Source organism: Nonomuraea sp. NPDC005730 (genome assembly GCF_040630865.1).
Taxonomy (GTDB): Bacteria; Actinomycetota; Actinomycetes; order Streptosporangiales; family Streptosporangiaceae; genus Nonomuraea.
Map to the genome: position 1 here is coordinate 222,926 of NZ_JBEXYK010000004.1, position 54,135 is coordinate 277,060.

The window sequence follows — 54,135 nt, forward strand, 5'->3', positions numbered from 1 at the left end:
CGTGAGCCCATCACCATGCCCCTGACGTTCACCGGGCCGAGCTCCTGGTTGACCCGGACGAACTCCCGCATCTCCCGCTCGTAGCCCGCTGCGCCGCCGCCCCCGGCCAGCTCGCCCGCCAGCACGTACGCGCCCACGATCGCCAGGCTCGTGCCCTGTCCTGAGGCCGGCGAGGCGCAGTAGGCGGCGTCCCCGAGCAGCACGACCCGGCCCTTCGACCAGCTGTCCATGTGCACCTGGCTGACCGAGTCGAAGTAGAAGTCGTCGGCGTCGCGCACCGCGCCGAGCAGCGCCGGCACCTCCCACTCCACCCCCGCCATGGCCTCGGCCAGCAGGTCCTTCTGACGGCCGGTGTCGCGGTGGTCGTAGGACAGCGGCTGCGAGGCCCACATGAACAGTGCCTTGGCGGCGCCGTCCTGCCGGGTGCTGTAGACGTTGGCGGTGCGGCCGGGGGCGGCGTGCACGGCCTCCTCGCGGTCCAGGCCGAGGGTGTTGGGGACGGTGCAGATCGAGATGTGGTAGCCCAGGTCGCGGACGTACCGGGCGTCCTCCCCGAACACGATCCTGCGGATGTTGGAGCGCATCCCGTCCGCGCCGACGATCAGGTCGAACCGGCGGGGCGCGGCGTGCTCGAAGGTGACCAGGCCGTCGTCGGAGACGGCGGTGACGGAGTCGCCGAAGAGGTACTCGGCGTCGTCACGGGTGAGGTCGTACAGGAGCTCGTTGAGGTCGCCGCGCATGATCTCGGCGTCGTCGCCCGCGCGCCCGCCGAACAGGTCGGCGTCCATGGTGGCCACCGCCCGCCCCTTGCGGTCGTAGTGGGTGGCGACGCGCATGCCGGTGCTGCGGGCGGTGACCGCGTCCAGCAGGCCCATGCGCCCGATCACGTCGAGGGCGGCGCCGCGGATGTCGACCTTGTAGCCGCCGGTGCGGACGGCGGGAGCGCGCTCGACGACGGTGACGGTGCAGCCGTGGCGGCGCAGCCAGTAGGCCAGCGAGGTGCCGGCGATGCTCGCGCCGGAGATCAGGACGTTCTTCATGCCGAGAACGGTACACACGTCTCAGACGCTTGTCTAGGACGAGATTTTCAGACGTCCGTGTTACCGTCTGGGCATGGGAAACAGGGAAGACCTGCTGGCCGGGGCGAAGCGTTGCCTGATCGAGAAGGGCTACTCGCGTACCACCGCGCGCGACATCGCGACCGCGTCGGGCGTGAGCCTCGCGGGCATCGGCTACCACTTCAGGTCCAAGGACGCGCTGATGAACGAGGCGCTGTTCGAGGTGATGCAGGAATGGGGCGACGACCTGGCGCGGACGCTCGTCGCCGACGCCGAGGAGGGCGCGTCACCGCTGGAACGGTTCGAGGCGGCCTGGGACCGGGTGGTGGAGTCGTTCGACCGGCTGCGGCCGCTCTGGATCACCCAGCTTGAGCTGCTCGGGCAGATCGATCACGTGCCGGAGGTGCGCGAGCAGCTCGTCCCGGCGATCAAGGAAGCCCGGCTGGGGCTCGCCGAGCTGTTCCAGGACGTACGGGCGGAGACGGACCCCGAGCGGGCCAGGCTGGTGGGCTCGTTGTACCAGGCCATGCTGACGGGGTTCCTGGCGCAGTGGCTGCTCGACCCGGACAGCGCGTTGTCCGGTCGCGAGGTGGCCGAGGCCCTGCGCCTGGTGGGCGGCTCGTGAACCGGGCCGGGGGTTAGAAGGCGCTTATCGTGGCGGGGGCGCGCTCGGCCCTGCTGAGGGTGCGGATGACGGCGGTCGCGCCGTGCCGGTGCACCGCCAGGCGGGCCAGCAGCTCCACGACCGGCTCGTTGATCGACGACGGCAGCTCCGGCGTCTCGGCGCCCACGCTGGCGGCCAGGTCGTCGGAGTGCACGACCAGCTCCATCACCCTGGTGAGCAGGAAGTCGTCGAGCCGCAGCGACCAGCCGACCCACGGCAGCCGCACGACCCGGTCCGCCGGCTCGGCGGGCAGCTCGGTCAGCAGCCGGTCCAGCAGCGCCTGCGTGCGCTCGACGAGCGCGGCGTGCCCGTCCGCGGCGGCCGCCTGGCCGCCCACCCGGACGCTGACGTTGCTCTCGTGGTCGAGGCCGGCCTGCACCCACGGCGACCTGGTGTAGTGCTCGATGAGCGGGATCGGCGTCCCGGGTTCCTCGCCGGAGTCGAGCACGTCGATGACCCGGACGATCTGGTGGGCCAGGTGCCCGGCCAGGCCCGCGACGCTGAACTCGGTCAGCGCGCTCGGCTTGTCCCACGCCGCCCGGACGGCCGGGTCACGCAGCAGCGACATCGCCGACGCCGCGGCCACCAGATAGGACTGCCTGATCTCCCCCATATGCCGCCCTTTCCCCGGTTCCGGTGGTAACTCGGGGCCAAGACTATCCCTCGGCGATCTGCGGAGGGCCGCCGTCCTGCCCACTGAGACGGGGACGGGCTCAGGTCTCGTCGGGGCCCTCCGCCAGCACCTTCCCGATGGCCGACCGGACGAAGGCGCGGGTCAGCCGGCCCCTTCTGAAGCGGCTCAGCACCGGGCGCGGTGTGCCGTACCGGCGGGCGCGCACGTCGGCCAGGACGACCTCCGGCGCGCCCATCCCGGCCAGCACGTCCAGGGCCTCCCGCTTGGTGATCAACCGGCCCTCGTGCAGCGTGACCGAAGCCCTGGCGACGGTCAGCAGGCCGAGATCCACCCAGACGTCCCGCAGCCAGCGCCGCCGCCCTCTGGTCTTGTCCAGCCAGAACTCGCGCAGGTCCGTACGGACGAAGTCGGCCAGCACGGCGTCGGAGACGGCCGGCAGCAGCTCGGCGGGCGGCGGCCCGTGCAGCACGAGCGGGGCCGTGTGCAGCTCGCGGCGGGTCACCGCCGTCACCGGGCGGCGGAAGATCTGCTCGTGGGCCCACGTCACGTGCTCGACCCGCGGGTCCGCCAGCTCCTCCAGCGGCAGGTAGGAGCAGTGGAGGAGGTCGGCGAGCGGCAGGTCGAGCCCGCGGTGCAGGCCCTTGATCCGGCGCCACTGCTCCATCGTGACCGGCGTCTCGACCACCGCGATCAGGTCGAGGTCGCTGCGCCCCGGCTGGTAGTCGCCGGCGCCCAGCGAGCCGTGCGCCCACAGTGACACCAGGGGCACGACCTCGCCCACGCCGTCTCGGAACCGCCGGAGCAGGACGTCTGTGGCCGCATGCATGATGTCCACTATGATCCATTCCCGGCCGTCCCGGAAGATCACCGGGGCGGGCCGTCAGGACGTGCCGAACAGAGCGCTCACCGACTCGCCGTCGTGGATCCGCCGCATGGCCTCGGCCAGCGCCGGCGCGATCGACAACACGGTCAGCTTGTCACTCGGCTTGGGCGGCGGCACGGTGTTCGTGCAGACGATCTCCATGACCTCGGGGAAGGCGCTCAGCCGCTCGATCGCCCCGCCCGCGAACAGCCCGTGCGTGCACGCCACGCGGACGGAGTTGACGCCCTGCTCGCGCAGCCGGTCCAGCAGCTCGATGACCGTGCTGCCCTTGGCGATCTCGTCGTCCAGGATGATCACGTCCTTGCCCGCGACCTCGCCGATGACCGAGCTGATCACCACGCGGTCGTCGGCGAAGCGCTGCTTGGCGCCCATCGCGACGCCCGTGCCGAGCAACCGGGCGAAGTGCGCGGCCTCCTTGGCGTTGCCCAGGTCTGGGGAGACGACGACGGCGTTCGACAGGTCGTAGCGGCGGAAGTGCGCGGCCAGCTCGCGCAGCGCGTGCAGGTGGTCGACCGGCACGCTGAAGAAGCCGTGCACCTGCGGCGAGTGCAGCGTCATGGCCAGCACCCGGTTCGCGCCCGCGGCCACCATCAGGTCGGCGACCAGGCGCCCGCCGATGGAGATGCGCGGCGCGTCCTTCTTGTCCGATCTGGCATAGGCGTAGTGGGGCAGCACCACGGTCGTCCTGGCCGCGGACGCGCCGCGCGCCGCGTCGATCATGAGCAGCAGCTCGACCAGGTTCTCCTGCGTCGGCGGCACCAGGGGCTGGATGAGGAACACGTCGCGCTCGCGGCAGTTGGCCTGGAGCTGCACCTCAAGCGCGTCGTTGGCGAAGCGGGCGACCTTGACGGGGTGGAGCGGGGTTCCGAGATGGGAGCAGATCTCCTCGGCCAGCTCGGGGTGGGCGCTCCCAGAAAAAACCGTGATGTCTCGCACGATTCCCAAAGGATAGCTTCACGGGCTCACGTAGTGGTGGAGCAGGGCGGGTTCGCCCGCGGCGTTGAGCCATCGCGCGCGGGTGCTGCCGACGCGCCGCCAGCCCAGCCGCTCGTAGAGCGCGACGGCCGCCCGGCCCTCGTCGGAGACCTCCAGGAGGACGGGCGTCCCGGCGGCCGTCCGCACGGTGTCCAGCAGCAGGGGGGCCAGCCCGCGGCCCCGGGCGGCGGGCACGACGAAGAGCCGGGTGACCTGCGGGCCCTCGTCGGTGCCGGCCAGGCCCACGTGGCCGAGCACCCGGCCCGCCTCGACCGCCACCCAGGCGCGCAGGAGGTCGCCCGGAGTCAGCCAGCCCTGCGGGTCGGCCGGCCAGTCGACGGGGTAGCGGTCGGCGGCCTGCACCAGGGCCAGGGCCTCGACGCAGGCGTCGAGATCGGCCGGCGTCCGGGGGCGGACGCTCATGCCGTCGCTCGTCACGTCAGCGCCTCCACCGTGAGCGCGTCGAGGTCGGGCAGGACCTGCCAGGCGAGTGCGAGGGCGTCGTCGTCGGGCGGGTAGCCGGGATGCGGCACGGCGATCACCCGCATGCCGGCCGCGTGCGCCGAACGCAGGCCGTTGCTGGAGTCCTCGACCGCCACGCAGTCCTTCGGGTAGATCTCCAGCCGCCGGGCCGCCTCCAGGTAGCCGTCGGGGGCGGGCTTGCCGCGCCCGACCTCCTCGGTCGAGACCGTGGTCACGAAGTACTCGCGCAGCTCGGACGCGTCCAGCACCACGTCGATCAGCCGCCGCGGTGACGAGCTGGCCAGGCCGAGGGTGAAATGTCCGGCCAGCCGGCGCACGGCCTCGCGGGCGCCCGGCAGCAGCGGCACGCCGTCCTGGTAGCGCTCGGCCATCTGGTCGACCACGCCCTCGGCGATCTCGTCGGGCGCCAGGCGCACCCCCAGCTCGTGCAGGTACGCCGCCCACTCGCCGGTGCTCATGCCCATCAGCCTGGACTGCGTGTCGGGCCGCCAGGTGCCGCCGTGGTCGGCGACGAAGGCGCGCCGCACCTGCTCCCAGACGGGCTCGGAGTCGACGAGCACGCCGTCGAGGTCGAACACGCACGCTTCCATGACCACCCCCGATGAGATCAGCTTGGAACCACCCAATCACACCGTCCGCGCCGCTACGCCGCCGCTCCCTGTCCTTATTGCCCGAGTTTCATGCTATTGGGGCTGGATATTGAGCTACGAGCGTCCATTCAGGGGCATGCGAGCAGACATGGCAGACCTTCCATTTCATGACACAGGCGACTTCGAGGACGCCGATCGCGGCTTCATCGCGAAGTTGACCCCCGCCGTGGTCAAGTCGCGGAACGGCGAGGTCGTCTGGGACAACGACTCCTACGCCTTCCTCAACGCCGAATGCCCCGAAACCGCCCATCCCAGCCTGTGGCGGCAGGGCCAGCTCTGCGCCAAACAGGGCCTTTACGAGGTCGCCGACGGCATCTACCAGGTACGCGGCCTGGACCTGTCGAACATGACCCTGGTCGAGGGCGACATCGGCGTCATCGTCATCGATCCGCTGGTCTCCACCGAGTGCGCCGCCGCCGCGCTCGCGCTCTACCGCCGCCACCGCGGCGACCGCCCGGTCACCGGCGTCGTCTACACCCACAGCCACGTCGACCACTTCGGCGGCGTCCGCGGCGTCACCGACGGCAACGTGCCGATCCTGGCCCCCGCCGGCTTCATGGACCACGCGGTCTCCGAGAACGTCTACGCCGGCCCCGCCATGAACCGCCGCGCCGGCTACATGTTCGGCCTCGCCCTGCCGCACGCCCCGCACGCCCAGATCGGCTGCGGCCTCGGCATGACCTCCTCGACCGGCACCACGTCCCTCATCCCGCCCACCGTGGACGTCAGCCGCACCGGCCAGGAGGAGATCGTGGACGGGGTGCGGATCGTCTTCCAGCTCACCCCCGGCACCGAGGCCCCCGCCGAGATGAACTTCCTCTTCCCCGACCGCAATGCCCTGTGCCTGGCCGAGAACGCCACCCACAACCTGCACAACATCCTCACCCTGCGCGGCGCCCAGGTGCGCGACGCCCGCGTCTGGGCCCGATACCTGTCGGAGACCCTCACGCTGCTCGCCGACCGGGCCGAGGTCGCCTTCGCCTCCCACCACTGGCCGACCTGGGGAAGAAGCAACATCGTCCGGTTCCTCCGGGAACAGCGAGACCTGTACGCCTACCTGCACGACCAGACCCTGCGCCTGCTCAACAAGGGCCTGACCGGCGCCGAGATCGCCGAGCAGATGCGGGTGCCGCCCGCGCTGGAACAGGTCTGGCACACCCACGGCTACTACGGCTCGGTCAGCCACAACGTCAAGGCCGTCTACCAGCGCTACCTCGGCTGGTACGACGGCAACCCCGCCCACCTGTGGGAGCACCCGCCCAGGGAGAGCGCGATCCGGTACGTCGAGTGCATGGGCGGCGGTGCGGCCGTCGTGGCCTTCGCCCGCCGGTACATCGAGGAGAACGACCTGCGCTTCGCCGTCCAGCTGCTGAACCACGCCGTCTTCGCCGACGAGGGCAACAAGGCGGCCAGGGACCTGCTGGCCGAGGTCTACACCCGGCTCGGCCAGGGCGCGGAGAACGGGACGTGGCGCAACTCGTACCTGACGGGGGCCATGGAACTGACCGAGGGCATCGCGCCCACCCGCGTCACCACCACCTCGCCCGACCTGGTCGCGGCCCTGACCGTGGAGCAGATCTTCGACTCCCTGGCCATCCGCGTGGACGGCCCCAGGGCCTGGCACGAGAGCCTGTCGATCGACTGGCACCTGACGGACCTGGGGGAGCTGTACCGCACCACGCTGTCCAACGGCGTGCTCGTCCAGCGGCTGAACCCGCCCGAGGAGCCCGTGGACCTGACGCTCCGCCTCACCAGGGCCCAGCTCCTCGGCCTGCTGGCCGGGAAGGGCGTGGAGGGGGTGGAACGGGAGGGCGACATCACGGCGCTCCAGCGGCTGGTCGCCGTGCTCGACTCACCGGCCCGCGACTTCGCCATCGTGACCCCGTGAGCCGCCGACTCCACGAGCCGCCGACTCCACGAGCCGCCGACTCCACGAGCCATCGACTCCACGAGCCATCGACTCACGGGTCTCTGACCTCATGAGTCATCGACCCACGAGCCTCGGACCCCGTGAGTCACCGAAACCGGGCGCCCTCCGCGGGGGCCCATGGCACGCCGGTCCCGCCCATGTGGCCGTCGGGGCACACGGGCGTCGCGGACCGGCTCTCAGAGTTTGTACAGCTTGTTGAACGGCGTCGTGATCCGTTCCTGCCGGGATCCGAAGTCGACCAGAACGGCGACGTCGTCCTCCACACCGATGACGACACCGAGGCCGAATCGGTCATGGCTCACCCGGTCGTTCATGTCGAACTGCTCCGCGGGTGGCGCCGGAGGCGGCGGTTTGAAGGGACTTGTGGGCAGGTGACGACGAGAATCGCCGCTGGCTCGCTTCATCTCCTCCAGTATGCGCCCACCGAGTGAATACTTTGTGGCGTTCACACCTGTATGGACGCGGCGCGCGAGCGCGGAACCGTCGTCGTGGGCAGGCGTACGAACCGCAAAAAGGCCGGCAGCAGCCACGGACGCCGCCCCCAGACCGCCACCTTGCCCGTGAGCGCGGCCCGCGTCCTGGACATCCGGCCGAACAGCAGCAGGTTCAGCGCCGCCGGGTCGAACCGCACGTGCGCGTCCACCTGCGGCCCCATCTCGGCCACCGACACCCGTCCGTGATCGAGCGCCAGCGCCGCCGGCGCGGTGTGCGCGGAGTGGAACCCGACGGTGATCCGGCGGGGCGGGGCGGGCGTCCCGGTGTCCATCAGATGTCCGTAGTCGTTCCTGATCATCCCGATGAGGAACAGGTCGAAGAACAGCCCGGCGTCCCGCGCGGGCACCGACCAAGGGGTACGGGTCGCGCGGGCGATGTCCCAGCCGTGCAGCAGCAGCTCGTTCAGCAGGTGGGCCAGCACGCCCGCGACGGGCACCCGCGCGTCGCCCAGCCACGGGACCGGCGTCGCCGGATCGACCTCGGCGCCGGCGCGCAGGATCTCCCGGACGTCGCCGCGCAGCCGCTCGGCCAGGACGACCGGGTCACGCTCCGGGAAGTGCTCGAACGCCAGCTCGTTCAGGGCGCTCACCGTGTCGACGTTCGCGCCGAGTATCGGCTCGGCCAGCTCCGGGAACGGCGTGGTCACGTCGCCGCGCACCACGCAGGTGTAGAGCGAGGCGATCGCGGTGACGTGGGCCGCGGTCTCGGCGACGGTCCACTCCCTGGTCGCCATGGCGTGGGGATCGACGATGGAGACCAGCTTCGCGAACCGGTCGGTGGCCGCCTTGAGCGAGCCGCGCACCGACGCCCATTTGCCGTACGTGATGAGCTCGTCCATGTTCTCTCCAGAGGTCCACGATCACGCTAACCCGGGTGACCTGGGCGGTCTTCTCCGGAATTGCTCCTCTGGGGGCGTCGTGCGCCCGCGCCCGGCGAAAAGCGGTGGCGTCGCCGCACGTCCCGGCAGTTCACTTTGAGCACCCACCCGGATCAGAGGGAGCTCCATGATCGTTATCTCGGCGGCGTCGGGCGCGCTCGGCCGTCTCGTCATCGACCGGCTGCGGACCGGAGCGGACGTCGTCGCCGCCGTACGCGAGCCCGCCCGCGCGCCCGAGGGCGTACCGGTGCGGCGGGGCGACTACGACGACCCGGCGAGCCTGCGCACGGCGTTCGAGGGCGCCGCCCGGCTGCTCCTGATCTCGTCGCCGGAGCTCGACCCCGGCCGCCGGATCGGCCACCACCTCGCCGCCCTCGCGGCCGCCGTGGACGTGGGCGTCGGGGCCGTCGTCTACACCAGCTTCCTGGACGCCGACACCGTCGCCACCGGCATGACCGAGGCCCACCACGCCACCGAGCAGGCCCTCCTGCGCAGCGGTCTGCCGTACACGATCCTGCGCCACCCCTTCTACAGCGACGCGTTCGTCCCCCGGGTCTCGGGCGGCGAGCTGACCGGGAGCGGCGGCGGGCGCGGCCTGAACACCGCGTTCCGGTCCGACCTGGCGCAGGCGGCGGCCAACGTCCTGACCGGCGAAGGCCACGAGGGCCGCGCCTACGACTTCACCGGGCCGCTGTGGACCCACCCGGAGATGGCCGAAGCGCTGGGCGTGCCCTACCGCGAGGTCCCGGACGCCGCCCCCGGCCCGATGGCCTGGCTGAACGCCCGGATCCGCGCCGGCGCCCTGGAAAGACAGACCCCCGACCTGGAGGACATCCTCGGCCACCCCGCCCGCACGATGCTCTCCCACCTCCACGCCACCCGCTGACCGCCCTACTTCCGGCTGCGCAACATCACCACGGCGAGCCAGGCGATGGTGGGCAGCAGAATCAGGAACACCATGATTCCGGCACCAACGGCCAGGCCCGCATCGGAAATGTGCTGAGACGGCAGATCATCCTCCACCCGGCGATGCCATCGATCACCCCCGGCTCGCCGAGGGCTCGCGCGCAGTGGCCGTCGTTGCTCGTCGCCGGACTGCGGCGGGTCGTGATCACTCACCTGTAGGGTCGGGCGTCATGAGTGGTGGCTGGCGGCAGGACAGGGTCGGCAGTGCGTTGGCCGGTCGGAATCCCACGGTGCTCGGGCGGCTGGACGCCGGTTTCGCCGTGATCGGTGACACTCAGTTCCTGCCGGGATACTCGGTTCTCCTGACGGACGAGCCCGGCGTGCAACGGCTGTCCGACCTGCCCCGGGCCAGGCGGATGGCCTTCCTGTCGGACATGGAGTCGCTCGGCGAGGCGGTCGAGCGGGCCTGCGGCGCGCTGGATCCGGCGTTCCGGCGGGTGAACCTGGAGATCCTCGGCAACACCGACCCCTTCCTGCACGCGCACGTCTGGCCGCGGTACGAGTGGGAACCGGCCCATCTGGTCGGCCGGCCGGTGTGGCTGTATCCGCCCGACAGCTGGACCGACCGGGGGTTCGCCCTCGGCCCGCGACACGACCCGGTGCGTGCGGAGATCGGCCGGCAACTCGGCGTGCTGTACGCGGCCCGCGGGGCTCAGCCACGTGCGGGCGGCTGAAGCGGGGGCCGAGGCCTCGATGCCGGGCGGACCTATCCGGAGGCCCAGTCGTGGACATGGGCGGCGGTGAGGAGTTTCAGGAGGTCGGGGGCGAGGGCGGGGCTCGTCGCGATGGTCGCCCGGGAGGCCATGGTGTGGTGGCTGCCGTCGAGGTCGACCACCAGGGCTCCGGCCTCGCGGGCGATGACGACGCCCGCCGCGGTGTCCCACGGGTTGTTGCTGAGCATGACGCTCGCGTCGACCTTGCCGTCGGCCACCCACACGAGGTCGATCGCGGCCGAGCCGAGCATCCTGACGCGCTGGACGCGAGCGGCCAGTTCCTGGGTCAGGGCGAAGCGGGGACGGTTGCGTTCCGGCGCGTCCACGCCCACCGCGTAGTCGCCCAGGGCGACGACGGCATCCTGGAGGTCCGCGGCGCCGCTGACCCGGACGGGCGAGCCGTTGGCCGTCGCGCCGGCGCCCTGGGCGGCCGAGTAGCGGACGTCCAGGAACGGCAGGCCGACGACGCCGAGCAGCGGCACGTCCCCGTCGACCAGGCCCAGGGAGACCCCGCACAGCGGGATGCCGTGCAGGAAGTTGGCCGTGCCGTCCACGGGGTCGAGCACCCACGTCAGGCCCTGGCCCGGCCGGCTGGCGCCTTCCTCCTCGCCGAGGAAGCCCACCTCGGGCGTCTCCCGCGACAGGAACTCGCGTACGGCGTGCTCGACGGCGAAATCGACCTCGGTGGCCATGTCGCGGTCGCCCTTGGCGGTGACGACGCCGGGAGCCCGGGTGGTGATGATCTCGCCGGCGATCGACGCGGCTCGTTCGGCGACGGGCAGCAGCGTCCGGACGTCGATGGTCATGCGGGCCGTCCTAAGGCAGTTCGGAACGCGTCAGGGCCTTGGCGAACGGCTCTCCGGTGGCCCGTGCGTGCGCCATCCGCGCGCGGGCCTCGCCGAGCGTGCGCGGCCGGTAGCCGGGCCCGCCGCAACAACTCTTGTGGAAGCCGACACCCGCGTTCAGCAGCAGCGAGAGCACCCGCCAGGCCGCGGTGTCGCGCCGCCGGGGAGCCGCGAAGGCGGAACCCACGTGGATCAGCGGCTCGCCGCACCGCGGGCACGACCGGCCCCGGTCGCCGGGCAGCGGATAGGGCTGCTTGTACGAGGCCCGGCAAGGCAGGCAGACGAACGACGTCTTCGCATGACCCATGCGCCCAGGGTAGCCCCCGTGACCGGCCGGGCGCCGGACCCGGCCCGGTCACGAACGGCCGGCCCCGGCTCCTGACGCCAGGAGCCGGGGCCGGCCGGGGTCCCGCCAACCCTCCCCTCATGCCCGCAGAGATCTGCGGAGAGATCCGCAGCGGGAAGGGCATGGCCTGGCGGGGTGCGGGGTGGTCAGTTCTCCTCGTACGGGGCGGGCGGCCGGAGCAGGTCGCAGCCCTCGAAGACCTGCCTCTCGGCGGCCGAGCCGGGCTCGACCTGCTTGAACCCGGCCGGCTTCGCCTCGTCCTTGGTGACGGGCTGCCAGACGCCGCCCTTGCGCAGACACTGCGCCCACGCGGCGAACTTGGCGTCCTCCTCGGGCGTGGCCGGTTCGGAGCCGCCGAGCAGCACCGAGTCCCACTCCTTGCACGCCTTCATGGCGGCGTCGAGCTTGGCCTGGGTGACCTTGCTGACGGCGCTGGTGTCGAGGTCCTGCCCCTTGACCGGGTCCGGGATGTCGATCCCGTTCTCCCGCATGCATCCGGCGAACTTCACCGCGGTCTCGTGCCAGCTCGGTTTGCCGGAGTCGGGCGCGGGGCTGGACGAGCTGGCGAAGCTCTGCGTCCCGCACGCCGCGCTCAGGGCGAGGACGGGCAGGGCGGCCAGGACGGCGAGACGCCGCTTGCTGATCAACACGGTTTCCTCCTATGGGTCGGCCGGTTGCCCAACACCGTGGCCCGCCGTTGTGAGGAGCCCGTCCGCTCCATGTCATGAACGTGTAATAGCTTCCGAAGCCGGACAAACCGGCACGCCAGGCCGCCGATACTGGAACGCATGGCCCGTGTCTTGCTGATCGAGGACGATCCCCACGTCAGGGACGCTCTGACACTCGCCCTCAAGGGCCGGGACCACGAGGTGCGATCGGCGGCGTCCGGGGAGGAGGGGCTGGCGCGGCTGGCACGCTTCGCCCCCGACGTGGTGGTGCTCGACCTCATGCTGCCCGGCATCGACGGGTTCGAGGTGTGCCGTCGCATCCGTGCGACCACGTCCATCTCGATCGTGATGCTGAGCGCGCGGGGCGACGACTTCGACGTGGTCGGCGGGCTGGAGGCGGGCGCGGACGACTACGTGGTCAAGCCGGTGCGCCCGCAGGTCCTGGAGGCCAGGATCAGGGCCGTGCTGCGCCGTACGGACGGTGTGCCCTCGCCCGTGGAGAGGTACGGCGGGCTGTGCGTGGACCGCGCCTCCCTCACCGTGAGCAGGGACGGACGGCAGGTCGCGCTGCCGCCGATGGAGTTGCGGCTGCTGCTGCACCTGTCGGCCGCGCCGGGGCAGGTCTTCAGCAGGCAGCAGTTGCTGGAGTCGGTGTGGGAGCACGACTACCTGGGCGACTCGCGGCTGGTGGACGCCTGCGTGCAGCGGCTGCGGTCCAAGATCGAGGACGTGCCGGCCGAGCCGCGGTACGTGCAGACCGTGCGCGGATTCGGTTACCGCTTCGGGCCGGTATGAACTGGCTGCGCGGGTTGCGGGTCCGGCTGGTGATCACGTTCGTGCTGGTGGGCGGGCTGAGCGCGGTGGGGGCCGCGGGGCTGACGTACTACAAGGCGCGCACCAACCTGCTGGCCGGGGTGCAGGACCGGCTGCTGAAGGACTTCAGGAACCGGGTGCTGCTGCTGTCGCGCGACGTGGCGCTGCCCGCCGGCGACGGAGAACTGGCCCTGCTGGCCGAGGACCTGGAGGTCGGCGACCGCAAGGTGTACGTCGTCAGGGACGGCGCCGTGCCGGGCGACGCGCGCGTCACCGCCGAGCTGCGCGCGACCGTCCTGCGGTGGCCGGAGCTGGCCTGGCAGCGGGTGGAGCACGACGGCGTGCCGTACCTCGTGGCCGGCAGCAGGGTCATGCTCCGCGCCGGCGGCACGCCGTCGGGGATCAGCGTCTACCTCGTCGAGTCGCTCAGGCAGGCCGCCTCCGACGAGACGGCCGTGCTGCGCGCCGCGCAGGCGGCGGCCGTGCCCGTCGTGCTGCTGGCGGTGCTGGCCGGGCTGCTGGCCGCGCGCGGCGTCCTGCGGCCGGTCGCCGACCTGGACCGGGCGGCCCGGCACCTGGGCGAGGGACGGCTGGAGACCCGCCTGCCCGTCCACGGCGGCGACGAGCTGGCCCGGCTGGCGGGACGCTTCAACGAGACGGCCGCCGCGCTGGAACGCTCGGTCGGCGAGCTGCGCGAGATGGAGGCCAGGTCCCGGCGGTTCGTCGCGGACGTCTCCCACGAGCTGCGCACGCCGCTGGCCGCCGCCACCGCCGTCACCGACGTCCTCGAAGCGGGCGCCGACCGGCTGGACGCCGACGCCGGGACCGCCGCCCGGCTGATCACCGCCGAGGTCGCCCGGCTCACCGCGCTCGTGGACGACCTGATGGAGATCTCCCGGTTCGACGCCGGAGCCGCCGCGCTCAACCTCAACGACGTGGACGTCGGCGCCGCCGTCGCGGCCTGCCTGCGGTCCCGCGGCTGGAGCTCGGACGTCACCACGGAACTGCCGTCCCCGGACGTCCGCGTTCCGCTCGACCCGCGCCGCCTGGACGTCATCGTGGCCAACCTGGTCGGCAACGCGCTGCGGCACGGTGCGCCGCCCGTCGCCGTCCGGGTGCGCGCCACCGGCCAGGCGGTCGCCGTCGAGGTCTCCGACCAGGGGCCAGGACTGCCCGCCGACGTGCTCCCGCACGTCTTCGAGCGCTTCTACAAGGCCGACGTCGCGCGTGCCCGCTCCGAAGGCAGCGGTCTCGGCCTGGCCATCGCCCGCGAGAACGCCCTCCTGCACGGCGGCGACCTCACCGTCGCCCCCGGCCCCGGCGCCGTCTTCACCCTCACCCTGCCGAGGAACCGTCCGTGAGGGCCTGGCCGCTCGCCCTGGTCCTGGCCGCCTGCACGGCCTGCGGAGTCGGCCCCACCGGCGTGATCCGGGCCGGAGAGGCGCCCCGCGGCTTCATCCAGGTCACCAGCCTGTACTTCGTGCGGCACGACCGTCTCGTGCCCGTCACCCGCCCCGAGGGCCCGCTGGCGGCCGCCGAAGCCGTCGAGCTGCTGACCGGCGGCCCCAACCCGAAGGAACGCGAGCGCGCGTTCGTCACCAGCCTGCCGAAGAACCTGGCCGTCCAGGTGACCGGCGACGCGTTCGCCCTGGGGGCCTCGACCTCCCGTCTGTCACGGACGGCGACCGGGCAGCTCGTCTGCACGATCGCCGCCGCCACCGCCGCCGAGCGGGGCGTGGAGGTGGACGACGTACGGGTGACCGTGCCGGGCCACGGGCAGGCCCGCTGCGCGGACTTCAGCTGACCCTCCGCCCTACGTAACGGATCAGTCACTCAAATGACTATGGTCACGATAAGTGATCACTCGACAGCATTGAGTCTCCCCGAAGAGTGGAGGCAGATGTGGCCAGTGAGTTCCAGCGGAAGAAGGTCGGCGGAGTATTCCGGGCGATGGACGTCGACGGCGACGGCCGGCTGACCCAGGCCGACTTCCAGGCGCTCGCCCACCGCTGGTCGGCCGTCGCGGGGCCGGCCGACCCGGAGCGGCTGACCTCCGTCATGACCGGCTGGTGGCCGGTGCTCAGGGCCGCCTCCGGCGGCGACGACGGCGTCTCCCTCGACCAGGTGCTCAGCGTGGTCGACGTGCTCGGCGACATGACCGACGCGGTCGCCGGCACCGCCGACGCGATGTTCGAGGCCATCGACCTCAACGGCGACGGCCTCATCTCCCGCTCGGAGTACGGCGCGCTGATCGAGACGTGGAGCGGCGCGCCCTCGGCGACCGACGACATCTTCCCCCGCCTCGACCTCGACGGCGACGGCCACCTCTCGCGCGAGGAGTTCCGCCTCCACTGGACCGAGTTCTGGGCCGGCGACGACCCGGACGCCCCCGGCTCGTACGTGTTCGGCGCCCCACCCGAATGACCCCCAGGTCAGAGGGGCGGTCCCGCCGGCAGGAGCAGCGCCGGCGGCAGCACGTCGCCGTCGGCGAACGGCCGGCGGCCGACGAGCTCCTCGGCGGTCCGGCCGGGCACGCCGGCCCCGCGGAGCACCTCGACGGCGTGTCCGGCCGGCAGCAGGTCGAGCCAGCGCAGCACGGCCGTCCGGTGGGCATCGGCGTCCAGCTCGCCGTGCACCCTGAGCCGGGCCAGGCCGCCGTCGGGGAAGACGTCGAGCCGGACGTGCGTCACGGGCGCGGACGACACCGGGCGCAGGAAGTGCCGGGTGTCCGGCTGCAACCGGGTCTTCGGGATCAGCTCGAACCACTCCGCGTCCGCGTCCGGATCGTCCGCGCCGGTCCCGCTCAGCGAGGCCCAGCCGGCCGCGTTGCCGACGAAGTACGACGTGTCGATCTCCACCCGGCGCACCCGCCCGCGGGCCGCCAGCCTGACCGTCACGTGGTCGTTGCCGCCGTCGCGGCGGCGGGCGTTCTCCCAGCCGTCGCCCATGATCCGGGCCCTGCCGGGCAGCAGCAGTTGCACCGGTGCGGAGTAGAACGTGTTTGAACAGGCCACCACGTCCCCGCCGTGCTCCAGCGCGGCCAGGTCGATCGTGCCGTCCAGGAAACGCGGGTCCGGCACCGGCTCGCCGTGCACCCGGAAGCGGGCCACCCCGCCGTCGGGGTAGATGCTCAGCCGCACGTGCGTCCAGCGCCGCGGGTCCGCGACCTCGAACGCGTTCTCGGCGTCGCCCGTGATCGTGCTCTTCCCGACGATCGTCTCCCAGTTCGCCCGCTCCAGCTCGGCCGGTGACGGCGCGCCCTCGACGCTGGTCGCCTCCACCGAGGCGTACGGCGGGTAGTTGCCCTTGAACCAGGCGGTGTCGATCACCACCCCGCGCACCACGCCGGGGACGCCGAGCCGGACGATCGCGTAGTCGTTCCCCGGCTCGCGCCGGCGACGGGTCTCCCAGCCGTCGTACACCTTGCCCTTGTGGCCGAAGTCCTCCGTCGAGAACCCGGCGGGGCCGGGCTTGATCAGGTTCTCCCGCTCGGCGAACAGCTCGTCGTTGGCGTACACGACGCTGCCGGCCAGCGCGCGTGCGGCCAGGTCCGGGAAGTGGGTGAAGGTCATGCTTCTCCTCGGTCGAGCAACCGGCCGCGCGGCGGGCCGTCGATGTCGATGCGTTCGCCGCGCAGCCGGCTTCCGCGGACAACGCCGGTGAGCGTGCGGCCGTGGTAGGGCGTCACGGGGTTGCGGTGGTGCAGCCGGTCCTGGTCGGCCACGAACGTCTCGTCGGGCGCGAACACGCAGAAGTCGGCCTGGTGGCCCGGCGCGATCCGGCCCTTGCCGGACAGTCCCGCCACCCCCGCGGGGCGTCCGGCCATCCAGCGCGCCACGTCGGTCAGCGGATGGCCGCGGCGTCTGGCCTCGGTCCACACCGCGGGCAGGCCGAGCTGCAGCGACGCGATGCCGCCCCAGGCGAGGCCGAAGTCGCCGGTGTCGAGCCGCTTGAGCTCCGGCGTGCACGGCGAGTGGTCGGAGACCACGCAGTCGATCGTGCCGTCGGCGAGCCCCCGCCAGAGCGACTCGCGGTTGGCCGCCTCGCGGATCGGCGGGCAGCACTTGAACGGGGTGGCTCCCTCGGCGATCTCCTCGGCGCTGAACGTCAGGTAGTGCGGGCAGGTCTCCACGGTGATCCGCACGCCGTCGTCCCGGGCCGAGCGGATCATCGGCAGCGCGTCCGAGCTGGACAGGTGCAGAATGTGTACCCGGCAGCCGGTCCGGCGGGCCAGCTCGATGACGTGCGCGACCGCGAGGTTCTCCGCGCCGCGCGGGCGGGAGCGCAGGAAGTCGCGGTAGCTCGCGCCGCGCGCGGGCGGCGCGTGGTCGATCACGTGCGGGTCCTCGGCGTGCACGATCATCAGCGCGTCGAACGCCCGCAGCTCGCGGAGCGCCTCCGCCAGCTCGGCCGGCTCCAGAGGAGGGAACTCCGGCACGCCCGAGTGCAGCAGGAAGCTCTTGAACCCGAACACGCCCTCGTCGTGGAGGCCGCGCAGCTCGCGCAGGTTGCCCGGCACCGCGCCGCCCCAGAAGCCGACGTCCACGTGCGCCTGTCCCCGGGCGGTCGCCCGCTTCACCCGCAGCGCCGCCGCGTCGGTGGTGGGCGGGATGCTGTTCAGCGGCATGTCGACGATCGTCGTGACGCCGCCGGCCGCGGCCGCCCGGGTGGCGGTCGCGAACCCCTCCCACTCGGTCCGTCCGGGGTCGTTCACGTGCACGTGGCTGTCCACCAGGCCGGGCAGCAGCACCTCGTCGTCGCCGAGCCGGACGACCTCGGCGGCCGCCAGGTCGGCGTCCAGCGGCTCGACCGCGACGATCGTCCCGTCCCGTACGCCGATGCTGCGGGCCACCTCCCCGGCGGGGGTGACCACTCGACGGGCCCTGATCAGCAGGTCCAGCCCGGCCATCAGGCGACACCTCCGTGGTCGTGCCGTCCCGCGCGGACCGGCCGGGCGCCGGCCGCGGCCCCTTCGGTGATCGGCCATCCGGTCACGGTCTTGGGGCGCGGCGTCCCGTACGTGCGTACCTTGCTCGTGGTGAGGCCGAGCCGGACGAGCCCCTCGGCGAGGGCGACCGCGGCGGCCACGCCGTCGACGACGGGCACCCCCGTGGCCGCGGTGATCTTCCGGTCGAGCCCCGCCATTCCGCCGCATCCCAGGCAGATCACCTCGGCCCGGTCGCCGGTGACGGCCTCGCGGGCCTGGGCGACGATCGCCTCGACGGCACGGCCGGGATCCTCCTCCAGCTCCAGGACCGACAGCCCGCTGGCCCGGATCGACGCGCACCGGCCGGCCAGCCCGGCGAGCCGCAGCCGGTCCTCGATCTGCGGCACCGCGCGGTCCAGCGTGGTGACCACCGAGTACGTACGCCCGATCAGCATCGCGACCTGCGCGGCCGCCTCGGTGATGTCCACCACGGGGACGTCGAGCAGCTCCTGCAACCCCTCGCGGCCGTGCTCGCCGTACCCGGCCTGGATCACCGCGTCGTACGGCTCGTCGTAGCGGACCACCCGATCCATCACGGCGACCGCCGCAAGGTAGCTCTCGAAGTTCCCCTCCACCGACTCCGGCCCGAAGGACGGGGTGAGCGCGACGATCTCGACACCCGGCGAGGCGTGCGCCGCCGCCTGGGCGCGGATCGTGTCGGTCATCGACCGGGTGGTGTTCACGTTCACGATGAGGATGCGCACGTCAGCCACCCGTCCCGGCGCGCGTGGCACGCAGCTCGGACGGCGTGACGCCGGCGAGGTCGCGCAGCTCGGCCGCGCCGATCGCGCCGCAGTCGAGGCCCCGGGCGAGGAACCCGGCCAGCGCGCGGGCGGTCGCCGGCTCGTCCAGGAAGCCGGACGTCTCGCGTTCGAGATAGCCGCGCAGCCGGGCCGCGGCGGCCGGCAGCCCCTCCCTGAAGAAGGAGTGGACGGCGGCGTACCGGCTCGGGAGCTGCCCGGGATGCAGGTCCCAGCCCTGGTGGAGGCCGCCCTCCAGGGCACGCAGCACCAGGCGCGCGTGCAGCCGCCAGGCGGCCCGGACGGCGTCGCCGTCGCCGACCGGCAGCACGTTGGTCGACCCGTCGCAGACGCGTACGCCGGTGCCGGCGGCGGCGACCCGCATCACCGCCTTGGCATGGTCGGCGACCGGATGCTCCACGCTCTGGTACGCCGCCGACACCCCGAGCGCCGCCGAGTAGTCGTAGGTGCCGTAGTGCAGGCCCGTGCAGCGCCCGGCCGAGGCGCGGATCATCGACGGCAGCGGCGAGACGCCGTCCGCGCCGAGGATCGCCTGCGGCGTCTCCACCTGAAGCTCGAACCGCAGGCTCCCGCTCGCCAGCCCGTACGCCGCCTCCAGCCGTCCGGCGGTCAGCACCATCGCCTCCACCTGCTCGACCGAGGTCACCTTCGGCAGCGTGACGACGAAGCCGCCGGGCGGCGGTCCGAGGGTCTCCAGGAAGATCGCAAGGGTGCGCAGGCCGCGCCGCCGGGTCGGCGCCTCGAAGCTCTTGAACCGGATCCCGCAGAAGGGCGAGCCGGTGCCGGCGGCGGTGGCCTCGGCCAGGGCCTTCGCGGCGGTCCGGGCGGCGGCGTCCTCGTCGGCGTCCGGGCGGTCGCCGTAGCCGTCCTCGAAGTCGATCCGGAGGTCTTCGACCGGCTCGCCCGCCAGCTTGGCCCGGACCTGGTCGTACACCTCCGCCGCCGTCCGCGGCGGCAGGCCGAGCGCGTCGGCGAACTCCGTGGCGGTCCGGCCGTGCTCGGCCAGCGCCGCCAGCGCCCGCCGGCCCCACGCCGGTACGGTGTCCGGCGTGTAGCGGTCGGCCGGGACGTACACGGTGTGCACCGGCTGCCGGGTGGCCGGCTCACCGGGGTAGGCCGTGCGCAGCCGCTCGTCCGCGGCGGCGAGCCGGACGTCGAGCTCGGCGGCGAGCTCGGGGAAGGGGGCCGTGCCGCTCATGAGCCGTCCTCGACGACCCGGAAGGACGCCGGGAACAGCAGCGCCGGGTCGCGGCGCAGGTGGTCGCGCTCGGAGTAGGCGGCCTTCATCGTCTCGAAGTAGGTCTGCGCGCGCAGCCGCGTCGACTCCTCGTCCACGCCGGGAATCGTCCGGTCGCGCATCACCGTCCGGCCGTCGATCACCACGGTGGACACGTCGGCGCCCGTGCAGTTCATCAGCATCGTCCTGATCGGGTCGTCGACCGGGCCGGTGCGCGGGCCGGAGAGGTCCACGACGACCAGGTCGGCCTTGGCGCCGGGGGCGAGCCTGCCCAGATCGTCCCGGCCCAGCGCGCGGGCGCCGCCCAGGGTGGCGGCCCGGTAGTAGTCGGCGGCCGAGCCCGCGTCCAGCCGTCCGGTGACCAGTTTGGCCAGGTTGTTGCCGTAGTCCATGTTGCGGATCATGTCGGGCGGGAAGGAGTCGGTGCCCAGCGCCATGTTCACGCCGGCCTCCCGGTAACGGTCGAAGTCGCGCAGCGCGTCGCCGTACCTGACGAAGGTGAGGGGGCAGTGCACGATCCCCGCCAGCGCCGCGAGCCGGTCCGGTGACCCCTCGAAGGGCGTGCCGGGATCGCCGAGGTACAGGGCGTGCGGCACCAGCAGCCGGGGGCCGAGCAGGCCCACCTCGGCCAGCACGTCCAGGGGGTGCCGGTCGTACCACTCGCGCAGCAGCCGCAGCTCCGTCAGCCCCTGCATGCAGTGCAGGCGCACCAGGCAGTCGAGCTCCTCCGCGGCCTGCGCGGTGGCGCGCAGCAGGTCGAGGGTGACGGTCTCGATGCGGCACGGCAGCAGCGCCCCCCGGATCCGGCCGTCGTGGGCGCCGTCGACGTCCCGGACGAAGCGGATGGCGTCGGCGAGCCCCCGCTCGCCCAGTCCGGGCTCCCAGTGCACGTCCCGGCTGCCGTCGGCGCGCAGCACCGGCACGCCGGAGCGGTAGGACGGCCCCACGTACATGCGCAGGCCGAGCCGACCGGCGATCTCCACGACGCCGGCCAGCTCCTCGTGCGACTCCGCCCAGGCGCTGTGCGTCTCGGCGGCGATCGGCATCGCCGTGGTGATGCCGTTGCGGATGAGCTGGATGAGCGCGTACTCCCGCATGAAGAGCGTGTCCTCCAGCGGGAAGACGGCCCGGCGCCGGTTGACGGCGTAGTCGTGGGACCAGTTCAGCCCGCTGGAGTCGGCGTGCCAGGTGTCGAGGACGGCGTGGTCGATGTCGGCCAGCGCGTCCAGGTCGATGAAGCCGGGCCCGACGATCGCCTCACCGGCGTCGATCACCTCCTCGACCGGGCCGTCGTAGGAGCGGCCGACGTGGACGATCCGGTCGCCGTCGTGGACGACGCACGCGTCGCGGTGGATGACGTGGTCGTCGCCGTCGAAGCCGATGACGAACGACGCCCTGATGAGCGTGCTCACTGTGTGTTCCTCCGGGTCGGCTTCCATCCGGGCCTGGGCACGGCGGCCAGCAGGGCGCGGGTGTACTCCTCCTGCGGCTCGCGCAGCAGGGTGCGGGTGGCTCCGCGTTCCACGACGCGGCCGTGCCGCATCACGACGGCCGTGTCGCTGATCTGGTTGACCACGGCCAGGTCGTGGGAGATGAAGACGTAGCTGATCGAGCGCCGCTCGCGGATGTCGGCGAGCAGGTTGAGTATCTGAGCCTGGATCGACACGTCGAGCGCGGCGACCGCCTCGTCCAGCACCAGCACCCGCGGCTCCACCGCCAGGGCGCGGGCGATGGCCACGCGCTGGCGCTGCCCGCCGGACAGCTGCCTGGGCAGCATCGTGGCGTGCCGTTCGGCCAGGCCCACCGATTCGAGCAGGTCCAGCGCCTTCTTCCGCCGCTCGGCCGAGGTGAGCGGGAAGTGCAGGGCAAGGCTCGTCTCGACGACGTCGCCGACCCGCTGCAGCTTGTCCAGCGACGAGTAGGGGTCCTGGAAGACGATCTGGATCTCCCGCGCCCGCCTGCGCCGCTCCGCGGCCGACACCCGGCCCGCCGCCCGCGGACGCCCGCAGACGCTGATCGTCCCGCTGGTGGGCGTCTCCAGGCCGAGCAGCATGCGGGCGACGGTGGTCTTCCCCGACCCGGACTCGCCCACGATGGCCAGCGACTCGCCTTCTGCCACGGTGAAGGAGACCTCGTCCACCGCGGTGGCGGGGCCGTACACCTTCCGCAGCCGGTCCGCTTCGATCACGCTCATGCCGTCTCCTCCGCTCTCAGGCAGGCGACCCCGCGGACGGACGGCGGCCGGCTCTCCCGGCAGCGCGGCTCGGCCAGCTCGCAGCGCGGCGCGAACGCGCAGCCGTCCTCGGCCTCGAAGGCCGCCACGGGCCGTCCGGGGATCACCGGCAGCCGGTGCGCGGTCTCCGCCAGGCTCGGGCGCGACCTCATGAGGCCGCGCGTGTAGGGGTGGCGCGGCTCGCCGTCGAGGTCCTCCACGATGCGGCCCGCGTACATCACCGCCAGCCGGTCGCAGGTCGCGGCGGCCAGCTCCAGGTCGTGGGTGATCAGCAGCATGGCCATGCCGCGCTCGCGGCGCAGCTCGTCCAGGATGGCCATGACCTCGGACTGGGTGGTCACGTCCAGCGCGGTGGTCGGCTCGTCGGCCAGCACCAGGTCGGGCTCGACGGCCAGGACGGACGCGATCATGACCCGTTGCAGCAGGCCGCCGGACAGCTCGTGCGGGTGCTGGCGCAGGCGCCGCTCACCGTCGGTGATGCCGACCTCCTCGAGGAGCCGGACGGCTCGCGCCGACGCCTGCCGCACCGGCATCCGCAGGTTGTGGACCATGGCCTCGGTGAGGAAGTCGCCGACGCTGCGGACGGGGTTGATGTGCGCCCGCGGATCCTGGAAGACCATCGCGATCCGCTTGGCCCGCAGGAGCCGCAGCGCCCGGCCCGAGGGCACGTCGGCGCCGTCGAAGACGATCCGGCCGGTCACGCGGGCGCCCGGCGGGGTCAGGCCGATGACCGCGCGGGCGGTCATCGACTTGCCCGAACCGGACTCCCCGACCAGCCCGACGGCCTCTCCGGCGCCGATGGCCAGGTCCACGTGCTCCACCAGCGTCCGCCAGCTCCGTTCGTACGGCACGGCCAGGCCGAAGCCCGCCAACGTCAACAGGCTCACGACTGCCTCCCCAGGCGATCGCCCAACAGGTTCACCGCGGCCACGACCAGCGCGATCAGCAGGCCGGCGCTCAGCGCCTCCAGCGGCTGGCCGCGCATGGCGCTGTCCAGGCCGCTCTTGACCATCAACCCCCAGTCGGCGGTGGGCGGCTGCACGCCCAGCCCGAGGAAGGAGACGGCCGCGACGTCGATCACCGCGAAGCCGAGCGCCGACACCGACTGGGCGACGATGATCGGCCGCAGATTCGGCAGCAGGTGGCGCAGGCAGATGGCGGTCGCGGACCGGCCCTGCACCCAGGCGGCGGCCACGTACGGCAGGCTGCGCTCCCGCAGCGCCGCGCTGCGCACCACCCGGGCCACGTACGGCGTGTACGCGACCGCCAGGCCGATCACCACGCCGGGCACGCCGGGACCGAGCACGGCCACGGTGACCAGCGCGAAGACGATGCCCGGCACGGAGAACAGCACGTCCAGCAGGCGGGAGACGACCGCGTCCACCTTGCCGCCCGCCCAGGCGGCGACGATCGCCAGCGTGGTCCCGGCGGCGCCCGCGACGCAGATCACCAGCACCGGGGCGAGCAACGTGGTCCGCGCGCCGTACATCAGCCGGGACAACACGTCCCGGCCCAGGACGTCCCCGCCCAGGAGATGCGCGGCGGAGGCGCCGCCCAGCGCGTTGAACAGGTCGGGCTGGTCGGGGTCGTAGGGCGCGAGCAGCGGCGCGAGCAGCGTGACCGCCACGACGGCGGCCAGCAGGACGGCGGCGGCCACGCCCAGCCCGCCCAGGCGGCGGGTCACTGCCGCGACAGGCGCGGGTCGAGAGCGGAGTAGCACAGGTCCACCACCAGATTGATCAGGACGAAGGCGGTGACGAGCACGAGCACCACCGCCTGGACGATCGCGAAGTCGCGTTGCAGGATCGCGCGGACGAACAACGAGCCCAGACCGTCCAGGGCGAAGATGCTCTCCACCACGACCGAGCCCGCGATCAGCCCGGCGACGTTCAGGCCGACCACGGTCACCACCGGGATGGCCGCGTTGCGCAGCACGTGCCTGCGGACGATGTGCCCCTCGGCCAGGCCGCGGCTGCGGGCGGTCTCCACGTGCTCCCGGCGCAGCTCCTCCGACACCGAGGCCCGCGTGATGCGGGCCAGGAAGGCGGCGCTGGCCAGGCTGAGCGTGATCGCCGGAAGCGTGAGGTGGTGGATCCGGTCGCCGAACCCGCTGCCTGGCCCGAAGACCGGGAACCAGCCGAGCCCCAGCGCGAAGACGATGACCAGGATCACCCCGACCACGAACGGCGGCGTGGCCAGGAACACCGAGGAGACGAGGCTGACCACACCGTCGGCCCGGCCGCCGCGCAGCGCGGCCGACAGGCCCATCGCCACGCCCCCGGCCACGATCAGCAGCGTCGCGTAGACCACCAGGAAGACGGTCGTCGTCGCCCGGGACGCCATCAGCGCGGAGACGTCCTGCCGGTAGACCAGGGAGGCGCCGAAGTCGCCCGTCACCGCGTCGCGCAGCCAGGCGGCGTAGCGCAGCAGGAACGGATCGTCCAGGTGGTACTGCGCGCGGATGGCCGCGAGCTGCTCGGGGGTGCCGCTGCGGTTGCCGAGCAGGAACGCCATCGGCCCGCCGGGCACCAGGTAGAGCAGGCCGTACACCAGGAAGGAGGCGACCAGCAGGACCACGATCAGCCCCGCCAGCCGTTTCGCCAGGAACCTCATGCCGCGCCGAGCCCCGCGGCCCACGGGTAGTACAGGTAGGGGAAGGAGGCGACGGCTCCGGTCACCCGCTTGTTCATGTAGAGGATCACCGGCAGGTTGTTCAGCGGCATCCACGGCACGTCGGTGGTGACCTTCTGCTGGATCGCCGTCACCAGCCCCGCCCGCTCCGCCTCGTCGTAGGCGGCCCGCGCCTTGGTGATGTCGGCGTTCACGGCCGCGTAGTCGTTGAAGTTGGTACGGCCGCCCGCCAGGAAGACGGTGTAGATGTCGAGCGGGTCCGGCACGTTGCCGTACCAGGTGGAGAAGAAGGCGTCGATGCCCTCGCGGGCCTTGGGGTCGCTGTAGAGGTTCCCGTACTGCTCGACGGGGACCACCTTGATCTCGATCTTCAGGCCGAGCGCCTCGCCGGTCGCCTTGATCAGGTTGGCGGTCTGCTCGTGGACGGCCGAGCTGCCCTGGATCCCGATGGTGATCGTCTGGGTGGGGGAGCCGGTCTCGGTGAGCAGCTGCTTGGCCTTGGCCAGGTCGGGCGTCTCCGGGGGGATCGCGTCGTAGGCCTTCTGGAAGGCGTCCCGCTGGTATCCCCAGTACTCGGCGCCGGCGAGGGTGCGCTGCGGCATCGCCGTCCCCTGGAAGACCACCTTGGAGATGGCCGCCCGGTCCAGTGCCAGCGACAGCGCCTGGCGGACCTTCGGGTCGGCGTACGGGCCGGACCTGGCGGCGCCGAGCAGCGTCCAGAAGGTCAGCGACCTGCCGAGCGTGACCGAGCCGGTCGGGGACTGCTGGAGCTGGCCGAGTCCCGCGGGCGGCAGGTAGAAGTACTGCCCGTCCACCTCGCCGGAGCGCAGCGCGTTGATGGCGGTGGTCTCGTCGGCGATGAACCGGAAGACCAGCTCCTTGGTCTTCGGCCGCAGCGCGGTGTCCCAGTAGGCGTCGTTGCGGGTGATCGTCAGCGCGTCGCCGGACTTCCAGCTCCCGAACCTGTACGGGCCGGTGCACATCACCCCGCCGGTCGGCGAGCCCAGGTCCTTCTTCCCGGCGTACTCGGCCGACACGATGGCGCCGGCCGCGGTGGCCATCGCCTGGTTGAACAGCACGTCGGGCTGCTTCAACGTGACGGTGACCTGCATCGGCCCGGTCGCCTTGATCGACTGCACGGTGTGGAAGTAGTCGCCCCACCAGGTGCCGAGCGCGGGATCGAGGTGGCGGTCGAGGCTGGCCGCGACGTCCTCGGCGGTCAGCGGCGTGCCGTCCCAGAACTTCACGCCGTCCCGGATCGTGTAGACCCACGTGGTCGGGGTGGGGTTGTCGGCCTTCTCGGCCAGGCCGGGCTGGATGCCGAACTCGGGGGTCAGCCGCAGCAGGCTCTCGCACATGTTGGCCAGCACGGTGTTCTCGGCGTAGTTGAACGACCTGATCGGGTCGACCGTCTGCGGCTCGTACGGCAGGTTCCAGGTCACCTTGTCCAGTTCCCCGGTGGCCGGGGCGGTGACGGTCTTGAGCTCCAGCTTGGGCGCCTCGCCCGAGCCCTGCTGTCGTTGTTGCGGTGCCGCGGCCTGCTGGCCGCATCCGGCCAGGGCCACCGCGAGTGCGGCGGCCACCGGTAGGGCTCGACGGATCATCAGGAGGACCTTTCGCGAACGCGTCCGTTGCGGACGACGAGCTGGGGGATGGGTTTGTCCACGACCGCCTGGGCCATGGACTCGGCGCGTACCAGGAGGAAGTCGGCGGGATCTCCAGGCTGGAGCCGGGCCTGCTCCAGGCCCAGCAGCGCGGCGCCCCCGTGCGCCGCGATCTCGTAGCACGTGGCCAGCTCCTCGTCGGTGCGGGCGTCGGTGCGGTAGGCGAGCAGGTGGGCGCGGTTGATCATGTCGCCGTCGCCGAACGGCGTCCACGGATCCCGCACCCCGTCGGACCCGAGGCCGACCAGCACCCCGGCCTCGACCAGCGGCCCGACCGGCAGGACCGGGTCCGCGCCGAGCGCGCAGGTGGTCAGCGAGATGTTCGCCTCGGCCAGCGTCTCGGCGAGGTCCGCGCGGTCGGCCAGGCAGAAGGCATGGCTGATCGTGGTCGGCACACCGCTGGACCTCGCCCTGCGGGCGATCTCCAGCACCTGCGTGACCCCCTGCTCGCCGCCGTCGTGCAGGTGGATGTCGAGCGGGACGGTGTGCCGCTCGGCCATGCCGTACAGCAGGTCGAGGTGTCCGTGCAGGTCGCCGTCGATGCCCACGGGGTCGAGCCCGCCGAGGACGTCCGCGCCCTCCTTGAGCGACTGCTCCATCAGCTCCGCCGTGCCCGGCCGCGAGAGCAGCCCGAGCTGGGGGAAGGCGACGATCTGCACGTCCAGCAGGCCGGCGCGGGCCTGAGCCGCCTCCCGTACGCCGTGCACGTTGCTCAGCCCGTACAGCGGGGCGACGTCCACGTGCGCCCGCCAGGCCCGGGTGCCGCGGTCGATCGCGTGGTCCATGAGCGCCAGGGCCCGCGTGGCGACCGGCGCGGTCATTTCCGCCCGCGCCGCCACGTCGCCCTCGATCAGGTCGCGCAGCGTGGCGGCCGGGGTGCGGCTCAGCCAGGGCTGGCCCCAGGTGGTCTTGTCGGGATGGACGTGCGCGTCCACCGGGGCGGGCAGGGCGAGCAGTCCGCCCGCCGCCACCACCTGGCAGTCTTCCGTCCGGCGTGCCGGCGGGACGACGCGGCCGTCTTCTACCAGGACATCGTGGGGGCGTACATCGGTGAACAGAATCTGAGCCATACCGGCTGATCCCCTTAACCCGAGGGCGACAGTGGCATAGAATTATCAGACATCAGATGATTAGAGAAGAGGACAAATGCGGCACGTGGGCCGGACCTCCCTCGTCGACTCCGCCATCGGCGAGCTCCGCCAGGAGATCACCAGCGGCGTCTGGCCGGTCGGGGCCAAGATCCCTACGGAGAGTCAATTGGCCGAGGCGCTGGGCGTGAGCAGGTTGTCGGTACGCGAGGCCGTACGCGTGCTCGTCCACGCCGGGCTGCTCACCACGCGCCAAGGCGACGGAACCTACGTCACCGCGACCGACGAGAGCGAGGTGGCCTTCAAGCGCCGCCTCGACCGCGCGGCCACCATGGACATCATCGACGTACGACGCGGCCTGGACCTCGTGGCGGCCCGCCTGGCCGCCGAACGCCGCAAGCCGGCCGACCTCGACGACCTGAGAACGGCCCTGGACCGGCGCACCGCCGCGCACCAGGCCGCGGACCTCGACGCGTTCGCCGACGCCGACGTGGCGTTCCACCTGTCCATCGCCGCGGCCTCGCACAACCCCGTGCTGCTGGACCTGTACCGCGGCATGAGCGAGGCGGTGCGCGAGACGGTCCGTCGCGACCACTGCATGGAACGCGCCGTGCTCGGCTCCGACTCCACCCACGAGGACCTGTACGAGGCGATCGAGTCCGGCGACGCGGCCGGCGCGGCCACGATCGCGCTCACCATCCTCAACGACCAGGAACGCGACCTCTGACGCCCGTTACCTCCTGGACGGCGAGGCCTTCGACGCGCCTGGTGGACCGGAGGACTCCACCGGGCCCGTCGTCAGTACGACCGCCTTGCGGCCCGCCACTCGCGTGAGAGGTCCAGGGCCGGACACCCCCGCGTTCGGCGTCCACCCTGAGCAGCGCGCTCACCTCACGTTCCAGCAGCCACTGGGGCGTCGCGACCAAGTCATGAGCCGTGGCCGAATCGTATGATCCATCTCATGCCGATCCCCCGAGCGGTCGCCGTGGTCGTCGACGGCACCCGCGTCCTGGTCATCAAGCGGTTCTTCCGGCGCGGCCCCGGCATCACCTGCGCCATCTGCACCGCCAAAGGCCGGCAAGGGCGGCAGTGTCCCGGACACCACTACGCGCTCCTCCCGGGAGGCCACGTGGAGGACGGCGAGTCGCCGGAGAGCGCCGCGGTTCGCGAGCTCCACGAGGAGACGACTCTCACCGCGAAGGTCGACCGGCTGCTCTTCACCGGCTCGCACAGCGGCCGGCCCGCCTTCTACTTCCTCATGCGGGACGTGACCGGCGTCCCGTCGCTCTCCGGCGAGGAAGCCCTGGATCACGGGCCGGACAACACCTTCGAACTCAGGTGGGCGAGCGCCGCCGAGTTCGGGCGGCTGGATCTCTACCCCGCCGACGCGCGCGAGCCGCTCACCCAGCTGCTCCACAGCTGACCCCGCGTCCCGAAGCTGCCGGACCACGTGGGCAGGACAATCTCCACCCTAGGGACAAATCCCTACGGCTGGCGCCCATCACCCCGGCCAACGTCGAGATGGCCCTGGCTGTGAACGTCCGTCCCGATCAGGAACGGTTCGTCGCGCCGGTGGCGAAGTCTCTCGCGGAGGCCTACGTGCAGCCGCAGGTGGCCTGGCCGCGCCTCATCCTGGACGAGGATCGTCCCGTCGGCTTCCTCATGGCCTTCCTCGACATCGACTGGAACGGCAAGGGCCTCGACTTCAGGTCAGGCTTGTGGCGGCTCAACGTGGCGGCGGAGGCGCAGGGGCAGGGCGTCGGACGATTCGCCGTCAGGGCCGTGGCCGCCGAAGTCAGGCGTCGCGGTGGCGCGCAGATGTACGTCACATGGGAGCCGGGAGAAGGCGGCCCCGAAGACTTCTACCGGAAACTCGGCTTCCAGCTCACGGGCGAGGAGAGCGGCGGCGAGAAGGTCGGCGTACTGGACCTGACCGAACCGGACGTGAGCTGACAGAGCCGCGACGGTGCGGCGATCACCCCAGAGCCGTAGCGCCTTCCCCGAGGGCTGGGGTCTCGTTGAACCGAACGAGTGTCCACCTGGGAGGCGGCCACTGTGTCGGCTCCTGGTCGGTGACCCACTCCGTCACCGAGGCAGGGGACACCTTGAGGTCGAAGGACCGGTAGACCGGCAGCAGTCCGAGGGCGTTGAACGAGATCTCGACCGTCTCGGCGTGGCCGACCACGATGACGGTCTCGCCGCGGTGGCGGTGGGCGAGGTCGGTGATGGTGCGGCTGGTGCGGGTCACCATCTCGGCCCAGGTCTCGTTGCCTTTCTGCCACGGACGGTAGACGCCTCCGCCTTCGATGTCGAGGCGCCGGAACTCCGCGTGGGTGAGTCCGTCCGCCTCTGGCGGTGTGTGCCACGTGCAGAGCCCGCAGTCCTGTGCCGAGGACAGGCCGCCGGCCGTCGCGATCGCGGCGGCTGTCTGTACGGCGCGTGGCAGGGGTGAGGAGTAGATCGTCGCCGTGTCGTCGCCGATTTCCGCGGTGATCTGCCGCCCCAGCCGTGCTGCTTGCTGATGTCCGGTATCGGTGAGGCCGCGGCATCCCTTCGGGCCGCCTATCACGCCCTCTTGCTTGTGGAGGGAGTCCCCGTGGCGCACGAAGAACATCCGGGTTCGCATGCAGTGGATCATGTCAAAGCATTGGCAGTCGAACCACCTGCAGTCGGGATGTTCCTGGCGAGATCGCGCCTCGTATTCTTGATCGGGTCGCCGAGGGTGCGGCCGTGAAGGGAACGGGATGAGTCGTTACTCACGGGTCGTGGTGAAGCTGAGCGGCGAGGCACTTGCGGGAGATGCCGGTTGGGGCACCGATCCGGCCAGCCTCGCTCAGCTGGCGGACGAAATTCTCTCCGTCAGCACGTTGGGTGTCGAGGTCGCGGTGGTCATCGGCGGCGGCAACTACTTCCGCGGCCGGATGGCCGAGGGCTGGGGGATAGGCCGCGCCGAAGCCGACAACATCGGCATGCTCGGCACGGTGATGAACGCGTTGATGTTGCGCGGAGTGCTCACCGCGCGTTCGCGAACGGATGTGCGGGTGATGACGGCCGTGCCGATGCAGAGTGTCGCGGAGCCCTTCATCCGGCTTCGCGCCGACCGGCACCTTCGCCGCGGGCTGATCGTCCTGCTCGCCGGTGGCATCGGCCAGCCGTACGTCACGACGGACTATCCGGCTGTTCAGCGGGCTCTGGAGCTCGAAGCCGACGCCCTGCTGGTCGCCAAGCGCGGTGTCGACGGGGTGTACGACAGCGACCCGAACGTGAACCCGGATGCCAAGCGGTACACCAACCTCACCTATCGAGAAGCTCTGGCGGCCGGGGTGAAGGTGATGGACGAAAGCGCCTTCGTGCTCGCCAACGAACAAGGGCTTCTCATGCACGTGTTCGACGTGGCGGCGACGGGCGTGATGGAGGCGATCTGCCAAGGAGAGGACGTAGGAACGAGGATCACCCGGGATCCGGCCGCATAGCCACGTCAGACGGGAATGGCCCAGCGGAGAGCGGCTCTGCCGATGAAGATTGTCGTGAGCAACTGGCAGGATCACCGTCGTGACAGACACCGACGATCTCTTTCACCAATTGTCGGTGAAGGCGAGCGCGACCTCGGAGCACCTGCCTCCCCCCGCGACGGCGGAGGAGGTGGCACAGGCGGAACGCATCTTGGGCTTTCGACTTCCGCCGGTGCTCACACGGCTCTACCGCCAGGTGGCCAACGGTGGCTTCGGCCCCGACTACCAGCTTCTCCCGCTCGCGGGAGCAGGACGTACCGCCGTGCACGAATACCGCGAGGTGCGGAAGACCTCAGGCTCCGGCGGCCACGCACACTGGCCGGCGGACGTGCTGCCCATCCTGGACTGGGGGTGCGGCATGTACGCCGCCGTGGACTGCCGCAACCCCGAGGGGCCCGTACTGCTCTTCGAACCGAACGGGATCAGCGGCGACTGGCACCACGCGTGGTACGTCGACTCGGAGAGCCTGACCGACTGGCTGGAGACCTGGATCGCGGAATCGGGCTGGTACGAAGAAGACGCCGACGAAGACGGCGAGATGCGGCCATGGGAGTCGGCTCAGCAGCGGCTGGCAGAATGAGGCGCCCTTCCCGAGACCGGAGTGCAACAAGTCGGAGGGCTCCTGCCTGAAGGCCGGTTCTCCGTACCCGCCCGCCGAGTCCCGTCGCCGTTCGCCTTCTGGCTCGGAGAGCAAAGCAGTTGCGCAGCGGGGAACCAGCGGCACATCATCTGGAACGTGGCCGCCCTGCCTGACCCCTTGCCCGTGTTCTTCGACTGCGGCTGTCCGGACATCTACTACTGCCCGCGAGCCGGGGAAGTCGAGTGCCCCCGGCACAGCGGTTTCAGTGTTTGCTGCGACGCGCTTGGGCAGCACACCCCGGTTCGTGCCACCACCAGCCATCAGGAGGCGCCGTGACAGAGGAAGGGGAAGTACCCGTAGGCCAGGCCCTGAACGGCCTCGACGTCTACCCGCTTCCCGAAGGATGGACCGCTCTGGGCGCGATAGTCCTCGTGAAGTGCCTCGACGAGGAAGGCCATTCCTCATGGGCCTTCAGGACCACGGACGGGCTGAGCGATGAGGAACTCCTCGGCGCCCTGACCGTCCGAACCGACCTCCTCCGCCGCAAGCTGTACGACGCATACACGGGCGACGAGGACGACGAGTAAGACCAGCCGCTCTTCCGGCGACGCGCGATTTCGAGCGTGCCCATGCGAGCTCGTGGAGGAAGCGCTGAAGGTCTCCCGGGGACGGACATCGGCAGGCCCACGGTGTGACCGGGCAACGGTGGGTGGCGTGTGCCGCGGCCGGGCTGGAAAGCGTTCGCGTTGCGACTCGACTACGCCCGCTGACGAAGGAAGGCCATCGGAACGCAGGTCAATGTGGTGGTGGCCATCAGCGCCAAGCAAGGTAGCGCGTCGATTCGTATGTTCATCTCCGGCTGGTAGGTGCTCATGTACCACTCGTCCAACGCAGCCAGGAACCAGGCGGCTGCCGGCCACAAGAGGTAATGGGAGCGCCGCTGCGTGCGCCGAAACACCAAGAACAAGGCCACGAAGACGACTCCGCCCAGTGTCAGGGGGATGGTCTGATAGACCATGCCGATCAGTTCGGCCACGTGACCACCTCAATATGTAGGTGAAGCTCAGCCACTATAGGTTTCTGCGGCGCCACACGCATCTCCACCGTCAGCCGCTCCCGTCCGCCGTCGTTCGGCCTGAAGGGGAAGCGGGCCATCGCTATGGAGTCGAACTCGGAACGCCCCACCGGATAGAAGACCGCGCCCCAGGTCCCAGGTCTGCTCGGTCCCGAGGCCACCTCGGGCTGTTCAGCCGGCGTCACGTGAACGGTGACCTAGCTCCCGTGTCGACGGCATCGCGTGGACCACGCTCCGCCGGGAGCTAGTCGATCTCCTGCCACCCGTTCCACAACCAAACGCCCATTCTCGAAGCCGAGCCGATCACCGACATTGAGCAGGAGCGGCGACTCCAGCCCGAAGACGTAGCCGTCGTCCGTCTCGACCTCGTTCGCCATCAGGTTCCTCGGCAGGGGCGTTCTGCCGTCTGCGGCCACCTTCACGGTCGGAGAATGTCGCACGGCTGCGAGCCACAGCCACTCATGGCGCGTAGGGGCGAAAGCGTCATCCCGGACTCGTCCCGGATCGATAGTGACGATCAGGACGGTGACAGGGCTCCTGACGTCCGACTCGGCAATCGGACAAGATGTGGCGCGAAGGCGAGCGGAGCGAGCGTGGGTTTGGGGGGAGGAAGGAAGGCGAAGCCCCTTGTGAGGCGCTGTCTGGAGCCCAAGCAGGGCGGGAAGCGCCCACCAAGGGCGGAAGGCCGAGTAGTTGGAGCGGGTGACGGGAATCGAACCCGCGCTGTCAGCTTGGGAACCATCTACTGATCTTGCCCTGTTGAGCTGGGGAAACGGGGGTGCAGGCCGGAGCGGGTCGAGTGACCGTGAGTCCCCGTGAGCGACCGTGGCTCCCTGCCTGTTCTGGCACGGATCTGGCACGGAAACTCTCCGACGACCTCGACCAGCACGGGCCGGCCGAACTGGTCCGCCAGGTTCACAGCCGAACCTTCTGTCCCTCGACGGTACGCAATGGTCACGCGGCAACATTCACAATGCCGCCATCGCAACGTACTGCTGAATCTGATCTACTCCACCCACCACCAGCCGTTGCCCAGGTCTCGTACGGGTCTGCCGAGGTCACCGGCAGCGGTCATGACGAGTGTCTCGGAGGTCGGTGGAACAGGTAGATGGGCGATCCCTCTGCCGCTCTCCGCACGCCAGGAGTCTTCGAACACCGGAAGGTAGAGGACTTCCTCTTGCTGCCGCACCTGGCCATCTATCGACAGGTACTTCATCCACCATGGCACCGTGAGTGGTCGGCCGTTCTCGTTCTCCGCCACAAGAGCGGCGAACTCATCCCGGTGCAGCCAGAACTGATTGTCGATGTAGAGGGTCTGCCAGTCGATCCTGAAGATGACCGCCCCCAGGAACACCGCGATCGTCAGTACGACGAAGGATCGGACATAAACCTTGAGTGACAGGTAGGTCATCACCGCCGCGCAGGACCATAGAGCGGCCCATAACCAGGCCGCCGTGGTCACAAGCTTGCTGAACCACCAGATCGTCTGGAACATCGGCAACGACAGGTAGGACACGATGGCCAGCACAAGCCATCCAAGCAACGCCATGATGACTGTCCACTTGGCCCAGTTGGGCCCCTTCATCGCGGGACGCATGGATGCAGTTTGTGGGCTGCAGGCGAGACGCGACGAGGTCTACCGACACACGTACACATCATTTGCACGACTTCTCCACACCATGATCCACGCATCGAGGTCATCGGTGCGCAATATCGTCCCGCCGGGGTGGAACCGCATCCGCTGGCTCGGCTGCACGGCCGTGTCGGCATGTCCGCGCCCTCACGCTCCTGCTCGTCAGCGCGCCAGTGCATGCGGTCGGCGAGAACCGAGGCCCTGGTACGGCCGGGCGGTGTTGTAATGCTCGGCGAACGCGTCCATCTCGCTCTGCGCGGCCTCGATCGAGGCGAACGGCAGCGCCTGCTCCAGCAGCTCCCGGCGCACGCTCTGATGGAAACGCTCGATCTTGCCGGTGGTGGTCGGGGTGCGCGGCGCGGTGTGACGCAGCTTGATGCCGTTCTCCCGGCAGACCCGCTCGAACAGCACCTCACCCGCCTTCGGACCGCCGAACCGGCCGGTGAACTGCTTGCCGTTGTCGGTCAGCACCTCCAGCGGCACCCCATAGACGCGCATCGCCGTGGCGAACGCGCACACCATCCGCCCGGTCGGCCGGACCACCACCGAGGCGATCACACAGAAGCGGGAGTGATCGTCCACCCCGGTGATCAGCTTGGCCTCGCTGCCGTCGGCAAGCAGCAGCCCGCCCATGATGTCCATCTGCGCGTCAAGAGTTCGGCCGCGCTGCTGACCGTGTACGCCGTGGCTTGTGACGCCACCGGCAAGCCATGGGTTGTGGTGGAGTCGGTGCTGCCAGGGGATCGCCATGAACTCGAAGACGCGTATCCCATCCGTTGAGCCCGTGCTGAAAGGACGCTGTCAATCCTGGCTAGTGCGGTGACCACGAACGTTCACCGTGTTCAGTTGTGGCTCGCCAACCTCGTACCATCGCCGAATGATCGAGCTTCAGGAAGACGGGGAGATCGCCTGTTCGGCCACGCTGGTGTGGGCAGTCGTCGCTGACTACGGCCAGGATCCACGTTGGCGGAAGGGCGTCGAGACGATGGCGCCGCGCCCCGAAGGCGTCGTTCAGGTGGGCACGACCACTGCTGAGGTGATGCGGTTCGCGGGTCGGACCTATCGTAACGGCGGTGAGGTGATCCAGGTGGAGCCGGGTCGCTCGTTTGCCTGGCGCACCACCTCGGGGATTGACGCCGAGGGCGGCAGGCTCGTCGAGCCGCTCGGCGAGGACCGGTGCCGCTTCACCTTCCATGTGCGAGTCACCCCGCGGGTGACCTCCGAGAGGCTGCTGGAGCCAGCGCTGAAGTGGTTGTTGCGGCGATCGATCCGCGCCGACGTTCGCCGATTGGCTGGCCTCTGCGCTTCCTGACCCCGAGGTCACCTCGTTGCACGGCTGCTGGGAACGATCAGCTGCTCATGCCGCGCAATCACCCGACCCGGTGAACGTTGTGGCCACCGCACTAGATCGCATCCAGAGACGTTCGCCGTCGTCACGGCCGACTTCGAGCCAGGCTACGGATCCGACGCAGCGGCATCGAGCTCGCCACACCAGCCGACGTGTGTTTCGTCTTCGGACCCAACGGCAGCAGTACTTGCCGAGAAGTCAGACACGCTCACGCCTCAGGCCGCACCGTAGATAGAAGCGGTCAGCGTTGCCTGATGCGACCCTAAGCCGGTTCGGTCACCGCGGCCGACTGCCGCCACTCCAGGGCCTCTGCCGTGTCGCGGTATTCCAGGAGATGCTGACCTGCGATCTTCCGCAACACGTCGCGTACCTCGGCCGGAGTGGCGCGGAAGAAATCCCGCCGGAGGTTCACCTTGTTGAGTCGCCGGAGCCGAGATCCACGCGGGGGACTGGCTGAACCCGGATCTCGGCAAGGTCAGCTTCAAGGAGTACGGCACGGCCTGGGTCGAAGAACGCCCAGGGTTGCGGCCCAAGACCCTTCAGCTCTACGAAGGGCTTCTCCGGATCCACCTCGTACCGACTTTCGGCAACCGCACCATGAGCGAGATCAAGGAAGCGCATATCCGGAGGTGGCGCAAGACTCGTCTGGACGATGGCGTCGGGGCGGTCACGGTGGCGAAGGCGTACCGGCTCCTGGAGGCGATCTTCAACACGGCGGTCGATGACGGTCTGATCAAGTCCAACCCGTGCAAGATCAAGGGCGCGGGCAAGGAGGACTCTCCCGAGCGGCCAGTGCTGACCATGAAGCAGGTCTTCGTCCTGGCCGACTCCACCGAACCGCGGTTCCGCATGCTGATCCTGCTGGCCACGTTCGCGAGCCTGCGATGGGGCGAGCTGGCCGCGCTCCAGCGAAGGAACGTGGGCTTGGAGGCGGGCACGATCCGCGTCATCGGCACCACGACCGAGCTCAAGGACGGCTCGATCACCATCGGGCCGCCCAAGTCGGAGGCGGGTAAGCGCGTGGTCAGCGTGCCGGCCATGCTCCTGCCGGACCTTCGCGCACACATGGAGACCTACGCCGAGCAGTCCGACGACGGGCATGTCTTCGTCGGCCCCAAGGGGGCCAAGCTCCGGCGCGCGAACTTCACCCGTGTCTGGGCGGCGGCATTGAAGAATGCCAAGCTCAGTGGCTTCCACTTCCATGACCTTCGTCACACCCGAAACACCCTCGCGGCCCAGTCCGGCGCGACCCTACGAGATCTGATGACCCGCATGGGGCACTCCTCCGCGAGGGCCGCGCTGATCTATCAGCACACCGCGTTGGAGCGGGACAGAGCCATCGCAGACGCTCTCGGCAAGCTCGCCGAGGAAGCTCTGAAGCCCGAAGACCCCCAGCCGAACGAGCAAGATCCAGACGGATCGGGCACGTAGCGGGCACGGAAGATCGATGAGAGCTCGGGAAACGATCAAAGCCAGGTCGGGCATCAAACCCTGACCTGGCTTTCCGTCATTGGAGCGGGTGACGGGAATCGAACCCGCGCTGTCAGCTTGGGAACTGCACCGATCACGGTTCCTGTAGCAGGGGATTGCTGGTCGCACGGGATGTCGGCAAGGTCATGAGTGACCGTAGTTGACCGCTCGTCACCTTGGTTAATGGCCCGCTAATGGCCCGACGGTCAGCCGCCGATCGGGAGTTGGAGTATCCGCCGGAGGGACTTCCTCGGGGATGATGTGTACTGTGCCTGACCTGTTGTGGGATGACGTGAAGTGCCTCTTCGACCCCGACATCAACGGAACGTTGCCCGACGTGGTCGTAGAAGGAACGAATGTCGAGGACTGGCAGGTGCTGCTTGATCTCGTTCAGTCGCAGGGTTGGCAGCACGCCTACTCGCTGGCTGGTGAGCCGATGGAGCTTACTTCGGCTGCGGACATGGTCGCCGCTGCATCCGCCGACGCCACGCCTGAGTTGAGAGTCTGGCCGATCCCTGAGGTCCTGATGATCTTCCGGGTGTATCAGGCTGAGACGATTGACTTCGACGTCGACCTCAGAGAACTGCAAGGGCAGGAGCGGTTGGATGTCCTGGTGGTTGTCCTCCGCCTGATCGGGCAGCGTCTCGGAAAGTCTGTGCTGATGTCTCCGGAGGGTTCCCCTGGTCATCCGGATCTCGGGTTCGATGTCGAGGCTGGCCGGGTGGTACTGATGGTCGAACTGATTGGTCCGGAATCAGCGATTACGGAACCTACGGATTAAAAGTAGTCGATTCGATCAAGGGTTGGGGATTCGACCTTGGCGTCCGGTGTCCGTGGACGTCCGTTGAAAACCGCCGCCGTCCGTGCTCTTGGCTGTATTTGTCGAGCCATTGGATCTCACTCATGTCCGGATCTTTACGGGGGATACGTGAACGAGAACCGCATGCCTTCCAAGTCTGTGAACCTTCGTTCGCCACCGGTCATCACGGTCTCTAGCTGGGGCGAATGACCCAGCGAAGACACTGGTGAACGCCCCTGTCCGGGGGGAACCGAGACCTAAATGAGACCCATCCGGAGAGGATTCGGCTGTAGCACCGGGGGTGCCTTCCGGGTGTTCAATGGCCCGGCCGCCTGGCGACCAGCACCTCGGTCGCCAGTTTCTGTTCCCACCGGCCTGCGGGGTTGTCGGCGAGCAGCGCCCGTCGCAGTGTCTTGACGAAGGCGGGCAGGTGATCGCCGAGCCTGTCGGGCGAGCTGTAGGAGTAGGAGAGTTGGAGCCCGATCAGCCCGTCTACGTCCCAGGTCAGCCGTCGGCTGAATACCCGGGCTTCCAGGCTGCTGAAGGGTGATGTGGCCAGAATGTCGTGGTGATGCTCGCTGGTGGCGTGGAAGGAGTTGGCGGCGGTTTGGATGTCGAGGCCGAATTCCTCGCATACCCGTCTCTCGATCGGCTGCCATGGTTGCAAGTCCGGCTGCCAGGGCTCTCCCTGCTGCCTCGCTGGGCCGACAAGGGCCACCACGCCGCCGGGCGGCAGCAACTCGTCCAGCTCCGTCAGTACGGGCCTGCGGTTCATCCAGTGAAATGACCGACCCATCACCACGTGCTCGAACGGCGGCAACGCCCGCAGAACGGTCGAATCGCCAGGCAACCAGGCGATATTGGGGAGGCCCTGGGCTAGCCGCCTACCCTCGGCGAGCATTTCCCGCGCCGGGTCCACAGCGAGCACCGCCGTCACCCGCCGCGCCAGCGGAATCGCGATTGTCCCAGGGCCGCAGCCGAGATCCAGCACCCGGCTGTCCGCGCCAAGCGTTGCCGCCAGGTAGCCGATTGTCGCCTGACCGTAACCGGGGCGGTGTCTGGCGTAGTACGGCGCAGCCCCGCCAAACAAGTCCTCCATGGAGGGCACCATAGACGAGCTCCAGAACTCGGATTTGAGCGAATGCCCTTTAGATCTTGCTCGTTTGGGACAGCAGGGGCAGTCACCTCTTAGGTGTCCCTGAACTATTTCTGTGTTTGTGCTGGTAGAGGCGGGCCCAGTACCTGCCATCCGCGAGAGCATGCATTCCGGCTACAAGGTGGACGTGGTGACCCGCCTGACCCCGGAATCAGTGTTCACCGTCTCTTCCTGGCCGAGGACGGATCACGGGTGTGTGTAGGCGCGCAGATGCACGACCGACGACCGCTGCTCGGTGAGCCGTGCTGAGGGACGAAGCACGGATCGTCGATCGCCCCCAGCCATCGACGGTGGCCGGCCATGCCGTGGCGATCGTAGGGCTGTATCTGTGCGGCGGCGCGGCAACCCCGGTCGGCGCGTTCGGCAAGTGCGGCGGGGCCGGCGTGCGGTCGCGGCCCGGTGTCCCGCCGCCGTCCGGGACCGGCCCCCAGGCCGCACGCCCGGACGGCGGGCGGGCGGAGGGCCGGGGTACGGCGGCGCGCCGCGCCGCCGCTTGATACCTAAAAGAACAACTCGGCAATGATCGCGGTACCGCGGCACGTCGTCGCGATACGACCAAGGCACCGTTCCAAAGAGCGGTGCCTCAGTTGGTCGCTGGGATGATCAGCAGTTGACGAGCTCGGGCGACTGGTTGCGGAGTTGGGCGAGCGGCGAGACGAACTCCTCATGGGTGGAGCCGCCGACCGCATCGGGGCGGAACACCGCCAGACGATGGCAGTTCTGGAACGCGAGGGCGACCCCGAAGTGTCTTTCGATGGCGCTGCGCATGGCATCGCTGGAAAGCATGCGGAGTAGCTGGCCGCGTGCCTCCTCGCTGGGTGGCGGGACCTGGTTGTCGGCGAATTCGGCGGTGCCTGCGTGCAGACGTTCGATCAGGTTGCTGACCAGCTCCCATGCGTAAGGCAGGGAGGTGCGCACGCAGTCGATGAATTCAGCCTCCTCGACATGGCCGTGCCGTACCTTGTCGAGCAGGGCGGGCGGAACGGTTAGCGACATACCTGGAGCGTCCTGCCGTGGTAGCTCCTCGGTCAAGGCTCCATGCCTGCTGGAACACACTTCCGCCGAAGTTATGTTTCAGCCCCCGTCGAGTCTCGACGGGGGCGCTACGCCGCTGTCGGCTTGGTCTTCATCGTCCAGCGGGGCGCCGCACTTCCAGCACGTTCGGGCCTGTCGTGTCGCGAACTGCTGGCCGCAATTGGGGCAGCCCTCTGGCCTGAGTGGGATGGGCTCGCCGAACTCATCCACCAGGTATGGATCGTCGGTCATAGGCGCATCCTGACGTCACCGGGGCCGGTCCATCAAGTATGTGAACTCGTTGCGGTCGGCGGGGAACACGATGTCGGCCGCCTCGACCGGAACGAGGTTGTCGGTGCCGTCCTGGATAGCCCGGACGGTCTGGTGCACCTCGATGACGTGCACTCCGTCGGGGATGATCAGCTCCGTAGTCTCCTCGGGTGTGGGTGGCCGGACGATCAGGTGTTCCTCCACCTGTTCGATCGTCCAGCCGATGGCGGCGAACCGGGCGTTGAGGCCGCTGTTCGCGTATGTGCCCTGGTGGGGATGTTCGATCTCGGTTCCGCCAGTGATCGTCAGTGGCTCCCATGAGGTTGACATGCTCATCGGGCGCCCACCGGCGAAGATCCGGTACCGCGTCGCCATCACATGTTCCCCGGCGGCGACTTCCAGCCGTTGGGCGACCGACTCGGTAGCGGCCATCACCTGGGTCTCGTGGCGGGCCTCGGGCGTGAGGCCGGCGCGCTCTGCCTCCTGGACGTATGTGCGGTCGTTGCTCTGGAAGTACCGGTGAGGGGCCGTTCGGACCATGCGCCGGTTCTGGGCGACGAAGGTGCCCTTGCCTGCGATGCCGTAGACCAGGCCCTCGGTGCGCAACAGGTTCAGTGCGCTCTTCGCCGTGATCATGCTGACCTGGTACTGCTCGCAGATCGCGGCTGCGCTCGGAACTGGGTCGTCCGCCTGCAACGCGCCGGATTTGATCTGCTCCCTGATAGCGCCGGCGATGCGGACGTATGCGGGCTTCTTCGACTGTGCGGCGGCGTCTGTGCTGCTGAGTCCCATGTGGTCCTCCCACCCGAATCAATTGGTTGGTATGGATTGACATACCAGGTCTGCTAGAACATGCTTGGTATGTGAATCTATTCCAGGCTAGCAGGGTCCGGCGAGTTGGAAAGGGCGGGGTTTCATGACCAATCGATGCGTGTCCTGCGGCGGCCGGGGATGGAAGTACGTGAGTCCTCGCAAGGAGCTGATCGCCGGGCCGCGCGAGGCAGGCCCTTCCCCTCGCGTGCGTGACAGCTGCTCGACCTGCTGGGGCTCTCCCGTTAGAACGACCGAGCAGAGGCGGTCATCGTGAGAGAAGTTCGCCGCATGGCTTCCCCAAGCGTTTCGCCGTTGGACATGGCCGAGTCGCTGCAGGCCGATCTCCAGCGTTTGGGGATTGCCGCCGATGTTCACGACGGGTACGGCCTGGCGCTGGTGTCAGTTTGGGTCGGGCTCGTCGTGTGGTGTGACGGCGACCGGTTCTGGTGGCGCATCGGCTGGGACGATCGGCGCAAGCGCTGCGTCTACGCGTGGCATCCGGCGCTGGACCCGGCACGCGCCGCCCGCCGGGTCGCGTTCCGGTACGGAGATCTCCGCCAGGCGGGTTCGTCGCCCAAGTCGGGGCCGAACCCCAAGGCCGCGCCGTGATTCCGTCCGAGGGGTGCCTGAGTCCGCATGTCGTTATGGCCCAGCGCGGTCATGCGCGGCTGCTCTGGCAGTGCTCCCAGGCGCGCGAGCGGGTGCGGGTGCTGGCGTGGACCTGCGCCTGCAGAGTCCCGATGTACGAGTTGTGCGAGGGCGGGGGCCGAGCGTTCATCCGGCGAATCGTCCAGCTCGACAGCGGCTATCAGGTTCAGGAAACCCATCGGTGGTCCCCTGTTGAAGCTCAGGCGAACTGGACCAAGCTCTTGTCTGGGTTGGCTCGATAGGGCGAGCGTGGCGATGCGGTCGATGAGGTCGAAGGGCTTGAGGGGGCTCAAGGGCCCCCTGCCTCAACTTTCGCCAGCCGCATTTGATCAGCTTTGCAAGACAAGAGTCCGCGTCTATGCTGACGATAAGTCGAGTAGTTGGGTTGTTGTCATGTCCGTATCTGATGATGAGTACGCTCCTCCGAAGTATGCCCAGATCGTCACCGCGATCCGGCGCAAGATCGCGGACGGCACCTACCCTCCAGGCTCACAGTTGCCCTCGGAGACCCAGCTCGTTCGCGAGTTCGCGGTCAGCCGTCCTACGGTGGTACGAGCGCTTCAGGTATTGCAGCTTCGCGGGATCATCGACCGCGAGCACGGCAAGGGCTCCTATGTGAAGACCCCGACGCCCGGCTCCGAGGGTGAGTCTTCGCGGCCGGGCCGTGCCGTACTCGACCGGGTGGAATCCAGCGAGGGCGGGGCGGTCATCGAGGCTGGAGCGCGGCCGGCGCCGGGGAATGTGGCGGCGATGCTGGCCCTGCCCGAAGGGGCGCCGGTCATGATGCGCCGTGTTCTGCTCAGTGACGCCGACGAGCCCTGCGAACTGGTCACCTTCTGGTGCCCGATCGAACTGGCCGAAGGGACTGACCTCGGCCGACAGGCGCCACTGACCGTAAGCGTTCGTCAGCACCTGCAAGGGGTCAGGGGGCTGAGGCTGGATCATGTCGTGGAGCGACTGGCCGCCCGTCACCCTCTGTCCGACGAGGTCAAGGTGCTGGGAGTGGGCAAGTCGGCCGCAGTGCTGGGCGTGCTGGCTCGGGTTTTCGACGCCTCGGGCCGCCCGGTGCTGATCGTCGACATCGCGCTTCCGGGTGCGTTGCATGAGCTTGAAGACGCCTACGCACTGTGATGTGACCTAAGTCACGGCGAATCTCGGAAACTCGTATTGTCGAGTGTTCGTTTTCTGGGTAGCTTCTAACTCGACAGTACGAGTTAGCGACAGTACGACAGGAGAACAGGCCATGGCTATCCAAGGTCCCATCGCGATCGGCTTCGATCAGGTCTTTCCGCACGGCTGCTACGTCGTCGGCGAGGTCGAGCCGGTCAAGGACTTCGACGCCTCCACCGGCGGCCGGTTCGTCCAGGCCCGCGACAAGCTCACCGGAGAGCCGGTGTGGCAGATCGCGGTCATGGATGCCGACCCGACCGTCAAAGCCGCACAGAAGACGGTGGCGGTCAAGATCCTCGCGCCGGTCCAGCCGGTGCCCCCGCAATCCATGCCGGGGCTGCCGTTCACGCCGGTCGAGTTCACCGGCATGTCCGTCACGCCCTACGTCAACGCCGCCGGCCGTCTCGCGTACTCGATCAAGGTTCGCGAGATGCACGCACCTCGCCAGCTCAACCAGCCCGCCCAGAGCAAGGCTTCGGCCGGAAAGGACGCCGCCTGATGACCCGACGCCGTACCCCGCGCAACAGCGTGATCCGGCTGACCACCGGGCACGCCGCCCGCACCATGAATCACCCGTTCACCCACCGCGAGCCGGTGCTGGCGCTTGACTTCGGCGCTACCTCCGTCCTGGTCACCACAAACGGGCCGGTCACGGTGGAGGACCTGAAGTTCGCCCGCCAGCTCGCTCACGCGGCCAACCGCTTCGCTCGCTCCGTCGAGCGCAGCCTCTACGGCCTGCCCGACGGCAAGGGGGTTGCGGCATGACTCCCGGCCCGTACACCTACGTCACCCTGTCCCTGCGACCGCAGTCCACGCCGCACGTCGGCGTCTCCTTCCACACGCCCGGCCTCAAGGTTCGCGCTGGGCTCCTGCTCAGTAACCCGCGCCCGTACCTGGAGCTCTACTCCACCGAGGCGAACGTGCACATCTCCACCACCGGGGCCGGTCCGGTCACCGACGCCGATCTGAGCACCGCCCGTGAGATCTTCAACGCCGCCGCTCGCTACCTGGCCGACTGCGAGCAGTTGCACGCCGAACAGGCCGACAAGGACGCCACCGACCCGGCGACCTGACATGAGGCGGGGCCGCTGGAAGCGGCAACTTCCGGCGGCCCCTCGGTTCTCCCCTGACTCCACATCACGAGAGGTTCCCAGCTTATGTTCAAGCGGCTGCCTGGCGACGAGGCGCGTAACCTCGTCTCCACCACGCCCGATACGGCCGTCGTGTTCCGACCGGCCGTCGTCAAGACACCCGCCATCGTCACCTTCCTCGTCTACATCTGGCGCTTCCTGTCGGCCCTCGTCCGCACCACCTGGCGGCACCCGGTCGCCGTCGCTGTCCCTGTCGTCCTCGGTGTCGTCTGCTACTTCTACGGCTGGCCCGCTGCGGCATCCATGCTCGGCTTCGTCGTCCTGTCCCTGGCTGCCTGGGCCTGCACCGACTCAGAGTCCTTCGCCCGGCTCGTCGGCTTCCGACTGCTGGCCTGGTGGCGGCTGATGTCGGTCTACCGCCGTCACTGGCAAGCCGTCATGGAGGTCTCCGGGCTGGCCAAGCGAGTCAGCGGCCGGGCCTACATGCCCCGACTGGTGAAGGTTCAGTGCGATGGCTGGGCCGACCGCATCACCGTGCGCATGCTCGACGGGCAGGCCGTCAAGGACTGGACCGACCGCACCGACAACCTGGCCCAAGGCTTCGGCGCCCTCTCCTGCCGTGTCGCGCTCGTCAAGGGCGGCCGGTTGCTGCTGACCTTCCCACGCAGCGATCCACTCGCCGCGCCCATGCCAGCACTACCCATCCCAGAAGAGCCATCAGTCGGACCGATCGAGATCGGCAAGCAGGAGGACGGCCAACCGCTCCGGCTCAAAGTCCACGGAACCCACGTCCTGATCGCGGGCGCGACCGGGGCCGGCAAGGGCTCCTTCCTGTGGGACACGATCCGCGGCCTGCTCCCCGCGATGCGGGCGGGCCTGGCCGAAGTGTGGGCGCTGGATCCCAAGCTGATGGAGCTGTCCTTCGGCCGAGAGCTCTTCCAGGGCCGGTACGCCGCCGACCCGTCCGACTGCGCCGACCTGCTGGATGAGGCCGTCAGCGTCATGCAGAAGCGCGCGTCCCGCTTCGCCGGTCTCCAACGGTCCCACACGCCGACCATCGAGGATCCGTTCGTCCTGGTGCTCGTTGACGAGGTCGCGTTCCTGACCGCCTACCAACCCGACAAGCACCTCCGGCAACGCATCTCCGCAGCCCTGGCCACCCTGGCGACACAGGGCCGCTCGGTCGGCGTCGGCGTCATGGCCGCCCTCCAAGACCCACGCAAGGAAGTCATGAACATCCGCAACCTGTTCCCCGACAAGATCGCCCTCCGCCTGGACGAGTCCGAACAGGTGGACATGGTCCTCGGCGACGGCGCACGCGACCGGGGCGCACTCGCCGACCACATCTCACCTGTCCCCGAGCTGGGCGCTGGCGTGGCGTACATGCGACTGGAGACCTCACCCGAACCGATCCGCGTCCGCGCCGCCTACGTCTCCGACACCGACATCCGCCAAATGGTCGCCCTGTTCACCGAGCGAGAGGAGGCTGCATGACCAACCCGCACGACCGCGCACTACCCCGAACGATCCGGATGGCAATGCCACTGGCCCGGGATGTCGTGGAAGAGGTCGCCAAGCTGCACGGCGTGTGCATTCGGCCCGTCCCGCTCAAGCGGCTCGACACTCACACCGGACAGTGGGAACTCATCGACGTCCCGTGCGGCTCCACGCTGGAGGCCAAGTGCCCGCCGTGCGCCAAGCGCAACCGGCAACTCCGCATAGCCCAGTGCCGGGAAGGCTGGCACCTCGACCACGAACCCGCTATCACATCTGACGAGCCGACCGACGATCAACGATGGCTGGTCGAGTTCCGCGCCGATCTCCAGGCCCGGCGTGAGGAGGCTGAACAGCTCGGTGAGGACGCCGCCGACTGGGATGCCGCCATCGCCGGTCTGGACGAGGAGATCAGCGCCGCCGGGATGCGGGGGAGTGTTCTCGGCCGGACCGCCCCGAAGCGCTCCCGCTCGACCCGGCGACGGCAGGACGCGCCGGACCTGCCCAAGCGCAAGATGGCCGACACCACCCTTGGCCGCACCTTCCAAGCCGCCGACGGCAAGATCTACCGCCCAAGCCTGTTCGTCACTCTCACCCTGCCCTCCTACGGCAAGGTGCGTGACGGGGTGCCGGTCGATCCGGAGAGCTACGACTACGCGCAGGCCGCCCGGGACGCGCTGCACTTCTCCAAGCTCGTGGACCGGTTCGTGCAGAACCTGCGCCGGGTCGCGGGCTATGACGTGCAGTACTTCGGCACTGTCGAACCGCAGCAGCGGCTTGCCCCGCACCTGCACATCGCCATCCGGGGGACGCTGCCCCGCGCCGAACTCAAGCAGATCATCGCCGCGACTTACCACCAGGTGTGGTGGCCACCGACCGATGAAGTCCGCTTCGACGGCGATCACCTGCCCATCTGGCAGGACGGGGCCGGCTACCTCGACCCCGCCACCGGCGAGGTCCTGCCCACTTGGGACCAGGCACTCGACCAGCTCGAAGCCGACGAGGACGCCGAGCCCCTGCACATGGTCCGCTTCGGCCAGCAGCACAACATCCAAAGCGTCCTGGCGGGCACACCCGCCGCCGGGAAGTGGCTGGGCTATCTCACCAAGTACCTGACCAAGAGCCTGGCCGACCCTCTCGACGCCACCGCCGACAACCCGGCCCGCCGTGAGCACGCCGCCCGCCTCGTCGAGGCCCTGCGCGCCGAACCGTGCTCGCCCACCTGCGCCAACTGGCTGCGCTACGGCATCCAACCCAAGGGCGCCAAACCCGGAATGGCTCCGGGCCGCTGCCATGGCAAGGCCCACAAGCCCGACCACCTCGGCTACGCCGGACGCCGCGTCCTGGTCTCCCGCAAGTGGTCGAACAAGACCCTCGCTGAGCACAAGCAGGACCGCCGCACCTGGGTCCTGGAAGCCCTCGGCCAGGCCGACGAGACACCAGACCCGCACCGCTACGTCTGGCGACCCGTCCCGGCCGGAGACGCCAACGTGCCTCCGCTCGCCGTCCGGCTCCTTAGATCCATCGCAGAACGCCAGCGATGGCGCGCTCACCTGAGAGGACTCGAAGAACTTTCGGCAAATCCGCAGGCAGCCTGAGAGGAGGAGATCTTGGACCAACTGTTCACCGTCCCGGAAGCGGCCGAACTGCTCAGCACTTCGGTTCGCTTCGTCCGCCGACTGATCGCCGAACGCCGGATCGAGTTCGTGAAGGTCGGGCGGCACGTCCGCATCCGAGAGTCCGCACTGATCGCCTTCGTTGTCGCTGGGACCGTCCCGCCTATGACGACCTTCGACGCAACCAGAAGGGCCGCCTGATGGCGAACAAGGACAACCACCGTCGTTTCGGCAACATCCGGAAGCGCGAGTCCGGGCGGTACCAGATCCGCTATCCCGGCCCTGACGGACGCATTCGGTCAGGCACTGACACCTACGAGCGCAAGTCAGATGCAGAGCGGGCGCTGTCGCTCATCGAGGCCCAGATCATCAAGGGCGAATGGACGGACCCCGAGCGCGGCAAGGTCAAGCTCAAGGACTACGCCGAGACCTGGATCGTCCAGCGCCCCGGCCTGCGACCTCGTACGGTCGATCTCTATCGCTGGCTGCTCAAGAAGCACATCGCTCCGTATCTCGGCAACGTCCAGGTGGCCAAGATCTCTACCTCGTCCGTTCGGCAGTGGCGGGCAGACCTGCTCGGCAACGGCGTCTCGGTAGGGATGGCGGCCAAGGCATACCGGCTGCTTCGAGCGGTGCTGATGACCGCGTCCGAAGACGACCGGCTCATTCCTCACAACCCGTGCCGGATTCGCGGGGCCGGCGACGAGCATGCCGCCGAACGCCCGGTGCTCTCCGTGACCCAGGTCTTCGAGCTTGCTGGCCGGGTGGGTTTGCGGCCGATCGGCAACGTGCGCAAGGTCAAGGACGGGGTCTACCGGCTGCGCTTCCAGCGGCACGGCGAGATGCGCACGCATCCTGAGATCTTCATCACTCGCGCGGAAGCCGAACGGGCGCTGTGGAAGATGGGGACGGGCGGCAAAGCGGACTCCACGCAGGACCGCCGGTTCCGTGCCATGGTCCTGCTGGCCACCTTCGCGAGCCTGCGTTGGGGTGAGGTCAGTGCGCTACGCCGGATGGACGTGGACCTCGACGCGCGTACGGTCCGGGTACGGGTGGCCTTTGTGGAGCGCTCGTCCGGCGGCCTGGTGCTCGGCCCGCCCAAGTCGAAGGCGGGACGGCGAACCGTGGGTATCCCGCAGAACATCGTCCCGATCCTGCGCGAGCACATGGACACCTATGTCAAGGACGCCCCGGGATCACTCATGTTCCCCGGGGCCAAGGGCGGACCGATCCGTCGCAGCGGCTTCAACAGCCGTACCCGATGGGTCGATGTGGTGTCCGACATGGGCCTGCCCGGGCTGCACTTCCACGACCTGAGGCACACGGGCAACATGCTCGCCGCCGAGTCGGGCGCGGGCCTCAAGGACCTCATGGCGCGGATGGGTCATGACAACGTACGAGCTGCGATGATCTACCAGCACGCGGTCAGAGGCGCGGACGAGGCGATCACCAACGCCATCGACAGGCAACTCGCGGCCCGTGATGACGACGAGGGGGACGAGGCGGCCGGAGCACTGGTTCCCGCAGGATGATCAACGACTAATGGCCCGCTAATGGCCCGAGAAGATCGAACAGCTCCAGACATGATCAAGGCCCGGGTTGGGATCCGATTCCTGACCTGGGCCTCAGTATGTGGAGCGGGTGACGGGAATCGAACCCGCGCTGTCAGCTTGGGAAGCTGATGTTCTGCCATTGAACTACACCCGCACGAACCGAAGTACGCGTCCCCACTGTAGCGGAAACTTGCCCCCCAACAGCAAACCCAACGCCCCACCTTTTCCGGCCGGGACGGTAAGTTGGCTCACCGTGTTGCTATCTGACCGTGACATCCTTGCTGAGATCGACTCCGGCCGGCTCGCCCTAGACCCCTTCCACCAGGACATGATCCAGCCGTCCAGCATCGACGTACGGCTCGACCGCTACTTCCGTGTCTTCGAGAACCACAAGTACCCCCATATCGACCCCGCCGTCGAGCAGCGGGATCTCACGCGGATGGTCGAGCCGTCCGGTGACGAGCCGTTCATCCTGCATCCGGGGGAGTTCGTGCTGGCCTCCACCTATGAGGTGATCACGCTCCCCGACGACCTGGCCTCGCGGCTGGAGGGCAAGAGCTCGCTCGGACGGCTGGGCCTGCTGACGCACTCGACCGCCGGGTTCATCGATCCGGGCTTCAGCGGGCACGTCACGCTCGAGCTGTCCAACGTGGCGACCTTGCCCATCAAGCTGTGGCCGGGGATGAAGATCGGGCAGTTGTGCGTGTTCCGGCTCAGCTCGCCCGCCGAGCACCCGTACGGGTCGGCCAAGTACGAGTCCCGGTATCAGGGTCAGCGGGGCCCGACTCCGTCCCGGTCGTTCAGGAACTTCCACCGGACGAAGATTTGAGTGAACAACAGGTGAACATTTAGGGAACGTCGCGGAAGGATGAGCCCTCCGCACACCCGACAACAGGCCACGTCACCGGCCGGATTTCCCTGCAAAAAGCGGCCAAACTACTCCGAACCCCGGTGTCGCACAACATACGCAGGGTAGCCAGAAGGCGAAGGAGACATGAAGTTCGCATTTCGCCTGGTAACCCGTACCCTCTTCCACGGACCATCCCCGCACATCTGGAGAACGACGTGCGCCTGCGTCTCACGCCACGTGAGGACAGCTACTACGACCTGTTCGCCGACTCCGCGAACAACCTGGTCACGGCATCCCGTCTGCTGGTCGAGATCATCAGTGACGGATCGGACAGGGAAGCCCTGGCCGAGAAGATGCGCGCCTGCGAGCACGCCGGTGACGAACGCACCCATGCGATCATGAACCGGCTCAACGAGAGCTTCATCACTCCGTTCGACCGTGAGGACATCTACCGCCTCGCCTCCAACCTCGACGACGTGATGGACGCGATGGAGGCCGCCTCCGACCTCATCGTCCTCTACCAGATCGACCATCTCCCCAAAGACGTGGTCCGGCAGGTCGAGGTCCTGGAACGCGCCGCCGAGCTGACCGCCGAGGCGATGCCCCGGCTGCGTTCCATGAAGAACCTCAACGAGTACTGGATCGAGGTCAACCGCCTGGAGAACCAGGGTGACCAGGTCTACCGCAGGCTGCTGGCCAAGCTGTTCAGCGGCGAGTACGACGCGCTCACCGTCATGAAGATGAAGGAGGTCGTCGACGCCCTGGAGGAGGCCGCCGACGCCTTCGAGCACGTGGCCAACACCGTCGAGTCGATCGCGGTCAAGGAAAGCTAGGCCCAGTGGACCTCACGCTCGCCCTCGTCATCGGCGTGGTCGTCATCTCCCTGGCCTTCGACTACACCAACGGGTTCCACGACGCGGCGAACGCCATCGCGACCTCCGTCTCGACCCGGGCGCTCACTCCCAGGGCCGCGTTGTTCATGGCCGCGGCGATGAACTTCATCGGCGCCCACCTGGGCACTCAGGTGGCCCAGACGGTCGGAAAAGGGATCATCGACGCTCCCGACGGTCCGCACGGCCTGGTCGTCGTGGCCGCGGCGCTCATCGGCGCGATCGTCTGGAACCTGATCACCTGGTACTTCGGGCTGCCCTCCTCCTCCAGTCACGCGCTCATCGGCGGCCTGGTGGGCTCCGCGCTGGCCTCGGCCAGCGTGGTGCACTGGGACGGCGTCGTCGAGAAGGTCGTCATCCCGATGATCCTGTCGCCGCTGATCGGGTTCAGCCTCGCCGCGTTGATCATGATCGCAATTTACTGGATCTTCCGCAACAGCCAGCCGGGCAGGACCAACCGCGGCTTCCGCTACGCGCAGACCGTCTCGGCCGCCGCCATGGCGCTCGGGCACGGCCTGCAGGACGCGCAGAAGACGATGGGCGTCATCTTCCTGGCGCTCACGGTCGGCGGGTACGCCAGCCCCGGCGAGGGGATCCCGCAGTGGGTCATCCTGAGCGCCGCCGGTGCGATCTCGCTCGGCACGTACGCCGGTGGGTGGCGCATCATGCGCACGCTCGGCCGGCGGATCATCGCGCTCGACCCGCCCCAGGGGTTCGCCGCCGAGTCGGCCGCGGCCACCGTCCTGTACGGCGCCGCGATCGGGTTCGGCGCGCCGATCTCCACCACCCACACCATCACCACGGCGATCATGGGCGTCGGCGCGACCAAGCGGCTGAGCGCCGTGCGGTGGGGCGTGGCCGGCAACATCGTGACCGCCTGGGTGCTCACCATCCCGGCGGCCGCCCTCGTGGCGGCGCTGGCCTACGCCGTCCTCCACCTGATGGTGGAGTAGGGCGCCGGGGGGTCATCCGCCGGCGTACATCACGTCCACGTCCCAGCGGGCGAAGCCCAGCGCTTCGTACAGCCTGATCGCGGCCGTGTTGGCCTCGTCCACGTAGAGCATCGCGTGGGCGAGGCCGCGCGAGCGCAGGTGGGTAAGGCCGGCCAGGGTGAGCGCGCGGCCCAGGCCGGTGCCCTGCTGGGTGGGGTCGACGCCCACGACGTAGACCTCGCCGAGCGGCTCGTGGCCGTGCTCGGACGAACCGTGGACCTTGGTCCAGTGGAAGCCGGCGAGCCGGTCGCCGCGTACGGCCAGGAAGAAGCCCTCGGGGTCGAACCAGGGTTCGCGCTCGCGCCGGAGCAGGTCGTCGAGCGTCCACGCGCCCTGCTCGGGGTGGTGGGCGAAGGCGGCGGCGTTCACCTTGAGCCACGCCTCCTCGTCCTGACCCGGGACGAACGTGCGCAGCTCCACCCCTTCGGGAAGCGTGTAGGGCGACAGCGGGGCGAACAGCGAGCGGCGCATCTGCCACAGCGAGCGCACCCGGTCGAAGCCGAACGACGCCGCCAGCGCCCCGGCACCGGCGTGGTCGCCGTGCGCCCACAGCCGCACCCTGCCCCCGGTCAGCTCCAGTACGGTCCGCAGCAGCCGCGTGCCGTGGCCCTGGCGCCGGTAGGCGGGATGGATGACCAGCTCGGCGCTCGGACCCTCGACCTCGTCGGTGGGGTCGACGTGCGCGTAGCCCGCGGGCGCGCCGTCGTCGGCGTGCAGCAGCAGCGAGCGGGCACGGGGGTCGCCGCCGTACCGGAGATGGAGCATCACGTGCTCGTTGAGCGGGCGGACCCCGTCCGTCTCGGTCGCCGCCTCGACGATGCGGAGAACCTGGGAGACCTCGTCGTCGTCGAGTCGTTCGCAGATCTTCACATGTGCACCCACATAAGGAACTCTAGGCGTACCAATGGCGAACAATGCCATTGGCTGCCCCCGTCAATCGTTACCTTTGCGACATTCGTTGCATAGGGAGACGTCGTAACGTCCCTGTCATGACGTCACGCACCCTCCTCCGGCTGTGCACGGCCGGCGCCGCCACCGCGGCCGGGATCGCCCTGGCCATGGCGCCCGCGGTCGCCGCCACCAGCGGCTCGGCCGGTCACGGAAACGGCCACGGCGGGCCGACCGTTCCGGTCCGTCTGCTGAGCATCAACGACCTGCACGGCAACCTCGAACCGCCGTCGGGCTCCTCCAGCCGCATCCTCGATCCGGACGGCCCCCTCGTCGACGCCGACGGCTCGCTGACCGGGCTGCCCGGCGGCAAGTACTCGATCGCCGGTGGCGCGTCGTACCTGGCGACGTACGTCAAGCAGGCGCGTACCGAGAACACGCTGCTCGTGGCGGCGGGCGACCTGATCGGCGCGTCCCCGCTGATCTCGGCCGCCTACCACGACGAGCCCACCCTGGAGGTGCTCGGCTCGCTCGGCCTCAACGCCACCGCGGCCGGCAACCACGAGTTCGACGAGGGGTACGCCGAGCTGCAGCGCCTCATGAACGGCGGCTGCCACCCGGTGGACGGCTGCTCGCCCGCCGGCCAGTGGAAGGGCACGGACTTCGACTTCCTCGCCGCCAACGTCCTCAAGGAGGGCTCCGGCCGGTACGCCCTGCCGCCGTTCTACGTCAAGAAGATCAACGGCGTGCAGGTGGGCTTCATCGGCCTGGTGACGGCGACCACGCCGACCATCGTCACCGCGGAGGGCATCAAGGGCCTGCAGTTCGCCGAGGAGGTCGCCGCGGCGAACCGCGCCTCGGCCTACCTGGCGCGCAGGGGCGTCAAGGCGCAGGTCGTCCTCATGCACGAGGGTGACTCGACCACCCCGAACCAGAGCCCGGACGCGTGCTCGGCGAACACCGCCAACGCCGGCTCGCGCATCGCCAGGGAGCTGAACCCGCAGATCGACCTGGTCATCAGCGGCCACTCGCACCAGGCCTACATCTGCAAGACCAAGGACCCGGCGGGCCAGGACCGCTACTACACGCAGGGCTCGTCGTTCGGCCGCGTGCTGACCCAGATCGACCTGCGGGTCGACAAGCGCACCCGGGACGTGGTCCGCTCCTCGGTCACCGCGGACAACAAGGTCGTCGCCCGTACGGTCACCCCGGACCCGCAGGTCGAGGCGCAGGTCCAGACGTGGCGGACGCGCAGCGCCGAGGTGGCCAACCGCAAAATCGGCTCGATCACCGGCGACATCACCAACGTCGTCACCAACACCTCGGCCGCGACCACCAGGCCGGAGACGCCGCTCGGCGACCTCATCGCCGACTCCCAGCTGGAGGCGGCCAAGCCGGCGGGCGCCGAGATCGCGCTGATGAACCCGGGCGGCATCCGCACCTCGCTGACGTACGCGCAGTCGGGGGCCGAGGGCGACGGCGTCGTCACCTACGGCGAGGCGTTCGCCGTCCAGCCGTTCAGCAACATCGTGCAGGTGCGGACGTACACGGGCGCGCAGCTCAAGGCCCTGCTGGAGCAGCAGGTCTGGACGCCCAACCCGGCGACGGGCGCGATCAACCACCGGCTGCTCCAGGTGTCGTCGTCGCTGACCTACACCTTCGACACCACCAA

The 54,135-nt window shown here is 69.6% G+C and carries 62 protein-coding genes, 1 tRNA gene and 1 pseudogene (2 of these 64 only partly in view); 31 read left to right on the plus strand and 33 right to left on the minus strand.

Annotation, left to right across the window (positions count from 1 at the left end; all coding sequences use genetic code 11):
- Window positions 1–1,040, minus strand: the 5' portion of a protein-coding gene (locus tag ABZ444_RS08520; protein ID WP_357994351.1) for an FAD-dependent monooxygenase. The gene continues 136 nt to the left of window position 1, outside the view; 1,040 of the gene's 1,176 nt are visible here — the first part of the coding sequence; its start codon is at window positions 1,038–1,040; the stop codon falls past the left edge of the window.
- Between the two features lie 73 nt (window positions 1,041–1,113).
- Here ABZ444_RS08520 and ABZ444_RS08525 point away from each other — a divergent pair, with 73 nt between their 5' ends.
- Complete coding sequence (locus tag ABZ444_RS08525) at window positions 1,114–1,683, plus strand: TetR/AcrR family transcriptional regulator (protein ID WP_357994353.1); 570 nt, start codon at window positions 1,114–1,116, stop codon at window positions 1,681–1,683.
- Between the two features lie 13 nt (window positions 1,684–1,696).
- Here ABZ444_RS08525 and ABZ444_RS08530 read toward each other — a convergent pair whose 3' ends face one another.
- From ABZ444_RS08530 to ABZ444_RS08550, 5 genes are all read right to left on the minus strand, one after another.
- Window positions 1,697–2,335 (minus strand): maleylpyruvate isomerase N-terminal domain-containing protein, encoded by a 639-nt coding sequence (locus tag ABZ444_RS08530; RefSeq protein WP_357994355.1) that lies wholly within the window; start codon window positions 2,333–2,335, stop codon window positions 1,697–1,699.
- A 100-nt stretch (window positions 2,336–2,435) separates the two neighbouring features.
- On the minus strand, window positions 2,436–3,182 hold the full coding sequence (locus tag ABZ444_RS08535) for a nucleotidyltransferase domain-containing protein (protein ID WP_357994357.1): 747 nt from the start codon (window positions 3,180–3,182) through the stop codon (window positions 2,436–2,438).
- A gap of 54 nt (window positions 3,183–3,236) precedes the next feature.
- Window positions 3,237–4,175 carry a ribose-phosphate pyrophosphokinase gene (locus tag ABZ444_RS08540; RefSeq protein ID WP_357994359.1) on the minus strand — a complete coding sequence of 313 codons (939 nt, stop codon included), beginning with the start codon at window positions 4,173–4,175 and terminating at the stop codon, window positions 3,237–3,239.
- Window positions 4,176–4,193: 18 nt separating this feature from the next.
- Window positions 4,194–4,652 (minus strand): GNAT family N-acetyltransferase, encoded by a 459-nt coding sequence (locus tag ABZ444_RS08545; protein WP_357994361.1) that lies wholly within the window; start codon window positions 4,650–4,652, stop codon window positions 4,194–4,196.
- Window positions 4,649–5,275 (minus strand): HAD family phosphatase, encoded by a 627-nt coding sequence (locus ABZ444_RS08550; protein ID WP_357994363.1) that lies wholly within the window; start codon window positions 5,273–5,275, stop codon window positions 4,649–4,651. Before ABZ444_RS08550 ends, ABZ444_RS08545 begins: the two co-directional genes overlap by 4 nt.
- Window positions 5,276–5,435: 160 nt before the next feature.
- Here ABZ444_RS08550 and ABZ444_RS08555 point away from each other — a divergent pair, with 160 nt between their 5' ends.
- Window positions 5,436–7,235 carry an alkyl sulfatase dimerization domain-containing protein gene (locus ABZ444_RS08555; protein ID WP_357994365.1) on the plus strand — a complete coding sequence of 600 codons (1,800 nt, stop codon included), beginning with the start codon at window positions 5,436–5,438 and terminating at the stop codon, window positions 7,233–7,235.
- A 218-nt stretch (window positions 7,236–7,453) separates the two neighbouring features.
- Here ABZ444_RS08555 and ABZ444_RS08560 read toward each other — a convergent pair whose 3' ends face one another.
- Window positions 7,454–7,681, minus strand: a complete 228-nt coding sequence (locus ABZ444_RS08560; RefSeq protein WP_357966952.1) for a hypothetical protein — start codon at window positions 7,679–7,681, stop codon at window positions 7,454–7,456.
- Between the two features lie 41 nt (window positions 7,682–7,722).
- Window positions 7,723–8,610, minus strand: coding sequence for a maleylpyruvate isomerase N-terminal domain-containing protein (locus tag ABZ444_RS08565; RefSeq protein ID WP_357994367.1), 888 nt, complete (start codon window positions 8,608–8,610; stop codon window positions 7,723–7,725).
- A 166-nt stretch (window positions 8,611–8,776) separates the two neighbouring features.
- Here ABZ444_RS08565 and ABZ444_RS08570 point away from each other — a divergent pair, with 166 nt between their 5' ends.
- The gene (locus ABZ444_RS08570; RefSeq protein ID WP_357994369.1) at window positions 8,777–9,535 is read left to right on the plus strand and encodes an NAD(P)H-binding protein; all 759 of its coding nucleotides are present in this window, start codon (window positions 8,777–8,779) and stop codon (window positions 9,533–9,535) included.
- A gap of 5 nt (window positions 9,536–9,540) precedes the next feature.
- Here the strand turns inward: ABZ444_RS08570 and ABZ444_RS08575 are convergent, their stop codons facing one another.
- Window positions 9,541–9,672: a hypothetical protein gene (locus ABZ444_RS08575; RefSeq protein ID WP_357994371.1), complete on the minus strand. Its 132-nt coding sequence runs from the start codon at window positions 9,670–9,672 to the stop codon at window positions 9,541–9,543.
- 113 nt (window positions 9,673–9,785) lie between these two features.
- On the opposite strand from ABZ444_RS08575, the gene ABZ444_RS08580 reads away from it, so the two are divergent.
- Window positions 9,786–10,289, plus strand: coding sequence for a diadenosine tetraphosphate hydrolase (locus ABZ444_RS08580; RefSeq protein ID WP_357994373.1), 504 nt, complete (start codon window positions 9,786–9,788; stop codon window positions 10,287–10,289).
- 32 nt (window positions 10,290–10,321) lie between these two features.
- On the opposite strand, the gene ABZ444_RS08585 is transcribed toward ABZ444_RS08580, so the two are convergent.
- The 3 genes from ABZ444_RS08585 to ABZ444_RS08595 form a co-directional block, all read right to left on the minus strand.
- A complete protein-coding gene (locus ABZ444_RS08585) occupies window positions 10,322–11,134 on the minus strand; it encodes an inositol monophosphatase family protein (protein ID WP_357994375.1) in 813 nt (270 codons plus the stop codon).
- Between the two features lie 10 nt (window positions 11,135–11,144).
- Window positions 11,145–11,480, minus strand: a complete 336-nt coding sequence (locus ABZ444_RS08590; RefSeq protein WP_357994377.1) for a hypothetical protein — start codon at window positions 11,478–11,480, stop codon at window positions 11,145–11,147.
- A gap of 185 nt (window positions 11,481–11,665) precedes the next feature.
- Window positions 11,666–12,169, minus strand: coding sequence for a hypothetical protein (locus ABZ444_RS08595; RefSeq protein ID WP_357994379.1), 504 nt, complete (start codon window positions 12,167–12,169; stop codon window positions 11,666–11,668).
- 138 nt (window positions 12,170–12,307) lie between these two features.
- Between ABZ444_RS08595 and ABZ444_RS08600 the strand changes: the two genes are divergently transcribed.
- The 4 genes from ABZ444_RS08600 (at window position 12,308) to ABZ444_RS08615 (ending at window position 15,424) form a co-directional block, all read left to right on the plus strand.
- Entirely contained in the window at window positions 12,308–12,982 is a 675-nt protein-coding gene (locus ABZ444_RS08600) for a response regulator transcription factor (protein WP_357994381.1), read from the plus strand.
- Entirely contained in the window at window positions 12,979–14,361 is a 1,383-nt protein-coding gene (locus ABZ444_RS08605; RefSeq protein WP_357994383.1) for a HAMP domain-containing sensor histidine kinase, read from the plus strand. Before ABZ444_RS08600 ends, ABZ444_RS08605 begins: the two co-directional genes overlap by 4 nt.
- Window positions 14,358–14,804: a hypothetical protein gene (locus ABZ444_RS08610; RefSeq protein WP_357994385.1), complete on the plus strand. Its 447-nt coding sequence runs from the start codon at window positions 14,358–14,360 to the stop codon at window positions 14,802–14,804. Before ABZ444_RS08605 ends, ABZ444_RS08610 begins: the two co-directional genes overlap by 4 nt.
- Window positions 14,805–14,902: 98 nt before the next feature.
- Window positions 14,903–15,424 (plus strand): EF-hand domain-containing protein, encoded by a 522-nt coding sequence (locus ABZ444_RS08615; RefSeq protein WP_357994387.1) that lies wholly within the window; start codon window positions 14,903–14,905, stop codon window positions 15,422–15,424.
- Between the two features lie 8 nt (window positions 15,425–15,432).
- Here the strand turns inward: ABZ444_RS08615 and alc are convergent, their stop codons facing one another.
- Genes alc through ABZ444_RS08670 form a run of 11 tightly spaced genes read right to left on the minus strand, consistent with a single transcriptional unit; the run spans window position 15,433 to window position 27,583 of the window.
- Window positions 15,433–16,572 carry an allantoicase gene (alc, locus tag ABZ444_RS08620; protein WP_357994389.1) on the minus strand — a complete coding sequence of 380 codons (1,140 nt, stop codon included), beginning with the start codon at window positions 16,570–16,572 and terminating at the stop codon, window positions 15,433–15,435.
- Complete coding sequence (gene allB / locus ABZ444_RS08625) at window positions 16,569–17,909, minus strand: allantoinase AllB (RefSeq protein ID WP_357994391.1); 1,341 nt, start codon at window positions 17,907–17,909, stop codon at window positions 16,569–16,571. Before allB ends, alc begins: the two co-directional genes overlap by 4 nt.
- Window positions 17,909–18,691: an aspartate/glutamate racemase family protein gene (locus ABZ444_RS08630; RefSeq protein ID WP_357994393.1), complete on the minus strand. Its 783-nt coding sequence runs from the start codon at window positions 18,689–18,691 to the stop codon at window positions 17,909–17,911. The genes allB and ABZ444_RS08630 overlap by 1 nt, the downstream gene beginning before the upstream one ends.
- A gap of 1 nt (window position 18,692) precedes the next feature.
- A complete protein-coding gene (locus tag ABZ444_RS08635) occupies window positions 18,693–19,946 on the minus strand; it encodes an aldolase/citrate lyase family protein (protein WP_357994395.1) in 1,254 nt (417 codons plus the stop codon).
- Window positions 19,943–21,397: an amidohydrolase family protein gene (locus tag ABZ444_RS08640; RefSeq protein ID WP_357994397.1), complete on the minus strand. Its 1,455-nt coding sequence runs from the start codon at window positions 21,395–21,397 to the stop codon at window positions 19,943–19,945. The genes ABZ444_RS08635 and ABZ444_RS08640 overlap by 4 nt, the downstream gene beginning before the upstream one ends.
- Complete coding sequence (locus ABZ444_RS08645; RefSeq protein ID WP_357966992.1) at window positions 21,394–22,179, minus strand: ATP-binding cassette domain-containing protein; 786 nt, start codon at window positions 22,177–22,179, stop codon at window positions 21,394–21,396. The genes ABZ444_RS08640 and ABZ444_RS08645 overlap by 4 nt, the downstream gene beginning before the upstream one ends.
- Window positions 22,176–23,105 carry an ABC transporter ATP-binding protein gene (locus ABZ444_RS08650; RefSeq protein WP_357994399.1) on the minus strand — a complete coding sequence of 310 codons (930 nt, stop codon included), beginning with the start codon at window positions 23,103–23,105 and terminating at the stop codon, window positions 22,176–22,178. Before ABZ444_RS08650 ends, ABZ444_RS08645 begins: the two co-directional genes overlap by 4 nt.
- Window positions 23,102–23,902: an ABC transporter permease gene (locus tag ABZ444_RS08655; protein ID WP_357994401.1), complete on the minus strand. Its 801-nt coding sequence runs from the start codon at window positions 23,900–23,902 to the stop codon at window positions 23,102–23,104. The genes ABZ444_RS08650 and ABZ444_RS08655 overlap by 4 nt, the downstream gene beginning before the upstream one ends.
- Window positions 23,899–24,831 (minus strand): ABC transporter permease, encoded by a 933-nt coding sequence (locus ABZ444_RS08660; protein WP_357994403.1) that lies wholly within the window; start codon window positions 24,829–24,831, stop codon window positions 23,899–23,901. The genes ABZ444_RS08655 and ABZ444_RS08660 overlap by 4 nt, the downstream gene beginning before the upstream one ends.
- Window positions 24,828–26,453 carry an ABC transporter substrate-binding protein gene (locus ABZ444_RS08665; protein ID WP_357994405.1) on the minus strand — a complete coding sequence of 542 codons (1,626 nt, stop codon included), beginning with the start codon at window positions 26,451–26,453 and terminating at the stop codon, window positions 24,828–24,830. The genes ABZ444_RS08660 and ABZ444_RS08665 overlap by 4 nt, the downstream gene beginning before the upstream one ends.
- Window positions 26,453–27,583, minus strand: coding sequence for an amidohydrolase family protein (locus ABZ444_RS08670; RefSeq protein WP_357994407.1), 1,131 nt, complete (start codon window positions 27,581–27,583; stop codon window positions 26,453–26,455). The genes ABZ444_RS08665 and ABZ444_RS08670 overlap by 1 nt, the downstream gene beginning before the upstream one ends.
- A gap of 76 nt (window positions 27,584–27,659) precedes the next feature.
- Here ABZ444_RS08670 and ABZ444_RS08675 point away from each other — a divergent pair, with 76 nt between their 5' ends.
- From ABZ444_RS08675 to ABZ444_RS08685, 3 genes are all read left to right on the plus strand, one after another.
- The gene (locus tag ABZ444_RS08675; RefSeq protein WP_357994409.1) at window positions 27,660–28,328 is read left to right on the plus strand and encodes a FadR/GntR family transcriptional regulator; all 669 of its coding nucleotides are present in this window, start codon (window positions 27,660–27,662) and stop codon (window positions 28,326–28,328) included.
- A gap of 234 nt (window positions 28,329–28,562) precedes the next feature.
- Window positions 28,563–29,024, plus strand: coding sequence for an NUDIX domain-containing protein (locus ABZ444_RS08680; protein ID WP_357994411.1), 462 nt, complete (start codon window positions 28,563–28,565; stop codon window positions 29,022–29,024).
- Between the two features lie 149 nt (window positions 29,025–29,173).
- Entirely contained in the window at window positions 29,174–29,554 is a 381-nt protein-coding gene (locus ABZ444_RS08685; protein WP_357994412.1) for a GNAT family N-acetyltransferase, read from the plus strand.
- Between the two features lie 22 nt (window positions 29,555–29,576).
- Here ABZ444_RS08685 and ABZ444_RS08690 read toward each other — a convergent pair whose 3' ends face one another.
- The gene (locus ABZ444_RS08690; RefSeq protein ID WP_357994413.1) at window positions 29,577–30,227 is read right to left on the minus strand and encodes a histidine phosphatase family protein; all 651 of its coding nucleotides are present in this window, start codon (window positions 30,225–30,227) and stop codon (window positions 29,577–29,579) included.
- A 139-nt stretch (window positions 30,228–30,366) separates the two neighbouring features.
- On the opposite strand from ABZ444_RS08690, the gene pyrH reads away from it, so the two are divergent.
- From pyrH to ABZ444_RS08705, 3 genes are all read left to right on the plus strand, one after another.
- Window positions 30,367–31,074 carry a UMP kinase gene (gene pyrH / locus ABZ444_RS08695; RefSeq protein ID WP_357994414.1) on the plus strand — a complete coding sequence of 236 codons (708 nt, stop codon included), beginning with the start codon at window positions 30,367–30,369 and terminating at the stop codon, window positions 31,072–31,074.
- 79 nt (window positions 31,075–31,153) lie between these two features.
- A complete protein-coding gene (locus tag ABZ444_RS08700; RefSeq protein WP_357994415.1) occupies window positions 31,154–31,693 on the plus strand; it encodes an SMI1/KNR4 family protein in 540 nt (179 codons plus the stop codon).
- Window positions 31,694–32,025: 332 nt separating this feature from the next.
- Window positions 32,026–32,280 (plus strand): hypothetical protein, encoded by a 255-nt coding sequence (locus tag ABZ444_RS08705; RefSeq protein WP_357994416.1) that lies wholly within the window; start codon window positions 32,026–32,028, stop codon window positions 32,278–32,280.
- A gap of 170 nt (window positions 32,281–32,450) precedes the next feature.
- Here the strand turns inward: ABZ444_RS08705 and ABZ444_RS08710 are convergent, their stop codons facing one another.
- From ABZ444_RS08710 to ABZ444_RS08720, 3 genes and pseudogenes are all read right to left on the minus strand, one after another.
- Complete coding sequence (locus ABZ444_RS08710) at window positions 32,451–32,729, minus strand: hypothetical protein (RefSeq protein ID WP_357994417.1); 279 nt, start codon at window positions 32,727–32,729, stop codon at window positions 32,451–32,453.
- Between the two features lie 1,045 nt (window positions 32,730–33,774).
- Entirely contained in the window at window positions 33,775–34,365 is a 591-nt protein-coding gene (locus ABZ444_RS08715) for a hypothetical protein (protein WP_357994418.1), read from the minus strand.
- Between the two features lie 228 nt (window positions 34,366–34,593).
- A pseudogene (locus ABZ444_RS08720) lies at window positions 34,594–35,046 on the minus strand (integrase core domain-containing protein); the annotation flags it as partial.
- Between the two features lie 232 nt (window positions 35,047–35,278).
- Here ABZ444_RS08720 and ABZ444_RS08725 point away from each other — a divergent pair.
- The 3 genes from ABZ444_RS08725 to ABZ444_RS08735 all read left to right on the plus strand — a co-directional run bounded on the left by ABZ444_RS08725 (window position 35,279) and on the right by ABZ444_RS08735 (window position 38,000).
- The gene (locus ABZ444_RS08725; protein WP_357994419.1) at window positions 35,279–35,713 is read left to right on the plus strand and encodes an SRPBCC family protein; all 435 of its coding nucleotides are present in this window, start codon (window positions 35,279–35,281) and stop codon (window positions 35,711–35,713) included.
- Between the two features lie 489 nt (window positions 35,714–36,202).
- Window positions 36,203–37,180, plus strand: coding sequence for a site-specific integrase (locus ABZ444_RS08730; protein WP_357994522.1), 978 nt, complete (start codon window positions 36,203–36,205; stop codon window positions 37,178–37,180).
- 307 nt (window positions 37,181–37,487) lie between these two features.
- A complete protein-coding gene (locus tag ABZ444_RS08735; protein WP_357994420.1) occupies window positions 37,488–38,000 on the plus strand; it encodes a hypothetical protein in 513 nt (170 codons plus the stop codon).
- 334 nt (window positions 38,001–38,334) lie between these two features.
- On the opposite strand, the gene ABZ444_RS08740 is transcribed toward ABZ444_RS08735, so the two are convergent.
- The gene (locus ABZ444_RS08740; protein ID WP_357994421.1) at window positions 38,335–39,117 is read right to left on the minus strand and encodes a class I SAM-dependent methyltransferase; all 783 of its coding nucleotides are present in this window, start codon (window positions 39,115–39,117) and stop codon (window positions 38,335–38,337) included.
- Window positions 39,118–39,479: 362 nt separating this feature from the next.
- On the opposite strand from ABZ444_RS08740, the gene ABZ444_RS08745 reads away from it, so the two are divergent.
- Window positions 39,480–39,671, plus strand: a complete 192-nt coding sequence (locus ABZ444_RS08745; protein ID WP_357994422.1) for a hypothetical protein — start codon at window positions 39,480–39,482, stop codon at window positions 39,669–39,671.
- Window positions 39,672–39,777: 106 nt separating this feature from the next.
- Here the strand turns inward: ABZ444_RS08745 and ABZ444_RS08750 are convergent, their stop codons facing one another.
- From ABZ444_RS08750 to ABZ444_RS08760, 3 genes are all read right to left on the minus strand, one after another.
- Window positions 39,778–40,170 (minus strand): SCO5389 family protein, encoded by a 393-nt coding sequence (locus ABZ444_RS08750; protein ID WP_357994423.1) that lies wholly within the window; start codon window positions 40,168–40,170, stop codon window positions 39,778–39,780.
- Between the two features lie 78 nt (window positions 40,171–40,248).
- Window positions 40,249–40,440 (minus strand): zinc ribbon domain-containing protein, encoded by a 192-nt coding sequence (locus ABZ444_RS08755; RefSeq protein WP_357994424.1) that lies wholly within the window; start codon window positions 40,438–40,440, stop codon window positions 40,249–40,251.
- Between the two features lie 15 nt (window positions 40,441–40,455).
- Window positions 40,456–41,250: a GntR family transcriptional regulator gene (locus ABZ444_RS08760; protein WP_357994425.1), complete on the minus strand. Its 795-nt coding sequence runs from the start codon at window positions 41,248–41,250 to the stop codon at window positions 40,456–40,458.
- A gap of 333 nt (window positions 41,251–41,583) precedes the next feature.
- Between ABZ444_RS08760 and ABZ444_RS08765 the strand changes: the two genes are divergently transcribed.
- The 9 genes from ABZ444_RS08765 (at window position 41,584) to ABZ444_RS08805 (ending at window position 48,822) form a co-directional block, all read left to right on the plus strand.
- Window positions 41,584–41,880 carry a hypothetical protein gene (locus ABZ444_RS08765; RefSeq protein WP_357994426.1) on the plus strand — a complete coding sequence of 99 codons (297 nt, stop codon included), beginning with the start codon at window positions 41,584–41,586 and terminating at the stop codon, window positions 41,878–41,880.
- A gap of 432 nt (window positions 41,881–42,312) precedes the next feature.
- Window positions 42,313–43,050: a GntR family transcriptional regulator gene (locus ABZ444_RS08770; protein ID WP_357994427.1), complete on the plus strand. Its 738-nt coding sequence runs from the start codon at window positions 42,313–42,315 to the stop codon at window positions 43,048–43,050.
- A 112-nt stretch (window positions 43,051–43,162) separates the two neighbouring features.
- The gene (locus tag ABZ444_RS08775; protein ID WP_357994428.1) at window positions 43,163–43,588 is read left to right on the plus strand and encodes a plasmid replication, integration and excision activator; all 426 of its coding nucleotides are present in this window, start codon (window positions 43,163–43,165) and stop codon (window positions 43,586–43,588) included.
- Window positions 43,588–43,854 (plus strand): hypothetical protein, encoded by a 267-nt coding sequence (locus ABZ444_RS08780; protein WP_357994429.1) that lies wholly within the window; start codon window positions 43,588–43,590, stop codon window positions 43,852–43,854. Before ABZ444_RS08775 ends, ABZ444_RS08780 begins: the two co-directional genes overlap by 1 nt.
- Window positions 43,851–44,162 (plus strand): hypothetical protein, encoded by a 312-nt coding sequence (locus ABZ444_RS08785; protein ID WP_357994430.1) that lies wholly within the window; start codon window positions 43,851–43,853, stop codon window positions 44,160–44,162. The genes ABZ444_RS08780 and ABZ444_RS08785 overlap by 4 nt, the downstream gene beginning before the upstream one ends.
- Window positions 44,163–44,246: 84 nt before the next feature.
- Window positions 44,247–45,674 carry an FtsK/SpoIIIE domain-containing protein gene (locus ABZ444_RS08790; protein ID WP_357994431.1) on the plus strand — a complete coding sequence of 476 codons (1,428 nt, stop codon included), beginning with the start codon at window positions 44,247–44,249 and terminating at the stop codon, window positions 45,672–45,674.
- On the plus strand, window positions 45,671–47,272 hold the full coding sequence (locus ABZ444_RS08795) for a replication initiator (RefSeq protein ID WP_357994432.1): 1,602 nt from the start codon (window positions 45,671–45,673) through the stop codon (window positions 47,270–47,272). The genes ABZ444_RS08790 and ABZ444_RS08795 overlap by 4 nt, the downstream gene beginning before the upstream one ends.
- A gap of 12 nt (window positions 47,273–47,284) precedes the next feature.
- A complete protein-coding gene (locus ABZ444_RS08800; protein WP_357994433.1) occupies window positions 47,285–47,491 on the plus strand; it encodes a helix-turn-helix domain-containing protein in 207 nt (68 codons plus the stop codon).
- Window positions 47,491–48,822 carry a site-specific integrase gene (locus ABZ444_RS08805; protein WP_357994434.1) on the plus strand — a complete coding sequence of 444 codons (1,332 nt, stop codon included), beginning with the start codon at window positions 47,491–47,493 and terminating at the stop codon, window positions 48,820–48,822. Before ABZ444_RS08800 ends, ABZ444_RS08805 begins: the two co-directional genes overlap by 1 nt.
- Window positions 48,823–48,923: 101 nt before the next feature.
- Here ABZ444_RS08805 and ABZ444_RS08810 read toward each other — a convergent pair.
- Window positions 48,924–48,997: transfer RNA gene (locus tag ABZ444_RS08810), tRNA-Gly, on the minus strand.
- A 99-nt stretch (window positions 48,998–49,096) separates the two neighbouring features.
- On the opposite strand from ABZ444_RS08810, the gene dcd reads away from it, so the two are divergent.
- The 3 genes from dcd (at window position 49,097) to ABZ444_RS08825 (ending at window position 51,536) form a co-directional block, all read left to right on the plus strand.
- A complete protein-coding gene (gene dcd / locus ABZ444_RS08815; protein ID WP_357994435.1) occupies window positions 49,097–49,672 on the plus strand; it encodes a dCTP deaminase in 576 nt (191 codons plus the stop codon).
- 236 nt (window positions 49,673–49,908) lie between these two features.
- Window positions 49,909–50,526 (plus strand): DUF47 family protein, encoded by a 618-nt coding sequence (locus tag ABZ444_RS08820; RefSeq protein WP_106243913.1) that lies wholly within the window; start codon window positions 49,909–49,911, stop codon window positions 50,524–50,526.
- 5 nt (window positions 50,527–50,531) lie between these two features.
- On the plus strand, window positions 50,532–51,536 hold the full coding sequence (locus tag ABZ444_RS08825) for an inorganic phosphate transporter (RefSeq protein WP_357967035.1): 1,005 nt from the start codon (window positions 50,532–50,534) through the stop codon (window positions 51,534–51,536).
- 12 nt (window positions 51,537–51,548) lie between these two features.
- On the opposite strand, the gene mshD is transcribed toward ABZ444_RS08825, so the two are convergent.
- Window positions 51,549–52,445, minus strand: coding sequence for a mycothiol synthase (mshD, locus tag ABZ444_RS08830; RefSeq protein WP_357994523.1), 897 nt, complete (start codon window positions 52,443–52,445; stop codon window positions 51,549–51,551).
- A 119-nt stretch (window positions 52,446–52,564) separates the two neighbouring features.
- Between mshD and ABZ444_RS08835 the strand changes: the two genes are divergently transcribed.
- Window positions 52,565–54,135 carry the 5' portion of a bifunctional metallophosphatase/5'-nucleotidase gene (locus ABZ444_RS08835; RefSeq protein WP_357994436.1) on the plus strand. It continues 238 nt past the right edge of the window, so 1,571 of the gene's 1,809 nt are visible here — the first part of the coding sequence; it begins with the start codon at window positions 52,565–52,567; its stop codon lies beyond the right edge, outside the window.

Bases quoted from the DNA above. Each gene is read 5' to 3' on its own strand.
- ABZ444_RS08525 (WP_357994353.1), top strand. From the start codon at position 1,114: ATGGGAAACAGGGAAGACCTGCTGGCCGGGGCGAAGCGTTGCCTGATC.
- ABZ444_RS08530 (WP_357994355.1), bottom strand. From the start codon at position 2,335: ATGGGGGAGATCAGGCAGTCCTATCTGGTGGCCGCGGCGTCGGCGATG.
- ABZ444_RS08535 (WP_357994357.1), bottom strand. From the start codon at position 3,182: ATGCATGCGGCCACAGACGTCCTGCTCCGGCGGTTCCGAGACGGCGTG.
- ABZ444_RS08555 (WP_357994365.1), top strand. From the start codon at position 5,436: ATGGCAGACCTTCCATTTCATGACACAGGCGACTTCGAGGACGCCGAT.
- ABZ444_RS08560 (WP_357966952.1), bottom strand. From the start codon at position 7,681: ATGAAGCGAGCCAGCGGCGATTCTCGTCGTCACCTGCCCACAAGTCCC.
- ABZ444_RS08565 (WP_357994367.1), bottom strand. From the start codon at position 8,610: ATGGACGAGCTCATCACGTACGGCAAATGGGCGTCGGTGCGCGGCTCG.
- ABZ444_RS08570 (WP_357994369.1), top strand. From the start codon at position 8,777: ATGATCGTTATCTCGGCGGCGTCGGGCGCGCTCGGCCGTCTCGTCATC.
- ABZ444_RS08580 (WP_357994373.1), top strand. From the start codon at position 9,786: ATGAGTGGTGGCTGGCGGCAGGACAGGGTCGGCAGTGCGTTGGCCGGT.
- ABZ444_RS08585 (WP_357994375.1), bottom strand. From the start codon at position 11,134: ATGACCATCGACGTCCGGACGCTGCTGCCCGTCGCCGAACGAGCCGCG.
- ABZ444_RS08590 (WP_357994377.1), bottom strand. From the start codon at position 11,480: ATGGGTCATGCGAAGACGTCGTTCGTCTGCCTGCCTTGCCGGGCCTCG.
- ABZ444_RS08600 (WP_357994381.1), top strand. From the start codon at position 12,308: ATGGCCCGTGTCTTGCTGATCGAGGACGATCCCCACGTCAGGGACGCT.
- ABZ444_RS08605 (WP_357994383.1), top strand. From the start codon at position 12,979: ATGAACTGGCTGCGCGGGTTGCGGGTCCGGCTGGTGATCACGTTCGTG.
- alc (WP_357994389.1), bottom strand. From the start codon at position 16,572: ATGACCTTCACCCACTTCCCGGACCTGGCCGCACGCGCGCTGGCCGGC.
- allB (WP_357994391.1), bottom strand. From the start codon at position 17,909: ATGGCCGGGCTGGACCTGCTGATCAGGGCCCGTCGAGTGGTCACCCCC.
- ABZ444_RS08635 (WP_357994395.1), bottom strand. From the start codon at position 19,946: ATGAGCGGCACGGCCCCCTTCCCCGAGCTCGCCGCCGAGCTCGACGTC.
- ABZ444_RS08645 (WP_357966992.1), bottom strand. From the start codon at position 22,179: ATGAGCGTGATCGAAGCGGACCGGCTGCGGAAGGTGTACGGCCCCGCC.
- ABZ444_RS08660 (WP_357994403.1), bottom strand. From the start codon at position 24,831: ATGAGGTTCCTGGCGAAACGGCTGGCGGGGCTGATCGTGGTCCTGCTG.
- ABZ444_RS08665 (WP_357994405.1), bottom strand. From the start codon at position 26,453: ATGATCCGTCGAGCCCTACCGGTGGCCGCCGCACTCGCGGTGGCCCTG.
- ABZ444_RS08670 (WP_357994407.1), bottom strand. From the start codon at position 27,583: ATGGCTCAGATTCTGTTCACCGATGTACGCCCCCACGATGTCCTGGTA.
- ABZ444_RS08675 (WP_357994409.1), top strand. From the start codon at position 27,660: ATGCGGCACGTGGGCCGGACCTCCCTCGTCGACTCCGCCATCGGCGAG.
- ABZ444_RS08680 (WP_357994411.1), top strand. From the start codon at position 28,563: ATGCCGATCCCCCGAGCGGTCGCCGTGGTCGTCGACGGCACCCGCGTC.
- ABZ444_RS08690 (WP_357994413.1), bottom strand. From the start codon at position 30,227: ATGCGAACCCGGATGTTCTTCGTGCGCCACGGGGACTCCCTCCACAAG.
- ABZ444_RS08715 (WP_357994418.1), bottom strand. From the start codon at position 34,365: ATGCGTCCCGCGATGAAGGGGCCCAACTGGGCCAAGTGGACAGTCATC.
- ABZ444_RS08725 (WP_357994419.1), top strand. From the start codon at position 35,279: ATGATCGAGCTTCAGGAAGACGGGGAGATCGCCTGTTCGGCCACGCTG.
- ABZ444_RS08740 (WP_357994421.1), bottom strand. From the start codon at position 39,117: ATGGAGGACTTGTTTGGCGGGGCTGCGCCGTACTACGCCAGACACCGC.
- ABZ444_RS08750 (WP_357994423.1), bottom strand. From the start codon at position 40,170: ATGTCGCTAACCGTTCCGCCCGCCCTGCTCGACAAGGTACGGCACGGC.
- ABZ444_RS08755 (WP_357994424.1), bottom strand. From the start codon at position 40,440: ATGACCGACGATCCATACCTGGTGGATGAGTTCGGCGAGCCCATCCCA.
- ABZ444_RS08760 (WP_357994425.1), bottom strand. From the start codon at position 41,250: ATGGGACTCAGCAGCACAGACGCCGCCGCACAGTCGAAGAAGCCCGCA.
- ABZ444_RS08770 (WP_357994427.1), top strand. From the start codon at position 42,313: ATGTCCGTATCTGATGATGAGTACGCTCCTCCGAAGTATGCCCAGATC.
- ABZ444_RS08775 (WP_357994428.1), top strand. From the start codon at position 43,163: ATGGCTATCCAAGGTCCCATCGCGATCGGCTTCGATCAGGTCTTTCCG.
- ABZ444_RS08780 (WP_357994429.1), top strand. From the start codon at position 43,588: ATGACCCGACGCCGTACCCCGCGCAACAGCGTGATCCGGCTGACCACC.
- ABZ444_RS08785 (WP_357994430.1), top strand. From the start codon at position 43,851: ATGACTCCCGGCCCGTACACCTACGTCACCCTGTCCCTGCGACCGCAG.
- ABZ444_RS08790 (WP_357994431.1), top strand. From the start codon at position 44,247: ATGTTCAAGCGGCTGCCTGGCGACGAGGCGCGTAACCTCGTCTCCACC.
- ABZ444_RS08795 (WP_357994432.1), top strand. From the start codon at position 45,671: ATGACCAACCCGCACGACCGCGCACTACCCCGAACGATCCGGATGGCA.
- ABZ444_RS08805 (WP_357994434.1), top strand. From the start codon at position 47,491: ATGGCGAACAAGGACAACCACCGTCGTTTCGGCAACATCCGGAAGCGC.